The 56,386-nt window shown below is 64.3% G+C and carries 49 protein-coding genes (1 of these 49 cut by a window edge); 23 read left to right on the top strand and 26 right to left on the bottom strand.

The genetic code is table 11. The features are described 5' to 3' along the window. The 4 genes from fabF to gmk all read left to right on the top strand — a co-directional run. On the top strand, positions 1 to 1,080 hold the 3' portion of the coding sequence (fabF, locus tag ACFFWD_RS02415) for a beta-ketoacyl-ACP synthase II (protein WP_376961061.1). 186 nt of this gene lie to the left of the window's left edge; only the last 1,080 of its 1,266 coding nucleotides appear in the window; the start codon falls outside the window, past its left edge; its stop codon occupies positions 1,078 to 1,080. A 224-nt stretch (positions 1,081 to 1,304) separates the two neighbouring features. Then, positions 1,305 to 2,576, top strand: a complete 1,272-nt coding sequence (gene mltG / locus ACFFWD_RS02410; RefSeq protein WP_376961059.1) for an endolytic transglycosylase MltG — start codon at positions 1,305 to 1,307, stop codon at positions 2,574 to 2,576. A 125-nt stretch (positions 2,577 to 2,701) separates the two neighbouring features. Further along, complete coding sequence (locus ACFFWD_RS02405) at positions 2,702 to 3,589, top strand: YicC/YloC family endoribonuclease (protein ID WP_376961112.1); 888 nt, start codon at positions 2,702 to 2,704, stop codon at positions 3,587 to 3,589. A gap of 3 nt (positions 3,590 to 3,592) precedes the next feature. After that, positions 3,593 to 4,246: a guanylate kinase gene (gmk, locus tag ACFFWD_RS02400; protein WP_376961057.1), complete on the top strand. Its 654-nt coding sequence runs from the start codon at positions 3,593 to 3,595 to the stop codon at positions 4,244 to 4,246. Between the two features lie 6 nt (positions 4,247 to 4,252). Here gmk and ACFFWD_RS02395 read toward each other — a convergent pair whose 3' ends face one another. The 8 genes from ACFFWD_RS02395 to lptF form a co-directional block, all read right to left on the bottom strand. Continuing rightward, positions 4,253 to 5,263, bottom strand: coding sequence for a hypothetical protein (locus ACFFWD_RS02395; RefSeq protein ID WP_376961055.1), 1,011 nt, complete (start codon positions 5,261 to 5,263; stop codon positions 4,253 to 4,255). A gap of 271 nt (positions 5,264 to 5,534) precedes the next feature. Then, on the bottom strand, positions 5,535 to 6,593 hold the full coding sequence (locus ACFFWD_RS02390; RefSeq protein ID WP_376961053.1) for an alcohol dehydrogenase: 1,059 nt from the start codon (positions 6,591 to 6,593) through the stop codon (positions 5,535 to 5,537). 23 nt (positions 6,594 to 6,616) lie between these two features. Further along, positions 6,617 to 7,471, bottom strand: a complete 855-nt coding sequence (rsmA, locus tag ACFFWD_RS02385) for a 16S rRNA (adenine(1518)-N(6)/adenine(1519)-N(6))-dimethyltransferase RsmA (RefSeq protein WP_376961051.1) — start codon at positions 7,469 to 7,471, stop codon at positions 6,617 to 6,619. After that, on the bottom strand, positions 7,472 to 8,473 hold the full coding sequence (gene pdxA / locus ACFFWD_RS02380; protein ID WP_376961049.1) for a 4-hydroxythreonine-4-phosphate dehydrogenase PdxA: 1,002 nt from the start codon (positions 8,471 to 8,473) through the stop codon (positions 7,472 to 7,474). Further along, positions 8,473 to 9,426 carry a SurA N-terminal domain-containing protein gene (locus ACFFWD_RS02375; RefSeq protein WP_376961047.1) on the bottom strand — a complete coding sequence of 318 codons (954 nt, stop codon included), beginning with the start codon at positions 9,424 to 9,426 and terminating at the stop codon, positions 8,473 to 8,475. The genes pdxA and ACFFWD_RS02375 overlap by 1 nt, the downstream gene beginning before the upstream one ends. A gap of 56 nt (positions 9,427 to 9,482) precedes the next feature. Next, the gene (locus ACFFWD_RS02370) at positions 9,483 to 11,900 is read right to left on the bottom strand and encodes an LPS-assembly protein LptD (protein WP_376961110.1); all 2,418 of its coding nucleotides are present in this window, start codon (positions 11,898 to 11,900) and stop codon (positions 9,483 to 9,485) included. 77 nt (positions 11,901 to 11,977) lie between these two features. Next, on the bottom strand, positions 11,978 to 13,075 hold the full coding sequence (gene lptG, locus ACFFWD_RS02365) for an LPS export ABC transporter permease LptG (RefSeq protein ID WP_376961045.1): 1,098 nt from the start codon (positions 13,073 to 13,075) through the stop codon (positions 11,978 to 11,980). Next, entirely contained in the window at positions 13,072 to 14,241 is a 1,170-nt protein-coding gene (gene lptF, locus ACFFWD_RS02360) for an LPS export ABC transporter permease LptF (protein WP_376961043.1), read from the bottom strand. The genes lptG and lptF overlap by 4 nt, the downstream gene beginning before the upstream one ends. A 354-nt stretch (positions 14,242 to 14,595) precedes the next feature. Here lptF and ACFFWD_RS02355 point away from each other — a divergent pair, with 354 nt between their 5' ends. From ACFFWD_RS02355 to ACFFWD_RS02345, 3 genes are all read left to right on the top strand, one after another. Next, complete coding sequence (locus ACFFWD_RS02355; RefSeq protein WP_376961041.1) at positions 14,596 to 16,095, top strand: leucyl aminopeptidase; 1,500 nt, start codon at positions 14,596 to 14,598, stop codon at positions 16,093 to 16,095. Positions 16,096 to 16,110: 15 nt separating this feature from the next. Beyond that, complete coding sequence (locus ACFFWD_RS02350) at positions 16,111 to 16,563, top strand: DNA polymerase III subunit chi (RefSeq protein WP_376961039.1); 453 nt, start codon at positions 16,111 to 16,113, stop codon at positions 16,561 to 16,563. A 126-nt stretch (positions 16,564 to 16,689) separates the two neighbouring features. Then, a complete protein-coding gene (locus ACFFWD_RS02345) occupies positions 16,690 to 17,238 on the top strand; it encodes a hypothetical protein (RefSeq protein ID WP_376961037.1) in 549 nt (182 codons plus the stop codon). A gap of 55 nt (positions 17,239 to 17,293) precedes the next feature. Here ACFFWD_RS02345 and ACFFWD_RS02340 read toward each other — a convergent pair whose 3' ends face one another. The 3 genes from ACFFWD_RS02340 to ACFFWD_RS02330 all read right to left on the bottom strand — a co-directional run bounded on the left by ACFFWD_RS02340 (position 17,294) and on the right by ACFFWD_RS02330 (position 19,921). Further along, the gene (locus ACFFWD_RS02340; protein WP_376961035.1) at positions 17,294 to 19,156 is read right to left on the bottom strand and encodes an ABC-F family ATP-binding cassette domain-containing protein; all 1,863 of its coding nucleotides are present in this window, start codon (positions 19,154 to 19,156) and stop codon (positions 17,294 to 17,296) included. A 114-nt stretch (positions 19,157 to 19,270) separates the two neighbouring features. Next, entirely contained in the window at positions 19,271 to 19,444 is a 174-nt protein-coding gene (locus ACFFWD_RS02335; protein ID WP_376961033.1) for a hypothetical protein, read from the bottom strand. Positions 19,445 to 19,657: 213 nt separating this feature from the next. Further along, positions 19,658 to 19,921 carry a sulfur globule protein precursor gene (locus ACFFWD_RS02330; RefSeq protein ID WP_376961031.1) on the bottom strand — a complete coding sequence of 88 codons (264 nt, stop codon included), beginning with the start codon at positions 19,919 to 19,921 and terminating at the stop codon, positions 19,658 to 19,660. 344 nt (positions 19,922 to 20,265) lie between these two features. Here ACFFWD_RS02330 and ndk point away from each other — a divergent pair, with 344 nt between their 5' ends. From ndk to ACFFWD_RS02315, 3 genes are all read left to right on the top strand, one after another. Further along, positions 20,266 to 20,688: a nucleoside-diphosphate kinase gene (gene ndk / locus ACFFWD_RS02325; RefSeq protein ID WP_376961029.1), complete on the top strand. Its 423-nt coding sequence runs from the start codon at positions 20,266 to 20,268 to the stop codon at positions 20,686 to 20,688. 64 nt (positions 20,689 to 20,752) lie between these two features. After that, complete coding sequence (locus tag ACFFWD_RS02320) at positions 20,753 to 21,592, top strand: TerC family protein (protein ID WP_376961027.1); 840 nt, start codon at positions 20,753 to 20,755, stop codon at positions 21,590 to 21,592. 445 nt (positions 21,593 to 22,037) lie between these two features. After that, positions 22,038 to 24,020 carry a tetratricopeptide repeat protein gene (locus ACFFWD_RS02315; protein WP_376961025.1) on the top strand — a complete coding sequence of 661 codons (1,983 nt, stop codon included), beginning with the start codon at positions 22,038 to 22,040 and terminating at the stop codon, positions 24,018 to 24,020. A gap of 19 nt (positions 24,021 to 24,039) precedes the next feature. Here the strand turns inward: ACFFWD_RS02315 and ppx are convergent, their stop codons facing one another. From ppx to ACFFWD_RS02295, 4 genes are all read right to left on the bottom strand, one after another. After that, on the bottom strand, positions 24,040 to 25,542 hold the full coding sequence (gene ppx / locus ACFFWD_RS02310) for an exopolyphosphatase (protein WP_376961023.1): 1,503 nt from the start codon (positions 25,540 to 25,542) through the stop codon (positions 24,040 to 24,042). Positions 25,543 to 25,554: 12 nt separating this feature from the next. Then, the gene (locus tag ACFFWD_RS02305; protein WP_376961021.1) at positions 25,555 to 27,759 is read right to left on the bottom strand and encodes an RNA degradosome polyphosphate kinase; all 2,205 of its coding nucleotides are present in this window, start codon (positions 27,757 to 27,759) and stop codon (positions 25,555 to 25,557) included. Positions 27,760 to 27,889: 130 nt separating this feature from the next. Then, positions 27,890 to 28,567, bottom strand: a complete 678-nt coding sequence (locus ACFFWD_RS02300; RefSeq protein ID WP_376961019.1) for a P-loop NTPase family protein — start codon at positions 28,565 to 28,567, stop codon at positions 27,890 to 27,892. 18 nt (positions 28,568 to 28,585) lie between these two features. Further along, positions 28,586 to 29,140, bottom strand: a complete 555-nt coding sequence (locus ACFFWD_RS02295) for a CDP-alcohol phosphatidyltransferase family protein (RefSeq protein WP_376961017.1) — start codon at positions 29,138 to 29,140, stop codon at positions 28,586 to 28,588. Positions 29,141 to 29,299: 159 nt separating this feature from the next. Between ACFFWD_RS02295 and purM the strand changes: the two genes are divergently transcribed. After that, a complete protein-coding gene (gene purM, locus ACFFWD_RS02290) occupies positions 29,300 to 30,373 on the top strand; it encodes a phosphoribosylformylglycinamidine cyclo-ligase (protein ID WP_376961015.1) in 1,074 nt (357 codons plus the stop codon). After that, positions 30,370 to 31,023, top strand: coding sequence for a phosphoribosylglycinamide formyltransferase (gene purN, locus ACFFWD_RS02285; protein ID WP_376961013.1), 654 nt, complete (start codon positions 30,370 to 30,372; stop codon positions 31,021 to 31,023). The genes purM and purN overlap by 4 nt, the downstream gene beginning before the upstream one ends. Before the next feature lie 68 nt (positions 31,024 to 31,091). On the opposite strand, the gene ACFFWD_RS02280 is transcribed toward purN, so the two are convergent. After that, the gene (locus tag ACFFWD_RS02280; RefSeq protein ID WP_376961011.1) at positions 31,092 to 31,295 is read right to left on the bottom strand and encodes a cold-shock protein; all 204 of its coding nucleotides are present in this window, start codon (positions 31,293 to 31,295) and stop codon (positions 31,092 to 31,094) included. 383 nt (positions 31,296 to 31,678) lie between these two features. Between ACFFWD_RS02280 and ACFFWD_RS02275 the strand changes: the two genes are divergently transcribed. After that, positions 31,679 to 32,845 carry an autotransporter outer membrane beta-barrel domain-containing protein gene (locus ACFFWD_RS02275; protein WP_376961009.1) on the top strand — a complete coding sequence of 389 codons (1,167 nt, stop codon included), beginning with the start codon at positions 31,679 to 31,681 and terminating at the stop codon, positions 32,843 to 32,845. 37 nt (positions 32,846 to 32,882) lie between these two features. Here ACFFWD_RS02275 and rnd read toward each other — a convergent pair whose 3' ends face one another. From rnd to ACFFWD_RS02255, 4 genes are all read right to left on the bottom strand, one after another. Beyond that, positions 32,883 to 34,031, bottom strand: a complete 1,149-nt coding sequence (gene rnd, locus ACFFWD_RS02270; RefSeq protein ID WP_376961007.1) for a ribonuclease D — start codon at positions 34,029 to 34,031, stop codon at positions 32,883 to 32,885. Between the two features lie 847 nt (positions 34,032 to 34,878). Next, positions 34,879 to 36,486: an acetolactate synthase large subunit gene (locus tag ACFFWD_RS02265; protein WP_376961006.1), complete on the bottom strand. Its 1,608-nt coding sequence runs from the start codon at positions 36,484 to 36,486 to the stop codon at positions 34,879 to 34,881. 333 nt (positions 36,487 to 36,819) lie between these two features. Further along, positions 36,820 to 38,124 carry an SLC13 family permease gene (locus ACFFWD_RS02260; RefSeq protein WP_376961004.1) on the bottom strand — a complete coding sequence of 435 codons (1,305 nt, stop codon included), beginning with the start codon at positions 38,122 to 38,124 and terminating at the stop codon, positions 36,820 to 36,822. Positions 38,125 to 38,737: 613 nt separating this feature from the next. After that, on the bottom strand, positions 38,738 to 40,210 hold the full coding sequence (locus ACFFWD_RS02255) for a protein adenylyltransferase SelO (protein ID WP_376961002.1): 1,473 nt from the start codon (positions 40,208 to 40,210) through the stop codon (positions 38,738 to 38,740). Between the two features lie 194 nt (positions 40,211 to 40,404). Here ACFFWD_RS02255 and aspS point away from each other — a divergent pair, with 194 nt between their 5' ends. From aspS to ACFFWD_RS02240, 3 genes are all read left to right on the top strand, one after another. Further along, positions 40,405 to 42,177: an aspartate--tRNA ligase gene (aspS, locus tag ACFFWD_RS02250; RefSeq protein ID WP_376961000.1), complete on the top strand. Its 1,773-nt coding sequence runs from the start codon at positions 40,405 to 40,407 to the stop codon at positions 42,175 to 42,177. A gap of 145 nt (positions 42,178 to 42,322) precedes the next feature. Continuing rightward, complete coding sequence (locus ACFFWD_RS02245; protein WP_376960998.1) at positions 42,323 to 44,632, top strand: NADP-dependent malic enzyme; 2,310 nt, start codon at positions 42,323 to 42,325, stop codon at positions 44,630 to 44,632. A 103-nt stretch (positions 44,633 to 44,735) separates the two neighbouring features. Beyond that, on the top strand, positions 44,736 to 45,191 hold the full coding sequence (locus tag ACFFWD_RS02240) for a DoxX family protein (RefSeq protein ID WP_376960996.1): 456 nt from the start codon (positions 44,736 to 44,738) through the stop codon (positions 45,189 to 45,191). A gap of 6 nt (positions 45,192 to 45,197) precedes the next feature. On the opposite strand, the gene ACFFWD_RS02235 is transcribed toward ACFFWD_RS02240, so the two are convergent. After that, positions 45,198 to 46,478, bottom strand: coding sequence for an MFS transporter (locus tag ACFFWD_RS02235; protein WP_376960994.1), 1,281 nt, complete (start codon positions 46,476 to 46,478; stop codon positions 45,198 to 45,200). 220 nt (positions 46,479 to 46,698) lie between these two features. Here ACFFWD_RS02235 and ACFFWD_RS02230 point away from each other — a divergent pair, with 220 nt between their 5' ends. Genes ACFFWD_RS02230 through ACFFWD_RS02220 form a run of 3 tightly spaced genes read left to right on the top strand, consistent with a single transcriptional unit; the run spans position 46,699 to position 49,081 of the window. Further along, positions 46,699 to 47,733: a LacI family DNA-binding transcriptional regulator gene (locus tag ACFFWD_RS02230; RefSeq protein WP_376960992.1), complete on the top strand. Its 1,035-nt coding sequence runs from the start codon at positions 46,699 to 46,701 to the stop codon at positions 47,731 to 47,733. An 11-nt stretch (positions 47,734 to 47,744) separates the two neighbouring features. Further along, positions 47,745 to 48,704, top strand: a complete 960-nt coding sequence (locus ACFFWD_RS02225; RefSeq protein ID WP_376960990.1) for an alpha/beta hydrolase — start codon at positions 47,745 to 47,747, stop codon at positions 48,702 to 48,704. Further along, entirely contained in the window at positions 48,704 to 49,081 is a 378-nt protein-coding gene (locus ACFFWD_RS02220; RefSeq protein WP_376960988.1) for a nuclear transport factor 2 family protein, read from the top strand. The genes ACFFWD_RS02225 and ACFFWD_RS02220 overlap by 1 nt, the downstream gene beginning before the upstream one ends. Before the next feature lie 149 nt (positions 49,082 to 49,230). On the opposite strand, the gene ACFFWD_RS02215 is transcribed toward ACFFWD_RS02220, so the two are convergent. The 4 genes from ACFFWD_RS02215 to ACFFWD_RS02200 all read right to left on the bottom strand — a co-directional run bounded on the left by ACFFWD_RS02215 (position 49,231) and on the right by ACFFWD_RS02200 (position 53,406). Beyond that, entirely contained in the window at positions 49,231 to 49,803 is a 573-nt protein-coding gene (locus ACFFWD_RS02215) for a dihydrofolate reductase family protein (protein WP_376960986.1), read from the bottom strand. Positions 49,804 to 49,812: 9 nt separating this feature from the next. Continuing rightward, on the bottom strand, positions 49,813 to 50,835 hold the full coding sequence (locus ACFFWD_RS02210) for a polysaccharide deacetylase family protein (RefSeq protein ID WP_376960984.1): 1,023 nt from the start codon (positions 50,833 to 50,835) through the stop codon (positions 49,813 to 49,815). 178 nt (positions 50,836 to 51,013) lie between these two features. Then, entirely contained in the window at positions 51,014 to 51,589 is a 576-nt protein-coding gene (locus ACFFWD_RS02205; RefSeq protein ID WP_376960982.1) for a glutathione peroxidase, read from the bottom strand. Positions 51,590 to 51,672: 83 nt separating this feature from the next. Continuing rightward, positions 51,673 to 53,406, bottom strand: a complete 1,734-nt coding sequence (locus ACFFWD_RS02200; protein ID WP_376960980.1) for a L,D-transpeptidase family protein — start codon at positions 53,404 to 53,406, stop codon at positions 51,673 to 51,675. Positions 53,407 to 53,707: 301 nt separating this feature from the next. Here ACFFWD_RS02200 and ACFFWD_RS02195 point away from each other — a divergent pair, with 301 nt between their 5' ends. Beyond that, a complete protein-coding gene (locus tag ACFFWD_RS02195; RefSeq protein ID WP_376961108.1) occupies positions 53,708 to 54,190 on the top strand; it encodes a CreA family protein in 483 nt (160 codons plus the stop codon). Positions 54,191 to 54,233: 43 nt separating this feature from the next. Here ACFFWD_RS02195 and ACFFWD_RS02190 read toward each other — a convergent pair whose 3' ends face one another. Then, on the bottom strand, positions 54,234 to 54,467 hold the full coding sequence (locus ACFFWD_RS02190; RefSeq protein WP_376961106.1) for a hypothetical protein: 234 nt from the start codon (positions 54,465 to 54,467) through the stop codon (positions 54,234 to 54,236). 386 nt (positions 54,468 to 54,853) lie between these two features. On the opposite strand from ACFFWD_RS02190, the gene ACFFWD_RS02185 reads away from it, so the two are divergent. From ACFFWD_RS02185 to ACFFWD_RS02175, 3 genes are all read left to right on the top strand, one after another. Next, entirely contained in the window at positions 54,854 to 55,009 is a 156-nt protein-coding gene (locus ACFFWD_RS02185; RefSeq protein WP_376960978.1) for a hypothetical protein, read from the top strand. Positions 55,010 to 55,051: 42 nt separating this feature from the next. Then, positions 55,052 to 55,453: a hypothetical protein gene (locus ACFFWD_RS02180; protein ID WP_376960976.1), complete on the top strand. Its 402-nt coding sequence runs from the start codon at positions 55,052 to 55,054 to the stop codon at positions 55,451 to 55,453. A 436-nt stretch (positions 55,454 to 55,889) separates the two neighbouring features. Next, a complete protein-coding gene (locus ACFFWD_RS02175) occupies positions 55,890 to 56,375 on the top strand; it encodes a hypothetical protein (RefSeq protein ID WP_376960974.1) in 486 nt (161 codons plus the stop codon). Positions 56,376 to 56,386: the final 11 nt, after the last annotated feature.

The raw sequence follows: 56,386 nt of genomic DNA, 5'->3' as shown, positions 1-56,386 counted from the left end.
AATCCCGATCAGTGGATGGAGCCGAAGGACCAGCGCAAGGTCGACGACTTCATCATTTTCGCAATGTGCGCGGCGAAGCAGGCGCTCGACGATGCCAACTGGCATCCCGAGACCGAGGAAGACAAATGCGCAACCGGCACTCTGATCGGCTCCGGCATCGGCGGCCTCTCGGGCATTGCCGATACTGCGATCGTCCTGAAGGAGCGCGGGCCGCGCAAGGTGTCGCCGTTCTTCATTCCGGGTCGTCTGATCAATCTGGCGTCCGGCTACGTCTCGATCGAGCACGGCCTTAAGGGCCCCAATCATTCGGTCGTCACCGCGTGCTCGACCGGCGCGCATGCGATCGGCGATGGCGCGCGGCTGATCGCGCTCGGCGATGCAGACGTGATGGTGGCGGGCGGTACCGAATCGCCGATCTGCCGGATCGGCATGGCCGGCTTCTGCGCGGCGCGCGCGCTCTCCACCGGCTTCAACGAGACGCCGCAGAAGGCCTCGCGTCCCTACGACAAGGACCGCGACGGCTTCGTCATGGGCGAGGGCGCGGGCATCGTGGTGCTCGAAGAGTACGAGCACGCGAAGAAGCGCGGCGCGAAGATCTACGCCGAGGTGACCGGCTATGGCCTGTCGGGCGATGCCTATCACATCACCTCGCCGTCGCCGGACGGCGATGGCGGCTTCCGCAGCATGAGCATGGCATTGAAACGAGCCGGCCTCACACCGTCCGATATCGACTACATCAACGCCCACGGCACCTCGACGCTGGTCGGCGATGAGATCGAGCTCGGCGCGGTCGAGCGGCTGCTCGGCAACGCCGCGTCGAAGGTGTCGATGTCCTCGACCAAGTCGGCAACCGGGCATCTGCTTGGTGCCGCCGGCGCGATCGAGGCGATTTTCGCGATCCTCGCGATTCGCGATAATGTCGCGCCGCCGACCATCAATCTCGATAACCCGTCGGTCCAAACGGCGATCGATCTGGTGCCGCACAATTCGCGCTCGCGCGAGATCAATGTGGCGCTGTCAAATTCCTTCGGTTTCGGCGGCACCAACGCCTCCGTGATCCTTCAGCGCGTAGCGAACTGAAGCGCGATCAAGCTTGGATGAATCAACATCGCGCTTTAGCTTGTTGTTTGAACATGATCTTCTCGGAAAACCGCCACATCCTTCTGCGGATCATGCTTTAAGTGTTTAGAACGTCTCCACCGTTTTGCCGTATTCCGCGGTGACTCCTAAGAGCGGGCGTATGCTATTGGCAGGGCAGGGGTTTGTCAGGCCACGATTGAACCGGCAGGATTTGGTTTGCATCGATGAGTGAGAGGCCGCCCATTTCACCGAGGAGTCCGCGAGCCGCGCTGGAGCCGGAACAGGTTCCGCCGCCGCCGAAGCGCTCGGAGCGTGCCCGCAATCCGTTCGTGGTGGTCGGCAACGCCATCATCACCATCCTGATCATCCTGATGATCGGCGCCGGCACGGCGTACTATTACGGCCGGCAAACGCTGGAATCACCGGGACCGTTGCAGGAGGACAAGGTCGTCAACATACCGGCCCGTGCCGGGAAACGCGACATCGCCGACGTGCTGCAGCGTGAGGGCGTCATCAACGTCAATCCCTGGATCTTCATCGGCGGTGTGTTTGCGCTGAAGGCGAGCTCCGACCTGAAGCCCGGTGAATATCAATTCCTGAAGAATGCCAGCCTGCGCGATGTCATCGCCACCATCGTCGAGGGCAAGGTGGTGCAGCACGCGGTGACGATTCCGGAGGGGCTGACCTCCGAGCAGATCGTGGCACGGCTCACCGACAACGACATCTTCACGGGCTCGGTGCGCGAGATTCCGCGCGAAGGGACGCTGCTGCCGGAGACCTACAAATTCCCGCGCGGCACCACGCGCGACCAGGTGATCCAGCGCATGCAGCAGACCCAGAAGCGCGTGCTCGCCGAGATCTGGGATCGCCGTAATCCGGACTCGCCGTTGAAATCGCCGGAGCAACTGATCACGCTGGCCTCCATCGTCGAGAAGGAAACCGGACGCGCCGACGAGCGCAGCCGTGTAGCTGCGGTGTTCGTTAATCGCCTGCGGCAGAAGATGAAGCTGCAGTCCGATCCCACCATTATCTACGGGCTGGTCGGCGGCAAGGGGACGCTTGGCCGCCCGATCAAGCGCAGCGAGATCACCCAGCCATCGCCCTACAACACCTATGTGATCGACGGCCTGCCGCCCGGGCCGATCGCCAATCCCGGCCGCGCCTCGCTCGAGGCGACCGCCAACCCGGCGCGCACCCGCGACCTGTTCTTCGTTGCCGACGGCACCGGCGGCCACGCCTTCACCGAAACCTACGACCAGCACGCCAAGAACGTCGCCAAGCTGCGGACGATGGAAAAGCAGATCCAGAACGACACCGTCGAGCCCGCCGATGATGCGCCGCCGCCGGCCGCTGCGGCGCCCGGGCCTGCCGACACCAACCCGACGGCAGCGACCCCGAAGCCCGGCAATCAGAAGAAGCCCCCCCGCTCCGCGGCGCCGGCGGCTCGCCAGGGCGCGGCACAGCAGACCACGACGCCGCCGGTGGTGCAGCGTTAACCTGCGGCTTTCCCGTGGGTGGAACGTAATTCCACTTTCACGGAAACCGTTTTATCCTTGAACCGACCCAAGCGAGTCCCAAAGGCTCCAGCCGGTCCCATACCTTTTGTCGGAGAGTTTACGTGATGGCGCTGTCGAGCATGACTGGCTTTGCCCGAAGCCATGGCGCAAGCGGTCCCTACACATTCGAGTGGGAATTGAAGTCGGTCAACGCCAAGGGCTTTGACCTGCGGCTGCGGTTGCCGCAAGGCTGGGACGAACTCGACGCCTTTGCCAAGAAGCGGGCCAGCGAGGTGCTGTCGCGCGGCACGGTCTACGCCAATCTGACCGTCAAGCGCACCGATGCGGCGCAGACGGTGCGGATCAACGAGGACGTGCTCTCCGCGGTCGTGAAGGTCGCGGGCGCGCTGGCGCAGCGGATCGACGCGGTGGCGCCCAGCATCGACGGCCTGCTCGGTATCAAGGGCGTCATCGAGGTGGTCGAGCCCGAGAGCAATGAGGAGGAGGACAAGGCGGCGCGCGATGCGGCGGCGAAGGCCTTCGAAGAGGCGCTCGGTAACCTCGTCGAGATGCGGCGCCGCGAGGGCACAGCGCTCGGCCAGGTCCTGATTCAGCGCATGGATGAGATCGAGCGGCTTGCCAAGCGTGCCGAGGCCGCTCCCGGCCGCAAGCCCGAAGCGATCAAGGCGCGGCTTGCCGAGCAGATCGCGGCGCTGCTCGACACCTCCGACCGCTTCGACGCCGACCGGCTCAATCAGGAGGCGATCCTGATTGCCACCAAGGCCGATATCCGCGAGGAGCTCGACCGCATTGCCTCCCATGTCGCGCAGGCGCGCGAGATGATCGGCAAGGGCGGACCGGTCGGACGGCGCCTCGACTTCCTCGCCCAGGAATTCAATCGCGAGGTCAACACCTGCTGCTCGAAATCGAACGATGTCGAGCTGACCAACACCGGCCTCGAGATGAAGAACGTGGTCGAGCAGTTCCGCGAGCAGGTCCAGAATCTGGAGTGAGCGATGACGGCGAAAGGCTTTGACGGCGTTGAGCGGCGCGGACTGATGTTCGTCTTGTCGTCGCCCTCGGGCGCCGGCAAGACGACGCTGTCGCGCATGCTGATCGACCAGATGACGGGACTGAAAATGTCGGTGTCGGCGACGACGCGGCCGATGCGGCCGGGCGAGGTCGAGGGCCGCGACTACTTCTTCGTCGACAAGGCGAAGTTCGAGGCGATGGCCAAGCAGGGCGAGCTGCTGGAATGGGCCACCGTGTTCGACAACCGCTACGGCACGCCGCGACTGCCGGTCGAGGCCGCGTTGTCGGCCGGCCAGGACGTGCTGTTCGACATCGACTGGCAGGGCACGCAGCAATTGCGCGAGAAGGCGCGCGCCGATGTGGTCAGCGTCTTCATCCTGCCGCCGTCGGCTGCCGACCTCGAGAAGCGCCTGCACACCCGCGCGCAGGATTCCGCGGAGGTGATCCGCGGGCGGATGAATCGTGCCACCCACGAGCTCAGCCACTGGGCGGAGTACGACTACATCGTCGTCAACCAGAACGTCGATGACGCCTTCGCCGAGGTGCAGTCGATACTGAAGGCGGAGCGGCTCAAGCGCGAGCGCCGCACCGGGCTCACCGAGTTTGTCCGCGGCCTGCAGCGTCAGCTCGAGACCTAATCCGCGTCAGGTTGCCGCGCTTCGCGCCAGCCGCTGCAGCATCGCCGTGATCTGCCGGGTTGCTTCGTCAGCCTCGTCCGTGTCGCGCACGCCCTCGCGGCGCGGCATTGGCGGCTCGGCGCGGCGCGGCGGCATCGCGGACAGCTGCGGACGTTCCTCGGACAGGCGAAGGGGACGCATCCGGTCCGGTGGCGTCGGGTTCGCGCCTCCGGTGTGAATCGAGTCCCACGGCGCCCGCCACTCGTCGCGGATCTCGTAGGGTGGCGTGCGGGTGCGGGTCAGCCTGAAGACGAGGGTACTGACCAGGCCCGCCAGCGCCAGCGCGCCGACCATCACGATCAGCAGCATCTGGGTCGACGCGGGCGATTTCTCCGCCGGTTGTTCCACCGCGGCAGGTGCGGCGGCGCCAGCCGACGCCGGCGTCATGTCGGTCTGAACCGCAGCCGGCGGCTCGGCCGCGGCGAGCCGTGTTCCGTTGGTGCCGGCCATGCTCGACGCATCAAGCCAGCGCGCCGTGACCGCCGGTGATTGCGGGTTGGCATCCGCCGTTGCGGTGGGGGAACTGTTGCCGGACGCTATGCCGCTCGTCGGGTTGGCGTCGGCGGTCGCGGCCGGCGCGACACTGGTTTGCAGCTCGGCACGCGCGTCGGCGACCGATTTGCGCATCGGCGGCTGCTGCTGCACCGGTTCCGCCTGCTGCAAGGGCTGCGGCGGCTGGGCCTGCGGCTGCACCGGTGTGGCGTCGGCTTCGGTTGCCTCGGGAGCCGGCGACGCCTGCTGCTGCACCGTTGCGCTCTTTGCCGCCTTGTTCTTGGCCTCACCAATGTACCAGCACTTCGTCTTGGTCGCGCGATCGACGTGATAGTACCAGTGGCTTCCCGCGGGCGCGGCCCCTTTCGGGCTAGACTGGCAGCTCTCGGCTGGCTTGCTGGTGTTCTGGGCAACGGCAGTAAAGTTGGCCCCGGCCAAAATGCTGGCGACAAGCGCCGAAGCAAATTTTGCTGAACGATTTGACATACGCATCCCCGGTATTTCTTTTTTTACGCAAACGCTGGCGATCCCAATCTCGGTAAAGAGTTGGGTCGCAATGCGCCGCAAATCCGGAGCGGGTAGGGCTTAATTGGGGCTCGCCGGCCGCTGCAATTGCGGCGCGTCGCTGTGAAAAAAATCCGATAATGCTACTGTTTGGTGGAACGCCAGGTTCCGCCGCGGCCGTCGGAACGTTCCCGACTGCCGCTGGTCGCGACGGCCGCGCCGGTGCTGGTGCCGCCGCAGCCGTCGGCCTTTGCTAGTTCTTCAGGACAATGCGTCCCACGACCTTTCCGGCTCGCAATTCGTCAATCCATTTCTGGACGTCGGCCATCGGCTCTTCCTTCATCGGCGTCGGCTTGATCTTGCCGGCGCGCGCCAGCGCCATCAACTCCTGGCCTTCGGCGAGCGTGCCCACCATGAAGCCTTCGATGGTCAAGCGCTTGTAGACCCATTGCACCATTGGCAGGTTGAAATTGCCGCCCATCAGGCCGGACACGACGATCTTGCCGCCGCGCGCCACGGTCGACACCGCGAACGCCATCGACTTCTCGTTGCCGGCGAAATCGACCACGCCGTCGAAGCCGCCGTCGCTCTCCTTCAACATGCGCTTGACCACATCGGGCTCGGCCGGATCGTAGGCGGCGGCAGCGCCGTTCTTCAGCGCGGTTTCGCGCGCGGCGGGGCTTAGATCGGCGACCGTGATCTTCTGCTTGAACATGGCCTGTGCGAACGACAATCCCATCATGCCGACGCCGCCGAGGCCGATCAGCAGCAGGTTGCGCTGGCGCGGACGGTCGACCAGCCGTTTGAGCGCGCCATAGGCGGTGACGCCCGAGCACATCAAGGTCGCGGCCTGGTTGACCGGCAGCGGATCGTAGTCGAGCAGGTACTTCGCGTCGGGCACCAGCACGTGGGTGGCAAAGCCGCCGTCGATGGAGACGCCGAGGAAGCGCTGCTTGACGCAAAGGTTCTCGTCGCCATTGAGACAGTCGCGGCATTGGCCGCAGCCGATCCACGGGAAGACGGCCTTCTTCTTTCCGATCAGGTCCTGCGGAACGTCAGGACCGACTTCGTCGACCACGCCGGCGATCTCATGGCCGAGCGTGAAGGGCAGGGTCATGCCGCGCGTGGTGTCGAGCTTCTTGCCGCCGCCGAGATCGGCGTAGCCGTCCTGGATGTGGAGATCGGAATGGCACAGGCCGCAACGTTCGATGCGGACCAGGACTTCGCGTCCTTGCGGCTTCGGGGTGTCGACGATGGTTTCGCACAACGGCGCATCGAACTTGACGAGGGATTGGCGAACCATGCGCGTCATTCGGTTTCTCCTTGAGAGATGTTCTATTTTGTGGACCGTATATCGGCCAATTCCCGCGCCATGGCAACAAAGCCCGAAACCGGAATGGTCTCGGCGCGTCGTGTGGCGTCGATCTGGGCAGAAGCGGCGAGCCGCGCGGGATCGACCGACAGCGATTTCAGGCTCTGGCGCAGCATCTTGCGGCGCTGGCCGAATGCTGCGGCGGCGACCTGTTCGAGCATCCGCCGGTCGCAGGGCTCGGGTGCGGCGCGCGGTATCAATCGTACCACCGACGATGTCACCTTGGGCTGCGGCACGAACGCGGCCGGCGAGATGTCGAACAGGATCTTGGTTTCGGCGCGCCAATTGGCGAGCACGGCCAGCCGGCCATAGGCCTCCTCGTCCTCATGCGCGACGATGCGCTCGGCGACTTCGCGCTGGAACATCAGAACCATCATGTCGTACCAGGGCGGCCACGGCTCGATCGACAGCCAGTCGACCAGGAGCTGGGTCGCGATGTTGTAGGGCAGGTTGGCAACGATCTTGGCCCTGCCACCGTCGAGCAGCGGGCGCGGGTCGAAGCGCTGCGCGTCGCCATGCACGATCTCGACGCGGCCGGGATAGCGCTTGACGATGTAGTCGAGTGCGGCCAGCGCCCGTTCATCGCGCTCGATCGCGATCACGCGCCTGGCGCCGAGCGCGAGCAGGGCGCGGGTCAATCCGCCGGGGCCGGGCCCGACCTCAATCACGGTCTGATCCTCCAGGGGGCCGGCGGCACGCGCGATCCGTGCGGTGAGGTTGAGGTCGAGCAGGAAATTCTGCCCGAGCGACTTGCGCGCCGACAGCGAGTGTTCGCGAATGATGTCGCGCAGCGGCGGCAGATCGTCGATCGCGCTCACTTAAGGCGCGGCCGCGGCCATGCGCGCGGCGAGCCGGATAGCGGCGATCAGGCTCGAGGGATTGGCCTTGCCGGACCCGGCGATGTCGAACGCGGTGCCATGATCAGGCGATGTCCGGATGAACGGCAATCCGAGCGTGACGTTGACGGCGTCCTCGAATGCGACGGTCTTGATCGGGATCAGTGCCTGGTCGTGGTACATGCAGATCGCGCAATCATAGGTCTTGCGCGCGGCGTCGTGAAACATGGTGTCGGCGGGCAGCGGTCCGCGGGCGGCGATGCCCTCGCTGCGCAAGATCTCGACCGCCGGGGCGACGATCTCGACGTCCTCCATTCCGAGCGTGCCGTCTTCGCCGGCATGCGGATTGAGGCCTGATATCGCAAGGCGCGGATTGGCGAGGCCGAAGCGCGCCCTCATGTCTGAAACCACGATGCGCGCGGTCGATACGATCAGGTCGGTCGAGAGTTGCGCCAAGGCTTCGCGGACCGAGAGGTGAATCGTCACCGGTACGACGGCAAGCGTCGGCGACCACAGCATCATCACCGGCTGTGGCGCGCGGCCGCCATTGGCGGCAAGCTCGGCGAGGTATTCGGTGTGGCCGGGATGACGGAAGCCCGCGCGATAGAGCACGTTCTTGGCGATCGGATTGGTCACTACGGCGCTTGCCCTGCCGGAGCGGACGTCTGCGACCGCCTGGCGGATCGAGGCAAGCGCAGCGTCGGCGCTCGTCTCGTCGGGCTCGCCCGGCCGCGCCGTCGCCACCTTGCCTGTCGCCACGATGGGCAGAGCGCGCGCGAACGCCGCGGTCGCCTCTTCGGGGCTGACTTCGGCGAGCTCGACGGCAAGCCCGAGCGCCTTTGTGCGTTCGGCTATGAAGGCGCGATCGCCGAGCAGATAGAACGGCGGGAGATTGAGGTCGTTGCGCCGCTGCCAGGCGGCGAGGGTGATGTCGGGTCCGATGCCTGCGGGTTCGCCGGAGGTGAGCGCGAGGGGGCCGGCCATCAGCGATATTCGATCATCGCGGCTTTGCGGACTTCCTGCAGGTAGGCTTTGGACTTCGCCTCGTACTTCTGCACATACATCTTGTCGCGGATCTCGCGCTTCTTCGGCGTGTCCACGGTGGTGGCCTTCCTGCCGCACAGCGCCACCATTTCGATGCCCTGCTTGGTGACCTCGGGGGCGGTGAGATGGCCGATCGGGGTCTTGTCCAGGATGTCGCGAAGCTGCTGCGGCAGGTCGGCCGAGGTCTTCACGACGATTTCGCGGATCGCCGTGTTGCGCATCGATTTGAAGTAGGAGTTGGCTTCCTCGCAGCTCGTCACCCGCTCGCGCAGGCTCTCCGCTTCCTTGCGTCGGCCTTCGAATTCGGCCTGCGGCGCGCCGCGCGGAATGATCAGCACGATCGGCTGCATCCGGTATTCGAAGGCCTCGGCTTCGGTGGCCTCTCCGCTTTCCTTGGCTGCGGCGGCGACGTCCTTCTCGCCGATCTGCAGGCTTTCCTTGAAGCGACCGCGCACCAGGTTGGTCCAGACCATGTCGGCCTTGATGCGTTGCTTCAGCGTGTCCGGCCGGATGCCCTTGCTCTCCAGCACCTTGGTGAGCTGGTCGCCATTGAGCCGCATCCGCTGCGCCATGCCGCCATAGGACTGGTCGACGTCACTGGCGGAGGGATCGACGCCGAACTTCTTGGCTTCCTTGATCTTCACCTTCTCGTCGATCAACTCGTTGAGAATGGCCTGCCGGTTGGACTCCTTGTTGCCGGTGAGCGCATTCAGCTTGGCGCGCTGCTCGATGTCGAGATTGGTGATGGGCTCGCCATTCACCATCACGGCGATGGTCTGCGCGTGCGTCGGCGTGCCGCCTCCCGCCAAGAGGGTGAGGGCCAGAATGCAACCCAGCAGCAGCGAAGAGCGGCGAATTGGCAGGTTAGCTGTCGTCATGGTCGTATGAGCCATTTCAACCCGTTCATGCTGGAGCCGCCAAGCGCGGGCAATCCAGCTTCTGTTCCACGCTACTGAAGGCCGGCAGAGCTGCTCGACGTGGTTGAAGTTGCGATGGTCCGCAGGCCGATCTGGAACATGAAAGCGTGGCTGAGGACAGGCGGCGTGCTGCCGGCAGTGTACTGATATGACGTGATATAGTTGGCTGCCAGCACGAAGCAGTCGTCCACATAGCCCGCGCCGACGATGTACTGGTTGATCTTGTTGGCTTCAAGATCCCAACGCGCGCCGCCCTGGAGCACCCAGTTGGACGCCACCTTGACCGATCCGTTGGTGAGAATGCCCTCGCGGCGCGTCAGGTATCCGAGTTCCGGCTGCGCTGCGTAGTTGCCGTACATCACGCTGACCGACCAGCGGTCGAAATTGGCGCGGGCTTCGGCCTCGAACCGGTTGACGTTCCACGTCGCTTCATCCATGCGCCCGCGCACGCTGAACGTATAGGTCCGGTTGGGCGAATAGCCGACGCGCGCGACATAGTCGGAGCGCGAATGCTGCAGCCCGGAATCGACCCCGGTGTTGGTCAGATCGGCAACCGAGTACGAGTTCAGCCCGAACAACTGATAGGACTGGCCGAACAGCGCATTGATGGTGCCGCCGCGGTCGAACTGGGTGGTGGCCTGGACGCCGACATTGGCCCGGCCGCCGCCTTCGACGCGGTCGTAGCCGGAGAACTTGTCGACCGCAAACAGGTTGCTGGTGTCGAACACCATGCTCTGCGCGTCTTCGTTCGGAAGCTTGCCGGCGTGGGTTTCGTTCGGGCGAGCGATGACCTGCGCAATCGGCTCGACGGTGGTCGTGCCCCACGGCTGCACGTTGATGAACGGATAGCGGTATTCGAGGCCGACGGTCGGCATCATGCGGACCGCCTGGGTGTCGCCGACCGGAAGGAAGTTGGATACGCCGGGCTGGTTCGAGATGTCGGCGTTGATCGCGTCGGCGCGGACGCTGGCGAACGGCGTCCAGATCTGACCGAGCGGATCGGTGTACGATTTGCGCCACTGCGCTTCGACGGTGAGGCGGGTGTAGGTACCCGGCATGCCGCGCAGCAGGCACTGCGACGGAAGCCGCGCCATCGGATCGGCCGACGCGGTCGTGCACAGGCTGTTGGTGTTGGCAAGCGTCGTGACTGGATCAAACACCGCAGTCTCGCGGCTCAGGCTGGTGAAGTTCATCTTGTAGCTGAACTCGCCGCCGAAGATCGGGCTGTTGATCACGTTGTTGTAGTCGATCACCGGATGGATGATCGGAACCGAGCTCTGGTTGCCCGAGAAGCTCAGGTAATAGATCGTGCGCGCGTCGAAGAAGCTGCGGTTGCCGACGCCGGTCAGATAGAGCTGCGAGATCGCCTCGGTCGGCAGCGACAAGAACGAGCCGAACGGATCCTTGTACTGGGCGAGCCGGTAGTCGGACATGAAGTAGTAGTCGGACAGCAGCACGCCGTCCCAGCCCCAGGTCCACTTGTCGTTCAGCGCGAACTGACCCTTGGTCTCGATGCCGCCGCGGAACTGGCGGTCGCCGGGTAGGCCCTTGAACGCGTCGCGATCGAGCTGGTCGATACCGTAGGCGCGGATCGCGTAGCTGCCGTTCATCAGGCGCTGGCGGAATTCGCCCTGCAGCAGCACGCCCTGCCGCGTGGTGATGCGCGGGTTGAAGGTCGCGTCGTAGTCCGGCGCGAGCGCGAAGTAATAGGGGATTTCGACGCCGACGCCGAAGGCCGTGTAAGTGGTGAAGCTCGGCATCAGGAAGCCGCTCTTGCGCTTCACGGTCGGATCGGGCGTCGAGAAATAGGGCAGATACGCCATCGGAACGCCGAAGAACTCGAGCTGGGCGTTCTCGAAATAGAGCATCTTCTCCTGCTGGTTATGGATGATGCGCGCGCCCTTGACCTGCCAGAGCGGCGGCTTCTTCGGGTCGTCCTTGCAAGGCGCGCAGGCGGTGTACACGCCGTTCTCGAACACGGTGTAATTGCCGCTCGAGCGATCGGCGCGGGTCGCCGCCATCCGTGTCTGGTCTTCGGTGTCCACGCGCAGCGAATCGACGAAACCATCGCGGTAGTCGTCGCTGAGGTCCATGATGTTGGCGTAGGTGATCTTGCCTTCCGCATCGGTCATGCGGATGTTGCCCTCGGCATGAAGGCGCTTGGTCTTCTGGTCGTAGATGACCTTGTCGGCCTCGACGCTCGTGCCGTTGTAGAACATCTGCACGTTGCCGACCGCCGACACGCGCTGATTGTTGTAGTCGTAATCGACCTCGGTCGCCTGAACGAGCATCTGCCCGTCATTCTTGGCCGGCGGCCGGGGCGGCTTGGGCGGGCGCGGATTATAGGTGAAGCCCTGCGCTGCGGCAGGTGTCGGCGAGGCAACGCCGAGCGCGCCGGCCACGGCAAACGCGACAAGGAGGGCGGAGAGCGAGGCGCCGAAAGCGGCCATGCGGCTACGATGACGGCGCACTTCACTGCGCCGCCTGAATGCAGGCGACTTCAACTGCCGGGCGGCGACAACGGCCACTACCCGTCCTCCTGGTACAGCAAGGCCAAGAAACCGGTGAGGCCACCCACGCAGACGGGCAACCACGCCGCAGCGATGGGATGCATCAACTCAGCCTTGCTCAAATCTTCAGTTACTTTCGACAGCACGTAGAGCAGAAAGCCCGCGCCCACGCCACTCAAAACCATCTTCTGTACGCCGCCCATCCGGAAGAAGCGGAGGCTCACAGAAGCCGCCAACATCACCATCGCAGCCAGCAAAAACGGCTGTGCGATGAGCTTGTGATACTGCAAGCGGTAGCCGGCGGTCGCGAACCCTGAACTCTCCGACGAACGGATGTAGTTCGGTAGTTGCCAAAAGGACACAGTTTCGGGGGTGGAGAAGCTGTTGCGAACCTGGGCCGGGGTGAGGGTGGTGGTCAGGTAGAAGGTGTCTTGGTCCACCGGAGGCTGGTCGAGGGTGTATCTGCGTACCCCTTTGAACGCCCAACGACCCTCTTCGAGGCTCGCCTCGCGGGCCTCGATTCGTTCCTTGAACTGCAGCGTGGTATCGAATCGGAACACGGTCAGGCCGGTCAGCCGCACGCCCTGCTGCTCGCTGCGGGCGGCGTTGATGATCGTCTGGCCCTCGCTGTTGATCTGGTTCAACCAGAAGCCGGACGCGTCCTGGATGCCGCCGCCCGGCGCGGAGCCGAACAGTTCGGCCTCCATCCGCTTGGAGAGCTCGCGCAAGTTCGCCGAGACTGGATTGTAGGCGGTGGTTGCGATGATGCCGAGCAGGATCGCGCTTGCCAGCGCCGGCGAGATGAATTGCCAGGCCGACACCCCGGCGGCGCGCGCCACCACGAGCTCCAGCCGGCGCGAGAGGGCGAGATAGCAGGTCATCGCGCCGATCAGCACGCAGAACGGCATTAGCTTCTCGAGCAGCTGCGGCACGCGGAACAGCGAGGTCTCCGCAACTGTTATCGCGGAGGCCGACACCAGACCGGACGTCTTGCGCACCATCTCGATATAATCGACGAGGACGAGCAGCACGAAGATGCTCGCGAACACACCCACGGCCGAGACCACGAAACGGCCGGCGAAATAACGCCCGAGCGTATTTGTGACCATGCTCATGCGGTGGCGGGCCTGCGGAAGAGGCGCGCGATGCGCTCGTTGTTCCTGTTGATGGTCTCCATCAGCGCCGCCGGTGGCTCGACCACGACGCCGCCCAGAATCATCCAGATGCCAACGCCAATGCCGCCGAATAGCATCAGATACTGGGCGATCGCGGCCGCAGGCGTCTTCACGGTCATGACCGAACAGGCGAATCCCGCCATGCGCAGCCCGAACACCGCGAACACCGAGCCGCCGATCGAGAAGTTGCGGCTTTGCCGCGTGGTCCGCGGTGCGCCGAGGAACGCGAAGGTGAGCGCCGCGAATGCGAACGGATAGATCGGCGCCATGAAGCGATCATGCAGCTCGGCACGAAATTGGCCGGACAGCTGCTTGTAGGTCGGGTCGTCTTCGTTCGGCCACATCAGCTCCCAGAGATAGCGTTCGCGGATGCCGAGCGTGACGTCGCGTCCCTGGTTGGAGAATCGCGACATGTCGAAGGCATAGCGGCCGAATGCGACCAGGGCTGGGTCGCGCTTGCCGATCTCGAACCGCTCGAGATTGCCGTCCTCCAGCACGAGATACGAACCGTTCTCGTTCTTCAGCACGGTGCCGTGGTCGGCAATAATGGTGACGCGCTCCTTCGGATCGCGTCGATCGTCGACGAAGATGCCGCCGAGCTCGCCGCCGGGCCGGCGCTCGCGAATCCGAATCGTGAGGTTCTGGTCAAGCTGGGCGAATCGGCCGGGCTGCAGGATGTTGGTCAGCACGTCGGCGGTGATCTCGGCGTCCCATTGCTTGATTCGCCGCATGCCGTCAGGCGCGAGATAGGCGCCGATAAAGGCGACCAGCGCCGCCACCACGCAGGTGGCATAGAAGAATGGCCGGAACAGCCGGAACGGCGAGAAGCCCGCCGCGTTCATCGCGATGATTTCGGAGTCGGTCGCGAGCTTGTTGAGGGTGTGGGAGATCGCGATCATCAGCGCGATCGGCGCGATGATCAGGACCAGTGCCGGAATCACGAGGCCGGTGATGCCGAGGAAGGTGAGGATGGTCTGACCCTGGCTCGTCATCAGGTCGATGCCGCGCAACGCCTGCGTAATCCAGATCACGCCGGTGAGGCTGACCAGCACAAGCGCAAACGACGCGAGCGTCGTTTTGAAGATGTACTTGTCGATCGACCCCATTTGCTACCGCACGACCCCGCCTGGCGCCCCCAAACGCACGGTTTCGACCAACCCCGCGAAAAGCAGGTTCCCCGATGGTCGAGCCGCAGATCAGTCCGGCCTCACACTCTCACTACCATCCCTTTGATCCGTCAACAAAATGGCCGGGCCAAGGCACCCTCGAAATATGGTTAATTATTCCAACCTTGTGGCCTTCCGGCCACGGCGGCGCTTGGCAGCGGCGCTGCGGACGGGTCATAGTGCCCTCGAACCCGGTCCGGATCGATCCGGACCGCCAACCCATCGCTCGTCCCGAGTACCGCAGGGGAGCCGCCTCAGGCCCTCGCAACGCCCTGAATTCTGGAGGATTTGCCCATGTCCGACGCCGTTAAGGTCGGCTTTGTCCCACTGTCTGCGCCCGCCCGCGGCATCGTGATCGCCTTTTGCGACGAGCAGTTGAAGCTCGGCGCGGCGACCCGCAAGGCGCTGGGGACGGCGGCGGAGACCGTCAAGCGGGCCGCGGCGGCCCATCAGTTCAAGGGCAAGAGCGGCGCTGCGCTGGATATCCCGGCGCCGGAGGGGCTCAAGGCCGATCGGCTGATCGTGATCGGTACGGGCAAGCCGGCCGAACTCAAGGAGAAGGACTTCCTCAAGTTCGGCGGCGTGATGACCGGCAAGCTCGCCGGCAGCAATTCGGTCACCGTGATTGCCGAGTTGCCGGACGGCGCGATGACGCCGGATCAGGCCGCCGCGGTCGCCACCGGCATGCGGCTGCGCGCCTATCGGTTCGACCGCTACAAGACCAAGAAGAAGGACGGCGACAACGGCGCGGTGCGGGCCGACGTCTCGATCGCCGTGGGCGACGTCGCCGCGGCAAAGAAGATGTTCGCGCCGGATGCGCACATCGTCGACGGCGTGATCATCGCGCGCGATCTCGTCAACGAGCCACCGAACGTGCTGTATCCCGAAGAGTTCGCGCGCCGCGCCAGCCAGCTCCGCAAGATCGGCGTCGACGTCACCGTGCTCGACGTCAAGGCGATGACCAAGCTCGGCATGGGGGCGCTGCTCGGCGTTTCGCAAGGGTCGGCGCGGCCGGGCCGTACCGTGATCATGCGCTGGAACGGCGGCAAGAAGGGCGAGGCACCGCTCGCTTTCGTGGGCAAGGGCGTCTGCTTCGATACCGGCGGCATCTCGATCAAGCCGGCGGGCAGCATGGAGGACATGAAGGGCGACATGGGCGGCGCGGCCTGCGTGGTCGGGTTGATGCACGCGCTCGCGGCGCGCAAGGCAAAGGTCAACGCGATCGGCGCGATCGGTCTCGTCGAGAACATGCCCGACGGCAACGCGCAGCGCCCCGGCGACATCGTCACCTCAATGTCCGGCCAGACCATCGAGATCATCAACACCGACGCCGAGGGCCGGCTCGTGCTCGCCGACGTGCTCTGGTACGTCGCCAAGAAGTTCAAGCCGAAATTCATGGTCGATCTCGCAACCCTGACCGGCGCGATCATGGTTGCGCTCGGCACCGAACATGCCGGGATGTTCTCCAACAATGACGAGCTTGCCGAGCGCCTGGCCAAGGTCGGTCTCGAAACCGGCGAGAAGGTCTGGCGCATGCCGCTCGGCCCCGAATACGACAAGCAGATCGATTCGCAGTTCGCCGACATGAAGAATTCCAGCGGACGCAATGGCGGCTCGATCACCGCGGCGCAGTTCCTGCAGCGTTTCGTCGACGGCACGCCGTGGGCGCATCTCGACATCGCGGGCACTGCGATGGGCGCGCCGAAGTCCGAGATCAACCAGAGCTGGGGATCGGGCTATGGCGTGCGGCTGCTCGATCGCCTCGTCTCGGAGTACTACGAAGCGAAGAAGTGAGGCGCGCGAGGCCGCATGACCGAGGTCCTGTTCTACCATCTGCAGAACATGACGCTGGAGAGCGTGTTGCCGCCGCTGCTCGAGAAGTCGCTCGAGCGCGGCTGGCGCGTGGTCGTGCAGTCGACCTCGCCGGAGCGCACCGAGACGCTCGATGCGCACCTGTGGACCTACACCGACGATTCGTTCCTCCCGCATGCGACCTGGCGGGGCGGCGATGCGGCGGACCAGCCGATCATTCTGTCGGTCGAGGAGGGCAATCCGAACGGCGCCAATGTCCGCTTCCTGATCGACAGCGCGGCGCTGCCGGCCGATTGCGACAGCTATGAGCGGCTCGTGCTGGTGTTCAACGGCGACGATCCCGACGCGGTTGCCGCGGCGCGGGAGAACTGGACCGCTTGTAAAGCGCGAGGCTTCGAAGTCACTTACTGGCAGGCCGACGAGCGGGGGCGCTGGCAGCGGCGCCAATAGTGATATCAAGCAATTTTAATGATAATTCGAGGTTTCTTGCGGCGGGCCACGGTCATGCCGCAAAGTGATGTTCGGACAACCCCTTACGCGTAGGGGCGGGGAGCCTTGTCGGTCGTGCGAGACGTAATGTTCAGTCGAAAGTCGCTGCTGGCGCTGCTCGTGCTTGCGCCTGGCCTTGCCGGCTGCTCGAGCGCATCCGATCTGATGTCGCGGGATGCGGACTGGTTCTCGCGGTCCGGTCGGCTTTTCATCCGTCGAATTTCGATCGAGACGCCGCCTCTGACCCCGGACAAGCCGGTCACCAATGACGATCTGGTCAGTGCCGACGGCGGTTGCCCCGGAATGGCGCCTCCGCCCGGCGCGACCGACGCCAACGCACGTGCCGACGGTGCCGCTGGCGCGGCGCCGCCTCAGTCGACCGGAGGCACCGTTGCGCTCGGCCATACCGAGTGCGACGTCGTGCGCGGCATCGGCGCGCCCGATAGCGTCAATTTGTCCACAGGCCCGGGTGGTGGACGCGTCGCGGTCGTCACCTATTCGCGCGGACCGCGTGCCGGCATCTACACCTTCACGGCAGGAAGATTGTCGTCGATCGAGCGCGGCCCGGATCCGGTGCCGGAACCGAAGGCGGCAAAGCCGAAGAAGAAAAAGTCCGCGCCGACCTCGCACGGCTAGCGCGCTCAATCGGACCGAATCGGGGTACTGCGACCGCGGGGCGCGTAGTCGCGTCCTAACTCGCGGCCTCATCAAACTCGGCGCTGGCCTCCAGCCATTCCTCCTCGGCGCGCTGCAGCGCGCTTTCGGCGCCGGCGCGCGCCTTGGTGAGTTGGGCTGCCTGCTTTGGATCGCGCGTGAAGATGTCGGGCAGCGCGAGCGCGGTGTCGATCTTGGCGATGATGCCGTTGATGCGCTCGATCTCGGCCTCGGCCTGCGCGATCCGCTGCTTCGGCGAAATGCGCCTTTCGCCTTTGCTGCGCTCGGGTCGGGCCATCTCCTTGACGCGCTCGCGGGCTGCGGGCCGGCTGTCGTTCGCCGACAGGATCATCCTTCTGTAGTCGTCGAGGTCGCCGTCATAGGCCGTCACGGCCTGGTTGGCGACGACCCACAGCCGGTCGGCGCAGGCTTCGATCAGATAGCGATCGTGCGAGACCATAATGACAGCGCCGGGAAAATCATTGATCGCTTCCGCCAATGCCGCGCGGCTGTCGATATCGAGATGGTTGGTCGGTTCGTCCAGGATGATCATGTTCGGGCCGAAGAAGGTGGCGAGCCCGAGCAGGAGCCGCGCCTTCTCGCCGCCCGACAGGCTCTTCACCAGCGTGTCGCCGGCTTTGCCGGAAAAGCCGATCGCACCGACGCGGCCGCGCACCTTGCTCTCGGGCGCATCCGGCATCAGCTTGCGCACGTGGTCGTAGGGCGAGGCGTCGAGATTGAGCTCGTCGACCTGATGCTGGGCGAAGTAGCCGACCGACAGCTTGTCGGCGCGGGTGATCCGTCCCGAGAACGGCGGCAGTTTCCCTGCGAGCAGCTTGACCAGCGTCGATTTTCCGTTGCCGTTGGCGCCAAGCAACGCGATGCGGTCGTCGGTGTCGACGCGCAACGTGACCCGATTGAGCACCGGCTTGCTTGCGTCGTAGCCGACCGACACGTCGTCGACCGCGATGATCGGCGGCGACAGCAGTTTCTCCGGCGTCGGGAACGCGATGTCGTGGACGTCCTGGGTCACCAGCGCGGTGACCGGCTTCATCCGCTCGAGCATCTTGACGCGCGACTGCGCCTGCCGCGCCTTCGAGGCCTTGGCCTTGAAGCGGTCGACAAAAGCCTGCAGGCGCTTGCGCTCATCGGCCTGGCGCTTGGCGTGCTTGGCATCGAGCATCTCGCGCGCGGCACGCTGCTCCTCGAATGAGGAGTAGGTGCCCTTGTAGAGCGTCAGCTTGCCGCGATCGAGATGCAGGATCTGATCGACCGAAGTGTCGAGCAGGTCGCGATCGTGGCTGATCACGATCACCGTGCGCGGATAATTGGCAAGGTGATCCTCGAGCCACAGCGTGCCTTCGAGATCGAGATAGTTGGTCGGCTCGTCCAGGAGCAGCAGGTCCGGCGCTGAGAACAGCGTTGCCGCGAGCGCAACGCGCATGCGCCAGCCGCCCGAGAATTCCGTGCAGGGCCGGGCCTGGTCGGCGGCCGAGAATCCGAGGCCGCTCAGGATCGCCGCGGCGCGGGCGGGTGCCGAGTGCGCATCGATGTCGACCAGCCGGGTCTGGATCTCGGCAATGCGATGCGGGTCATGCGCCGTCTCGGCCTCGCGCAGGAGGGCGTCGCGCTCGAGATCGGCCTTCAGCACCACGTTGATCAGGCTATCCGGGCCGTCGGGCGCCTCCTGCGCGAGACTGCCGATCCGCCAGCGCGGCGGGATCGCGATGCTGCCGCTCTCGGTCGGGACGTCACCGCGGATGGCATGGAACAGCGTCGACTTGCCGACACCGTTGCGGCCGACAAATCCGACACGTGCCCCTGGCACGATCTGCACAGTACCTTGGTCAATCAGCAGCCGTCCGGCGATCCGGACCGAGATGTCGGTGATGGAGAGCATGCCGCGTTGTCACCGGACCCGCTGCCAAACGCAACCCTTCTGGACGTAAAATCTGGCGCGGCCGCGGTTCGGGGAAACGGCCGGTTGGCGGCATATCGGCCCGGTATTCTAGAGCTAATGTCGATCGTCCTCACGCCGGCGCAGCTCATTCACGAGCTGTTGCAGACGGGCGGTGAGCGACGGCTCCGGGTGTAAGCTCTGCTGCAGCCGTTCGCCCACCGCATCGCAGATGGAGCGGCAGGTCTTGTGATCGATCTGATCGACGTCGTTGTTCGCAGGGGTCGTCATGGCACGTCTCGTGGCGAGTTCCACTCGCCGCTCCGAATGAGTTGTCGCCATAACAAGTCGCAACTGCGAATTTGGTTTCCGCTCAGATCGTTGTGCGATCACCTTGAGGTCGCGAATCAAACGTCGGTTCCCGCCCGCGCACAAAAAAGCCCCGGCGCGATGGCCGGGGCTGTGCAAGTCAGGGGAGGTCAAATCAAGGGAGCTCAGATCTGGTCAGTAGCAGCGGTTGATCAGGCGCCAGCGGGGACCCCAGGGCGTCGGGACCAGGCGCCGCGCATAGCAGCCGCCATAGCCGTATCCGTAGCCTCCGTAATAGGCAGGCCCGCCGACGACGACGCGAGGCCCCCACCAACCGCCATGCCATCCACCGTGCCAGCCGCCATGCCACCCACCCCAGGCAGAGGCGGAGGTCGGGGCCAGCGCAGCCGCGCCCAGCGAAACCGCGGCGACTGCAGCGAGTGCGAGTTTGCGTAACATGATCGTCTCCTCAAGATTTCGGCGCCAAGACGCGCCAGCGGTGACATCGTTTCCCGAGACGTCCTGGGGCTTGCGGATGGGCCAGCAAGGCGTTCGATCGATCAGAAGACTAGGCCCGCGGAGCTGAACGGCAGCGGGACGGCGCTGACAGAATAGGTTCACATTCGTGAAATCGTCGTAATCGGACCGGCCTCGGGGCGGGCTGATGGCCGTTGTGACCCCGGTTTTCGTCGCCAAACCGCGTCAAAACTTAAGGCTACCGCGTCACAGGGTCGCTTGCCGTCCCACCATCGCGCCGATATAAGCCCCGGCAACTCCCAACCAGCCTTTGCAAGGACGAAATCATGGCGATTGAACGCACTTTCTCGATCATCAAGCCCGACGCGACCGAGCGTAACCTGACCGGCGCGGTCAACGCGGTGATCGAAAAGGCGGGCCTGCGGATCGTGGCGCAGAAGCGCACTCGGATGACCCGTGGCCAGGCCGAGACCTTCTATGCCGTCCACAAGGAGCGCCCGTTCTTCGGCGAGCTGGTCGAGTTCATGACCTCGGGCCCGGTCGTGGTCCAGGTGCTGGAAGCCGAGGGCGCCATCCTCAAATATCGCGACGTGATGGGTGCGACGGATCCATCGAAGGCCGCCGAAGGCACCATCCGCAAGCTCTATGCGAAGTCGATCGGCGAGAACTCGGTGCACGGTTCGGACGCGCCGGAGACCGCCGTGATCGAGATTGCACAGTTCTTCTCCGGCAACGAGATTGTCGGCTAACTGATCAAGGGGAGCGGCGGGCGACCGCCGCAAGGGGTGGCCGAAGGGCCGAAGAGGGCGCGCTGTGGACTGGCTGTGGCAGATCTTTGATCCCGCGAACATCGGCGCGTTCTTTATCCAATTCAAGAACGAGATGACGACGCCGACCTTTTGGGTCGCCGTCGGCAAGATCATCTGGATCAATGTCCTGCTCTCGGGCGACAACGCGCTGGTGATCGCGCTCGCCTGCCGCGGGCTTGCGCCGCGGCAGCGCCTCTGGGGCATGATCTTCGGCGCCGCAGCCGCCGTGCTGCTGCGCATCATCTTCACCGGCATCGTCGCCACCCTTATGGGGCTGCCTTACCTGAAGCTTGTTGGCGGGCTTGCGCTGATCGTGATCGCGGCCAAGCTGCTCGTGCCCGAAGAGGAGGACGAGGACAGCGTCGATGCCGCCGCGCATCTGTGGGCGGCGGTGCAGATTGTCGTCGTCGCCGACATCGTGATGAGCCTCGACAACGTGATCGCGGTTGCGGCGGCCGCCAATGGCAGCGTGCCGCTCCTGGTGCTGGGTCTTGCGATCAGCGTTCCCCTGATCGTTGCGGGTGCCGCCCTGATCATGGCGCTGCTCAACAAGCTGCCGATCCTGGTCTGGGCCGGCGCAGCGCTGCTCGGCTGGATTGCCGGCGACGTCATCGCGACCGACCCGGCGGTGCAACCGAGGCTCGACGCGCTGTTCGCCGGGCCGCTCGGCGCCAGGCTCGATTCTTTGCTGGCGGCGTTCGGCGCAGCGCCGCACTTCGCCAATGGCGGCAATGGCGGCGAGATTCTGCTCGCCGTGCTCGGCATCATCATCGTCCTGATCGCCGGATCGATCTGGCGCCGGCGCTCGCTGCAGAAGGCGAAGCACGCCACTGAAGCGGCGTGATCCGCGGCTTGATCCCGATTCGGAAGACCTTCGAGAGCGGGTCTCGCGGCCTGCTGTTGCTGGATGGGCGGCGCGCTCAATCCCCAAGGCGCATCAGGTCAGCTCGTCCCGCATTTCCAAACAGAAGAAGCGGCGGCGGTAGAGCGGGAACCTGAAGCACGAGGGCAAAGCAGCACGCAACGCCATCAGAGCCAGAAGCGCCAGCCTCTTTGTCCTGCTCCCCTGCAGCCCCGACCTCAATCCGTTCGAACAGATGTTTGATGGTTTGACAGGTCTCGGGAAGGCAGCTTGTCAAGTTGTAGGCGAAGCCATGCTATATTATAGATTGAATATGTCGTAGGCTTTGGCGGTGCATTGAGCATTGCCCACCGCTCGGACCTAAGCTGGCGCCCTAACAGCCGGTAGCGAGGTCGGTTGCGGAAATGCCGCGAGAGTGTGGGCTTGAATGTCTGGTGTTGCTAACAGTTTTAGCGGTGCACTTGCTGCTCTCAACAGCAGGGACCTGAAGTGGGCAGAGCAATTGTTCAGGCGCGTCGTCAAGAGTGACAAGGCCAATGTTCCGGCGCTCAACCTGTTGGCCGTGGTCTTGATGAGCATGGAGCGCTTTGCCGAGGCCGAGCCATTTATCGCAAGAGCGACCTCGATCAATCAGAAATCCGATGCGTCATTCTATAATTATGGGTTGATTTCCAAACGGCTGAATAAGCCGCAACAAGCATTGGAGAATTTCAACAAGGCAATCGCGTTGAATCCGAACGTGGCCGAAACTTGGAACAATAGGGGGACCGTGTTCAATGACCTCGAAAAGTATGACTGCGCAATTGCAGACTTCGATCAGGCTATCTCATTGAATGGAGGCCTTGGCGAAGCATATGCCAACAAAGGAAAGGCCCTGTCGCTACTCAGGCGCCACGCTGAAGCGCTCTCTGCTTATGACAAGGTACTCTCGATCAACCCCCATCTAGCTGAAGCCTGGTTTGGTCGAGGGAATGTCCTATGCGATCTCAGGTGTTATGATGAAGCCTTCGCCGCGTATGACAAGACGCTGTCTATCAAGCCTGAGTTGGAGAGCGTTGAGGGGGCGCGACTTCACACCAAGATGCGGCTGTGCAAATGGGACCGGCTCGAGGAAGAGCTCGCTCGCCTCACAACGTCCGTCAGATCGGGGCGGGCGAGTTGCGGTCCTTTTGCCTTGCTCTCGCTTTTGGATTCACCCGATGATCACCTTCGTTGTGCGCAAGCGTGGGTAGCGGCGAAGAGTCCAAGACCATCAAGATCGGTATGGCAGGGCAGGATCTATCATCATGACAAGATACGTATTGGATATGTCTCCAGTGATTTTAATAGACATGCGACAGCATATCTGATCGCAGAGTTATTTGAGCTGCATGATAGAACGCGGTTTGAACTCTTTGCTTATTCGATAGGGCCGAACGACGAGTCGGACATCCGGAAACGTTTGACAGGCGCATTCGACAAGTTTGTCACTTGCGAAGATCGACCAGACGTCGAAGTCGCACGCGCCATTGAGGGTGCAGAGATCGACATTCTGATTGATTTGAATGGCTTCACAAAAGGGGCGCGCACGAACATCTTCGCGCATCGGCCTGCTCCGATACAGGTCAATTATCTGGGTTATCCCGGAACGATGGCGGCACCGTATGTCGATTACATCATTGGCGACAGGACAATTCTAACCAGCTCCGATACGCCCGCCTACTCTGAGAAATTGGTCCAGCTCCCCTACAGCTATCAGCCCAACGATCGGAAGCGGCCTAGCACCGGTAAGTCATTCACGCGCGACGACCTTGGGCTTCCCGCTGAGAAGTTTGTCTTTTGTTGCTTCAACAACAGCTACAAAATACTGCCCGACGTATTCGAGTGCTGGATGCGAATTCTGAAGGCCGCAGAAGGGGGCGTGCTCTGGCTGTTGGCTGAGGACCAGACGGCCGTAGCAAACCTTAGGAGGGAAGCTGAGATCAGAGGCGTTGATCCCGCTCGCCTCGTTTTTGCGGGTCGATTGGAGGTTGCCGAACACCTTGCGCGCCATCGCCTAGCGGACCTTTTCTTGGACACGCTACCGTATAACGCTCATACGACGGCGAGCGATGCACTTTGGATGGGGCTGCCGGTGCTGACCCAGATTGGTGGGACATTTGCGGGCAGAGTTGCTGCAAGTCTGTTGAAGGCCATTAGACTACCCGAGTTGATCGCGCGGACGTCGGATGAGTACGAGAGCATAGCCATCGAGCTGGCACGAAATCCCGCCAAATTGGCTGCAATCAAACGCAAGCTTGAAGAGAACCGTCTAACCGCACCGCTGTTTGATACCAAACTGCTCGCGGGGCATATCGAGACGGCGTATCAGATGATGTACGATCGATACCAGGCCGGACTGGCGCCGGATCATATTGTTGTACCTGCCTGACGCGATCCTGCCATAGCAGCTACCGCCGCACGATCGAGCCGGAACGCCCGACGAGCCGCGCCAACTGCTTGAAGCGGCTGCCGACACGGTCGGCGACGAGATCCACCATCCGGTGCTCGAACACCAGCATCAGCTTGCGGCCCTGGGTCCGGAAATGGGTCGCGGGCAGCACGCCGGTGCGCGCTGCCGTGATCAGATGGGCGACGCGGAAGGCAGCGCCGAGCACCCGGGCACGCTCGTCCATCGCCGGCGTCACCAGCTCGCGGATCTGCGGCGGCGGCTCGTTCTCTTCGCTGAGGCCCGCGTAGCGATAGAACACCGACAGCGCGACGAAGGCGCGGCCCTGATGCGTGATCGAGCCGAAATTGCCGTTCATGATCAGGCTCAGGGTTTCCTCGCCGCGATGGTCGGGATGCACGCGCCAGCCGATGTCGGACAACAGGCAGGCGACGTGGCGCAGCCTGCGGTCCTCCTCAGTCTCGCGCAGCTTGACGACGCGGAACAGCCGATCGGTCCACGAGGTCAGCTCCTGGGCGTGGCGGGCCGAGCGCGACAGCAACTCGTTGAGATCCTGCGCGGCGCAGACCAGGCCATCCTTGGCACGCTCCGCCGGCGGCAGCATTTCGTACAATAGGCCCTCGCGCACGCCGAAGGTCGAGAACACGATGGTCTTCGGCTGCGCGGCGCGGATGATGTATTCGAGCACCAAGGCCGCATAGGTCAGCAGCGGGCGCCGCGCGTCGGCGACGGACTCGATGTTGGCCAGCATGTTGGCGGCCGCCAGTCGCCGCAGCCGCTGCGCGAAGTCGAGCGCGTCCGCTGCCGGGATCGAATAGCCGTGCATCACCTTGAGCGGATAGCCGCTCTGGATGATGTGGATGCGCGCCAGCGCACGCCATGTGCCGCCGACCGCATAGAAGGTGCGGCCGCGGCCGGCCTTGAGCAGCGCGACCCCGAGCAGTTCGTTCTTGACGATGCGCTCGGCGCGCTTGAGCGATTTGTGCGAGAGGTCCTGCAGCGCGAGGCTGCCGAGCGGCAGCGTCACGCCGCTGCGCACGCGATTGCCCTTCACGTCGATCAGTTCGAGCGAGCCGCCGCCGAGATCGCCGACGATGCCGTTCGGGTTGTGAATGCCGGAGACGACGCCAAGCGCGGACAGCTTGGCCTCGCGCGGACCGGAGAGAATCTCGATCTTGGCGCCGCAGATCCGTTCTGCTTTGGCGATGAAGTCAGGACCGTTCTTGGCATCACGGCATGCTGCGGTCGCGATCGCGTAGACGCGGCCGACCTGCTGGATCTTGCACAGCGCGCGAAACCGGCGCAGCGCCGTGAGTGCCTTGTTGACCGCATCGGTCGCGAGTAGGCCGGTGCTCTGCACCTCGCGGCCAAGCCCGCACAGCGCCTTCTCGTTGAAGATCGTGACAAGGCTGCGCGACATCGCCTCGTAGACGACGAGACGAACCGAGTTCGATCCGATGTCGATGACAGCGACGCTGGGAGCGCGCTTCCGCGGTCGCTTCACCGTGAAGTTCCCTTATGACGACGGCTGCTGACGTTCGTTGCGGCGCGTGAGACGGCGCGGCGAGGATTCCTTGAGCGACTTGCCACGGCCGGACAGACTCGGATTTGTCATGAAGTAGTTGTGCAGGTTGAAGGGCTCTTCGCCTTTCGCGGCCTTCATACGCGTTGAAGACCCATCCGGCAACAATTGCCAGCTCTGCTCATTGTCCTTCAGGTTCGCGACCATGATCTGTTCGAGAACCTGCTGATGCACCGTGGGATTTTGCAGCGGACAGAGCACCTCGACGCGGCGGTCGAGGTTGCGTGGCATCATATCGGCGGACGAGATATACACAGCAGCTTTGGTGCTCGGCAGGCCTTGCCCCATGCCGAAGCAGTAGATTCGGCCATGTTCGAGGAAGCGGCCGATCACCGATTTGACGCGGATATTCTCGGACAATCCCGGCAGACCGGGACGCAGGCAGCAGATGCCGCGTACCACGAGATCGATCGCGACGCCGGCCTGCGAGGCTTCATACAGCGCGTCGATTATGTCGGGGTCGACCAGCGCGTTCATCTTCATCCAGATCGCGCCGGGCCTGCCGTGACGGACATGGGTGGCCTCGGCCTGAATATGTTCGATGATCCGGTTGCGCAGTGTCAGCGGCGACACCGCCATCTTCTCGATGTCGCTCGGCTCGGCATAGCCGGTGATGTAGTTGAACACGCGCGCGACGTCGCGCCCGATGATCGGGTCCGACGTGAAGTAGGAGAGGTCGGTGTAGATGCGCGCGGTCACCGGATGGTAGTTGCCGGTGCCGGTGTGGACATAGGTCGTGAGGTTGCCGCCCTCGCGGCGCACCACCATCGACAGCTTGGCATGCGTCTTCAGTTCGATGAAGCCGTACACAACCTGGACGCCGGCGCGTTCGAGGTCGCGGGCCCAGCGGATGTTGGCTTCCTCGTCGAACCGCGCCTTGAGTTCGATCAGCGCAGTGACCGACTTGCCGGCTTCGGCGGCCTCCGCCAGCGCGCGCACGATCGGCGAGTTGTTCGAGGTGCGATAGAGCGTCTGCTTGATCGCGACGACGTCGGGGTCGCGCGCCGCCTGTTGCAGGAATTGCACGACGACGTCGAAGGATTCATAGGGATGATGGACCACGAGGTCCTTCTGGCGGATCGCCGCGAAGATGTCGCCGCCGTGATCGCGAACGCGCTCGGGATGGCGCGGCACATAGGGCGGGAATTCAAGATCGGGGCGGTCGAGCCGGGTGAGCTGCGACAGCTCGTTCATCGCGAGCACGCCATCGACAAGGAACACCTCGTCGTCGGACGCGGCCAGCGCGTGCTGCACGAAGGTGCGCAGCTCCTCAGGCATCTTGGCTTCCAGTTCCAGCCGGATCACCGATCCGCGCCGGCGGCGCTTCAACGCGGTCTCGAACAGCCGGACCAGATCCTCGGCCTCTTCCTCGATTTCGAGCTCGGAGTCGCGGATGATCCGGAACGCGCCCTGGCCCTTGACGGTGTAGCCGGGGAACAGGCGGCCGATGAACAGGCCGGTGGCCTGTTCCAGCGTGATCAGGCGGACCGGTGCGTTGTCCTTCGAGGCGGGGATGCGGATAAAGCGGTCGATCTTGCCGGGCATGCGGATCAGCGCGTTCATCGGCTTGCCATCGGAGACCCGCGCCAATTGCAGCGCGACGGTGAAGCCGAGGTTTGGGATGAACGGGAAGGGGTGCGCCGGATCGATCGCAAGCGGTGTCAACAGCGGGAAGATGTTGTGGAGGAAGTGGTCCTCGATCCAGGCCCGCTCCGTCTTGGTCACGTCGCGACCGTCGACCAACACGATGCCGACATCGGCAAGCACGCTGCGCAGGTCGCTCCAGATCGCCTGCTGGTCGCTGGCGAGTTGCGACACCGACTTGTTGATCATGACGAGTTGCTCGGCCGGCAGCAGCCCGTCCGGACTGCGCTCCGGAATGCCCTCGCGGACCTGCGCCTTGATACCGGCGACGCGGACCATGAAGAACTCATCAAGGTTATTGGCTGAAATCGACAGGAAGCGGACGCGCTCCAGTGCGGGATGGCCGGGATTGACCGACTCCTCGAGCACCCGGCGGTTGAAATGGAGCCAGGAGAGCTCCCGGTTGATGAATCGCTCGGGGCTGGTCGTGATCGCAGGGACGGGCGGGGCTTCCGCCTCTTTCTCTTTGATTTCAATGGCTTGCGAGGAATCCATCAAGTGTCAATCCAATCGGGGCATGGGCCGCGGCGATTTAGCCAAAGGCCGCGCAGACCATGTGATATTGCAATGACGTTTCAATGACATTGACGTTCCCCACGCTTCCGCCGTCAAGACGGTCGCGCTGTCAGGCATGGCGCAACAGCTCCGCCGCCAAGGCCCGGGTGACCGGTCGGCCGAGCCGCAGCGCCTCGTTGTCGAGGAGCTCCACGGCCTTGCGGACTGCGGCGTAGGAACGCTCGATCCGGGTGGTCAGGTAGCTCACCACCGACTCGTCTACGGTCATCTGGCGATCGGCGCAAAATTTCAGGATCAGGCCGCGGACCACCATGTCGTCGGGCGGCAGCAGTGTCACCGTCGGCACCGCGCGCAGCCGCGAACGCAGGTCGCGCAGCTCGAACTCGAAAGCCGACGGCGGGATGCGCGCGGTGATCAGCACGAAGGCGTCGTCCTGGCGGGCGAGATTCATCAGGTGGAACATCGCGCGCTCGTCGAATTCCGCTGGCCGCAGATCCTCGACGACGAGAGCGCCGGTCGCGAGCGCACCCGGCACCGCCTCCGCCGTGAGCGCGTGGGCGGAAGTCGCGCGCGCACCGGCCTGTTCGGCCCAGATCGCGGCGAGGTGGCTCTTGCCGGAGCCTTCCGGCCCGACCAGCAGCATGACGTGGTTCGGCCAGTCCGGCCAGCGATCGATCAGTGCGAGCGCGGCTTCGTTGGCGGGCCCCTCGAGGAAATCGTCGCGGGTCAGTTTCTCCTCATGCGGCAAGGCCAACGCCAGCTGACGGGGTTGAACGCTACCAGCCACGCAAATCTCCGAAACAGGCTATCGAGCTTCGATCGTGCTCATGTGCCGCACCCACTCCACGAGATAGAGGGACACCGAACCCAAAGTAAAGATCGTGACGAAACCCATCAGGATCAGGTCGTAGGGGTGCGGCTGAAAGCCGAAGCCGAGCGAGGCCAAGACCAGCGCGGCAAACGCGACCTGCGCCACCGTGTTGAGCTTCGACACCATCAGCGGCTTCATCTCGACCGGCTTGTCGAACAACCATGACACAATCACGGCTGACACGATCATGATGTCGCGCGACACCACCAGGATGACGAGCCAGCGCGGCACTGCGCCCCAGATCCCGAGCGAGACATAGATCGACACCAGCAGCGCCTTGTCGGCCAAGGGATCGAGCAGGGCGCCGAGCTCGCTCGTCATGTTGAAACGCTTGGCGAGGAACCCGTCGATGGCGTCGGAAACGCCGGCGATCACGAAGATCGCGAAGGCAACCTCCATCTGGCTCGAGACGATCGCCCAGACGATCACCGGCACCAGGATGATGCGGCCGAGGGTGATGATGTTTGGAATGCTGGTCGGAATACTCAACTCGGTCGCTTCCCGGCTACCGGCCTGATTTTACTCGATATCCGGCTCGTTTCAGCACGCGGCCGGATGTTATCTACATATATAGCGGCCAGCCGGCCGCGAGCCATTGCGCGGGGGCGGAATTCCTCGTAACCAGCCCCTGATCATCTGGAATTGGGCATGACCGAGCGCAAAAACGGGCTCACTTACGCGGATTCGGGCGTCGATATCGATGCCGGCAATCGTCTGGTCGATCTGATCAAGCCGATGGTACGGGCCACCGCGCGGCCCGGCGCCGACGCCGAGATCGGCGGTTTTGGCGGGCTGTTCGACCTCAAGGCGGCCGGCTTCAAGGATCCCGTGCTGGTGGCGGCGACCGACGGCGTAGGTACCAAGCTCAAGATCGCGATCGAGACCGGAATTCACGGCGGCATCGGCATCGACCTGGTGGCAATGTCGGTCAACGACCTCGTCGTGCAGGGCGCGGAACCGCTGTTCTTCCTCGACTATTTCGCCTGCGGCAGGCTCGATCCGGAGGCCGCGGCAGCGATCGTCGCCGGCATCGCCGAAGGCTGCCGGGACTCCGGCTGCGCCCTGATCGGCGGCGAGACCGCCGAGATGCCCGGGCTCTACAAGGACGGCGACTACGACCTCGGCGGCTTTGCGGTCGGCGCCGCCGAGCGCGGCACGCTGCTGCCGAGCGCCGATATCGCCGCGGGCGACGCCGTGATCGGCCTGGCGTCGTCGGGCGTGCACTCCAACGGCTATTCGCTGGTGCGCAAGATCGTCGAGATGTCCGGAATTCCCTACGATGCGCCGGCGCCGTTCGCGCCGGTCATGACGCTCGGCGCGGCGCTGCTGACGCCGACGCGGCTCTATGTGAAATCCTGCCTGCGTGCGATCCGCGAGACCGGCGCGGTCAAGGGGCTCGCCCATATCACCGGCGGCGGCTTCACCGACAACATCCCGCGCGTGCTGCCAGAGCATCTCGGCGTCGGCATCGATCTCGCCCGGCTGCCGGTGCTGCCGGTGTTCAAATGGCTGGCCGAGCAGGGCGGTATCGCCGAGCTCGAGCTGTTGCGCACCTTCAACTGCGGCATCGGCATGATCGCGATCGTGAGGCCCGATGCGGTCGATCAGGTTACCGCGGCGTTCACCGCCGGCGGCGAGACGGTGGCGTTGCTCGGCGAGGTGATCGAGGCCAAGGGCGAGCATCGCGTGGTTTATAGCGGCCATCTCGACCTCTCGCGATGAAGCGCCGCGTCGCCATCCTGATCTCCGGCCGCGGCTCCAACATGGCCGCGCTGATCGATGCCGCCAAGGCGCCGGACTTCCCCGCCGAGATCGTCGCCGTGATCTCCAACCGCGCCGATGCCGGCGGGCTCGAGAAGGCGGCCGCGAGCGGCATTCCGACCGTGGTCATCGAGAGCAAGCCGTTCGGCAAGGATCGCGCCGCATTCGAGGCGGTGCTGCAGCGGGTGCTCGACGAGAAGGGAGCCGAGCTGATTTGCCTCGGCGGCTTCATGCGGCTGTTCACCGCCGAGTTCGTGCAGCGCTGGTACGGCAGGATGCTCAACATCCACCCCTCGCTGCTGCCGTCGTTCCCCGGCCTCGATCCGCACGGCCAGGCCTTGCGCGCCGGCGTGAAGCTGTCCGGCGCCACCGTGCATTTCGTGATCCCGGAAACCGACGCCGGCCCGATCGTGATGCAGGGCGCGGTCACCGTGGCCGACGACGATACGCCCGACACGCTCGCCGCGCGCGTCATCACGATCGAGCATCGCATCTATCCGGAGGCGCTGCGGCTCCTGGCGAGCGGGCGGCTGAAGCTGGAAGGCGATCTCTGCAAGGCGCTGGGACGTGCGGTGTCCGGCGGCACGCTGGTCGCGCCGACGCTGAAATAGCGCGCGCATGGAAAAATCCCCCGGGGTGATGCGGCCGGGGGAGACGTCACGGTCGCCTGCGCTGACGCTCAGCCAACCTTGAGATTTTCCGCAGACGCCTTGCCGCGGTTCTCCACCAGTTCGTACTCGACAGTCTGATTTTCGTTGAGCGTGCTGAGCCCAGCGCGCTCCACCGCCGAGATGTGAACGAACACGTCCTTGTCTCCGACGGCCGGCTTGATGAACCCGTAGCCTTTGGTCGGGTTGAACCACTTGACGGTACCCTTCGGCATCGCCTCTCTCCCAGTCTAGATACAAAAAAGACGCGGCCGCGGTTTCCGCGTGCCACGCCACAAACCGGCTTCCCGGTGTCTGTTCAATTTCCGAGTCTTCAAGTCCGAAGTCTTGTCGTTCGAACGGCCGCGATCCGATTGTGAAGGGATTGCAACACGAAAATTGTGGGTTAGCAAGCCTCCGGCATGGCTTGGCGAATCGTCGCGATGCGACCGCAACCTGTGGCAGGGGGACAACAAGCCGCCTCGTTCGGCCATCGGCCGGGGGCGCGGGACATTGACGGTTTGCGCGAAGTGGGGGCAAATCGGCTTCAGTTGAACCGGATTTGCGCATTCCTCGCGCCCCGCGCTTCGCCTTGGGATTCGCATTGGGAATTGAACGCATGTGCGGCTCACCGCGCCTTTCGGGAGCAGGACTGGTCGATGCCATCAGCACGCTGGTGCGGGTGATTGCGCTCGCCGTTCCGTTCGCCCTGGCGGTGGTCGCGCCGGCCGATGCGCAAACCCCGACGCCGACACCCACTCCGACGGCGACGCCGACGCCCACGCCCACCCCGACACCCTCGCCAACACCGAGCCCGACCCCGACCAAGATCAACGCCGACATCTCGGCCGGCTCCACCGTCACCAATCTCGGCAGCAACTTCCTGGAGCGGCTCAACAACCAGGCGACCAACGGCTTCAACCGGATGTCGCGCAACAATCCGGGCGGCGGCGGCGCCTCCGAGAGTGTCGAGGCGCCGCGCTTCCGCACCTGGTTTGAGGGCTATGGCATCGCAACCAAGAACGGCGCGGTCGGCGATTACGTCGGCGACAGCAGGAGGACCTTGGGTGGGGTGGCCGGGATCGGCGCGCGCATCGCGCCCGGCGTCAATATCGGCTTCTCGGTCGACCAGAGCCACACCGACATCGACGTGCCGCTCGCGCTGCAATCGGCGGGTCTCGACCTCACCCAGTTCGGTTTCAACGCCTCGCTCGACAAGGGGCCGTGGACCTGGGCGGTGGCGCTGGTGCATGGCTTCGGCCGCATCAACTCGAGCCGCGACACCGGCCTCGGCTTCGCCACGGCGCGCTACAATGCGCGGCTCGACGGTGCGATCAGCGAGCTCAGCTACTATCTCGACAAGGACCAGAGCCGCATCGTGCCCAAGGGCGCGCTCGAATATGTCCACGCCCGGACCGGCGCGTTCCAGGAGATCGGCGGCCTCGATCCGCTGGCGGTCACCGCATCGTCCGTCGACCGGATGCGCCTGTTGATCGGCGCGGAGGTCGGTCACTACTGGATCTTCGGCCAGAAGATCCTCGACCTGTCGGCCTATGGAAAGTTCGTCGACAATCTCGTGCAGAACTTCAGCAATACCACCGTCACGCTCGGCACACAGAGCATCACGCTGCAGGGCATCGGCGAGAGCCAGTACGGCGCCGACGCCGGCGTGGCGGCATCGCTCAGCCTGACATCCACCGCGCGCCTCTATTTGAATTACGACGCCAAGTTCCGCGCCGCGATGCAGTCGCATCAGGGGACGGTTGGATTCGAGGTGAAGTGGTAGCGGGGCGAGGTGAAGCGCCGCGCCGATCCGATACACGCTAGCCCCGATCGACCCGCACGACGCGGCCCTTGTCGATCGCGAGCGCGAGCTGGCCGTGCTTCAGCTTCAGCGCGGCTTCGCCGAACAATTCGCGCCGCCAGCCGTGGAGCGCCCCGACATCGGCCTGATCGTCGGCGGCGATCTGCTCGAGGTCGTCGACGGTCGCGATCACCTTGCTCGCCACCGCATGCCGCTCCGAGGTCATCCGCAGCAGCACCTTCAACAACTCGACAGTGGCCGCACCATTGGAATTGTTGCGCGGCTTCTCGAGCTTCGGCAGCGTCGCGTGATCGCGCGCCAGCCCGCGCTGCACGGCGGCGATGATGTCACTGCCCCATTTGGAGCGGTCAAAGCCCTTCGGCAGCGAGCGCAGATTGGCGAGCTTCTCGAGCGAAGTCGGTGCATGAGTCGCGATATCGCCGACCGCGTCGTCCTTCAGCACGCGCGAGCGCGGCACATCGCGGCTCTGCGCTTCCTGCTCGCGCCAGGCCGCGACCTCGATCAGGACCGCCAGCTCGCGCGGCTTGCGCACGCGGGTCTTGAGCCGCTCCCAGGCACGCTCGGGATGGAAGTCGTAGGTCTTCGGCGAGGTCAGGATCTCCATCTCCTCGCTGACCCAGTCGCTGCGGCCGCGCTTCTTCAAATCGGCGTCGAGGGCTGAGAAGACGTCGCGTAGATGGGTGACGTCGGACACGGCGTAGTGAAGCTGCTCCTGGCTCAGCGGCCGGCGCGACCAGTCGGTGAAGCGGTGGGTCTTGTCGGGGCGGTGGCCGGTGACGCGGTCGACGAGCTGGTCGTAGGCGATGCTGTCGCCATAGCCGAGCACCATGGCGGCGACCTGGGTGTCGAAGATCGGGTGCGGAATGGTGTTGGAGAGATGCCAGACGATCTCGATGTCCTGGCGCGCGGCGTGAAACACTTTCAGGACCGCTTCGTTCGACATCAGCTCGAAGAACGGCTTGAGATCGATGCCCGGCGCCAGCGCATCGATCACGACGGCTTCGTCGGCGCTTGCCATCTGCACGACGCAGAGCAGCGGATAGTAGGTCGTCTCCCGCAAGAACTCGGTATCGACAGTGATGACCTTGTGCGTGGCGAGGCGGGAGCAGGCGGCCGCAAGTTCGGAGGTGGTGGTAATCAGATCCATGAACAGTCCTAGACGCTTGACCACACGCGTTCTGCCGAAAGGGCAGCTATGTCAAGGGTCTTGCTGGGATTTTGGCGTTGGACGGGGTGGGGAGAGGGGATTTTGGGTCGGATCGAGAGCGATTCAACGGACTTTCGGCCCTGCGCAGCTGGAGAGTCGCGCCTCTGGCCATAATCAAGGTGTCGTCCCGGCCTAGTGCGCAATTGCACACGGGGGCCGGGACCCATACTCCGCTGCGGGCGTTGTGAACGGGATTCGTCGTACCAGCGCTGCAAAACAATCTGCAGTCGTGGCTATGGGTCCCGGCCTTCGCCGGGACGACACTGCGTTTGTGGCATCGCTTGTGGGCATGTATTCTCGTTCTCGCAGCGCAGTGCGCCCGAGGTTTGTATCTCGTTTTACGCTCTCTGAAGAACAGAGGGCGCAGGGAAAGCCGGGTGCCGATTGCACCCATGGGCCCTGTGCAATAAAAAGCACAGGGGTAGGACCACAGGTGAAACCGGAGACTCCGGCTTTCCCCGCGCGATGGTTTTACGGCTTGCTTCGTGCTCTCCCCGGCGAGACCGGGCTTGTTTGTCACCGTCTTCGCAAGGACGCTTCGCGTCTTGCGAGGAGACACCTGCCACTGGGGCGTCAGGACCACACGACTTCGCCGTCCGCATTGCGTGTGCTCGTCAGTCACACGCTCAGCGTCCACCGCATCTCGACCCAACACTCGTGACGATCGCGAAGCGCCCCTCAAGTGGATCAGACGGCGGATCGATAGGCGTGATTTGGGGCGCATGTCAAGAGGTTTTCTGAAAATCAGAATCTAGACAGCTTGCCCGCTCTCACCCTGTTCGTCCACTCATCGGGTCTTGTTGATGAATTCAGCGAACACGGCCAACGCTTTTGGAATCGCGACCTGACATTCGATTAACGTCGGTCCCTTCACTTCGAGCGCGGAGGCAAAATTCCGGTAGAATTCTTCGGCCGTTTGCGCGTGCGACGCCGAAACTCCGAGGCCCGACGCAATGTTCACCCAATCGAGCGCCGGGTTCGCGAGATCGAACATCGATTCCATCTTGGGGTTCAGGTCACCCTCGCGGACGCGGGCCATCTCTAGGCCAAGCACCGCGTAGGCGTCGTTCCTCAACACGATCGCGACAATGTCGGCTTTCTCTCGCGCCATCGACCACAAGGCTTGTACGGTGTACATGCCGCTACCGTCGGCCTGAACAAGAACGATCTTGCGATCGGGGCAGGCAATCGCTGCTCCGAGCGCCATCGGGAATCCACCGCCGATGGCGCCGCCGCTGACCGGGCTAAGATAGTCATGGGCGCGCGCACCTTTGGTCGCAGCGAATATTTGCGGACCGTTGGTGGCGGCTTCGTCGACCAGGATCGAGTTGTCCGGCATCAGCGCACAAAGCGTTTGACCGATTGCCTCTGCCGTTAATTCTCCGGTCGGAGGAGTTGTGGCCGCCTGACGGGCTTGACGCATGGTCTCGGTCGTGGCCGAGCCCGTCGCCTTCGCGAGAGATTCCAAGGCGGCTAGCAAGTCCTGATCAGCCGATGCCATCGTGAAGAGAGCGCATCGCGGCTCACTCTTCAGGGTCGGTTTGTTCCTGTAGGCGAATGTCACAACCGGGGGGAGGGCGCCAACGAAGATCAATTGCTCGAAGTCCTTCAGAAACTCCAATCCGGTTTCGAGGAAATAGGGGATTATCTCGACGATTGGACGCCCCTCGCCACGCGCAAGCGAGAAAGAGGGAAAGGTTTCTGAAAGGAGCTTCGCATTCGTCTTTGCGGCAATGCGGCCGGCGATTTCCAGCAGGTCTCCACGAAGGGCGAGATTACCCAGAACCAGTCCCGTCTTCTTGCCGTTCGCGAGCATATTTTCCGCATGGGTGATCGCGTCCGGCGATGCCATCGGCCGATGCAAAGCGGTAGGCGGGATGGGGGGCGGTGCTGCTTCCTCCCAATGGAAATTGGTGGGTGCCACGATCGTGCAGATTTTCCCCGCCTTGGCGAGCACCGTCGCTTCTACGCCCAATTCTCCAAGCTCGGAGGCGCTTCGTGCTTCACGAGCCCAGTGGGATACGACATGCGCGAGATCGATCACGCGGCCATTGATCAGTTCGTGTTCCGGGTAATTGGGCTGGTGATAGGACGCGTTGGCGCCGACGATGTTGATGACGGGTGTATTGGCTCGGCCGGCGTTGTGCAGCATGGCAATCCCGTTGGCGAACCCGCTGCCGACATGGAGAAGCGTGACGGCGGGCGACCCCTTCATGCGCGCGTATCCATCTGCCGCTCCGGTCACGACATCCTCTTGCAAACACAGGATCGGGCGAACATTGGCCGCAAGGCCGATCTCGTAGACCAACTGCATCTCGGAAGTACCCGGATTTGCGAAGCAGGTCGTGACACCGGCATCCGTAAGAGCCTTGAAGAGAGCCTGTGCACCGTTCATGGTAGAACCTCCCGGAGTTGGCTTGATTGGCTTTAGGGCACTATCGATCACTGACGGCTGCGTCCTCGCTTTCGCTTTGCCTGCGCTCCCTAATTTCGCCGGTCCCGTTACTCTGATCGTGGTGCATTGCCTATTCTGCCGACCTGCTGTTTGGGCAATATGCTCCAGTGCGAAGTCTTGCCCTTGAGTTGGATTTTGTGAAGGTCCGAAACGGTCACCCAGCGGGGCCGTTTGGCTAAGCGCGACCTGTAGCGGCGTCAGCCTGCGCCGTGCGCATGCCGGCGAAACTGATAGAATGAGACCGGCCGCCGCGCTGTCACATCGACCGCGTGGTCAGCCGATCCAGCCGAGCGCCCTGAACCAGAGGAAGTAGAGCGGGCCGAGCACGACGAAGGAGACCACGCCGACGACAAGGCAAACCTTGACCGCGGCGCTGGTCGGGACCTTGGCCATGCCGGCGGCGACGACGATCGGCGCGGCTTGATAGGGCAACAGCGGCGTTGCATAGGCGAAGACCTGCGACATCAGCACGGACGGCAGGCTCAATTCGGTATGCTCGGCGAGCGAGGCGGCGAGCGGGGTGAAGACCGCCGGCACGCCGTTGGCGGTGACGACGAAATTCAGCAGGCTGGCGAGCCCGATCAGGGAGGCGAAGTCCGCCGCGGGGCGCGCCGGATCGAGCGGCAGCGCCGGAATGAGTTTGTCGCCGATGGCGCTGCCGAGCCCGGACCAGGCGACGACAGCGGCCAGCCCGAGGATGCCTGCGAGGTAGATGCAGGTGCGGACATTGACGCCGGCGGCGAATTCCTCGCCGGCGAGAAACCCGATCCGCGGTAGCAGGCAGAGACAGGCCGACACCAGTCCGACCCACGCCGGACGGATGCCGTGCCAGGAATCCGTCATCCACAGCGCGAGCGTCACCAGCAGGATGATCGACAGCCGCCATTCCGCGGCGGTCAGGCGCGGCGACCCGTTCTGGCGCTCGATCGGCAGCGGCGACGCCGGAAACATCCACGCCAGGCAGCCGACGAGGAGGGCACCCTTGAGGATGCCGAGCACCGGCGCATGCAGCAGCAGGTAGGACATGTAGTCGAAATGGGCGCCATAGGCGCGCTCGGCCGCGCCGGTCATTACGAGGTTCGGGACATTCGCCGGCAGGATCGAGGCTGATAGTTCATAGGTGCCGAAGCCGACCGCGAGCGCCAGCGCGCTGCGGCCCGGCGATCCCTCGGTGAGGCCGGCGCGATCGGCGAGCGCCAGGATGATCGGCATCAACAGCGCGATGCGTCCCATGTTCGACGGCATCACGAAAGCGAGCGCGTAGGTCAGCACGACGACCCCGGCGACCATCGTGAACCAGGATCCCGAAAGCCTGCCGGCGAGCAGGCCTGCGATCCGGTCGGCGAGCCCGACCTTGCGGATCGCGGTCCCGATCACGAAGCCGCCGAGCACCAGCCAGAAGGCGTCGGACTGGAAGCCGGAGAACAGCACCTCCGGCGGCGCCGCGCGGAAGACCGCGACCGCGGCAAAGAACAACAGCGCGGTAAGATATTCGGGCAGCAGGCTCGTCGCCCACAGCAGGATGGCAATCGCGGCAAACCAGCCGGGATGGATCAGCGACGCGGCAGTCTCGGTCATATCAGGGGATCAACAGGGACACAGGTGAGGGGGATCGACAACGGCGCAGCACGCCGACTCGGCATCCCCTTGAGGGACGTCGCGAACCTATCACCTGTCGGTCAGCGCGTGCGCCTCCGGCGCGACAGGGCAGGCGTGCTCGACTGGCGGGGATGAGCCAGCGCGCGACACGCGTCGGCGGCAGGTCATCGATCGCGAAAGCGCCGGTGCGTAGGGCGGATTCGCCGAAGGCGTAATCCGCCGTCCATCGTGTGTGGTCCACTTGGTGTGGTGGATTACGCTCGCGCTAATCCGCCCCACGAAGCCGAGATGATCGGCTCACTCGTAGCGCACGCCCTTCGACGGTCGGCGGCAGCCGGGCAGCGCCAGCACGACGAGGCACAGTGCAATCATCATCAGTCCCATGAATTCAAAAGCAAACGCGTCCACGGGTCATACTCCCCCAAAGAAACCGTTAGACTTGTTTGGGAGGGATTGACGGGTTGTTAAGCCCTATGGTTACCGCGCCGGCGCTCCAGGCATGGTGGAGGGTGAGTTAACGCTCACGGAGCGGGACAGGCTTCCCCCTCCGCAATGCTCCGGCTTTTCCCCCGTCATTGCGATGCGGATAAAGCTACGTCCCGCAGAACGTCTGCGTCACGCGCTGCTCGGGCAGCGGCGGATCGGCGTAGGCCGCGAACTGCGGTTGGTCTTCGTACGGCTTTGCCAGCACCGTCAGCAACTCCTCGAACGGCGCGTAGTCGTCGTTGTTGGTGGCGGCCGCGATGACAGCCTCGACGCGGTGGTTGCGCGGGATGAAGGCGGGGTTGACGGCGTGCATCGCGGCTTTCCGCTCCGCTGGGGTCTGCGGCTCCAGCGCGAGGCGCGCGCGCCAGCGGCCGGCCCATTCGTCGAAGGCGGCGGGGTCGGTGAACTGGGCGCGGACGTCGGCGGCCTCGTCGGCAGCGGCGTCGCCCAGCGCCCGGAAGGTCAGGGTGAAATCGGCCTCGTTCTTCGCCATCGCTTCGAGCAGGTCCTGGATCAGTGCCTCGTCGCCATCTTGCGCGGTGAAGAGGCCGATCTTGCTGCGCAGCCCGGCCTGATAGGCCGCGGTGAACTTTTCAGGGAATTCGCCGAGGATCGCCTGGGCCTGTTCGATCGCCTTCTCCTGGTCGTCGGAGAACAGTTTCAACAGGCACTCGGCGAGCCGCGTCAGATTCCACAGCGCGATGCGCGGCTGGTTGGCATAGGCGTAGCGGCCCATCTCGTCGATCGAGGAGAACACCTGCGCCGGGTTGTAGGCGTCGAGGAAAGCGCAGGGGCCGTAATCGATGGTCTCGCCCGAGATCGAGGTGTTGTCGGTGTTCATCACGCCGTGGATGAAGCCGACCAGGAGCCAGCGCGCCACCAGCGCCGCCTGCCGCGCCACGACGCCTTCGAGCAGGGCGTGATAGGGGCGCTCGGCGTCCTTCACATCGGGATAGTGCCTGGCGATGACATGGTCGGCGAGTGCGCGCACGCCGTCGGTGTCGCCGCGCGCGGCGAAGAACTGGAAAGTGCCGACGCGGACATGGCTGGCGGCGACGCGGGTCAGCACCGCGCCGGGGAGCGCAATCTCGCGCATCACGGGCTCGCCAGTCACGACGGCGGCGAGCGAGCGCGTGGTCGGGATCCCCAGGGCGAACATCGCCTCGCTGACGATGTACTCGCGCAGGACCGGCCCGAGCGCAGCGCGGCCGTCGCCGCGGCGGGAGAATGGGGTCGGGCCACTGCCCTTGAGCTGGATGTCGCGGCGGACGCCGTCCCGGTCGATGACCTCGCCAAGCAGGATGGCGCGGCCGTCACCAAGCTGGGGGACAAAATGTCCGAACTGGTGCCCGGCATAGGCCATCGCGATCGGGTCGGCCCCCTCGGGGACGCGCTTGCCGGCGAGGATTTCGGCCCCTTCCGGCGTCGACAGCAGATCCGGATCGAGGCCGAGCTGGACCGCGAGCGGCCGGTTCAGCTTGATCAGCCGGGGGCTGGCGACCGGGGTCGGGGCGACGCGAGCGAAAAAGTTCGCCGGAAGCGCCGAATATGTGTTCTGGAAGGGGAAATGGACGGTCATGTCCAAAAGATAGGCCGGTGGGGCGAATAGGCAAACGGTTCGCGGCGGGTGGCCTGAAAATCTGCGGTTTCGGGCCAAAACCGGGCGTTCCCTTGGTTGCCGCACCGGGCCTCGTCGGGTAAACCCTCCGCGACTTCGGATAGGCCATTTGGGCCTATCGCGATTCTCCTCCGACATCAGTTTTGGGACGACCAATGCATCGCTACCGGTCACATACATGCGGCGCGCTCCGAGAGAGCGATATCGACCAGACGGTCCGGCTCTCAGGCTGGGTGCACCGGGTCCGCGACCATGGCGGCGTGCTGTTCATTGACCTGCGCGACCATTACGGCATCACCCAGGTTGTCGCTGACCCGGATTCACCGGCCTTCAAGGAAGTCGAGAAGTTCCGCTCGGAGTGGGTGGTGCGGATCGATGGCAAGGTGCGCCGCCGGCCCGATGGCACCGTCAATCCGGAACTGCCGACCGGACAGGTCGAGGTCTATGTTCGGGAGATCGAGGTGCTGGGACCTGCGGCCGAGCTGCCGCTGCCGGTGTTCGGCGAGCAGGAATATCCTGAAGACATAAGGCTTAAGTACCGTTTCCTCGACCTGCGTCGCGAGAAACTGCACCAGAACATCATGACCCGCGGCGCGATCGTCGACTCCATGCGCAAGCGCATGAAGGAGCAAGGGTTTTTCGAATTCCAGACCCCGATCCTGACGGCGTCCTCGCCGGAAGGCGCGCGCGACTTCCTGGTGCCGTCGCGCATCCACCCCGGCAAGTTCTACGCGCTGCCGCAGGCGCCGCAGCAGTACAAGCAGCTCCTGATGATGTCGGGCTTCGACCGCTACTTCCAGATCGCGCCCTGTTTCCGCGACGAGGACCCGCGCGCCGACCGCCTGCCGGGCGAGTTCTACCAGCTCGACGTCGAGATGAGTTTTGTGACCCAGGACGACGTGTTTGCGGCAATGGAGCCGGTGATAACCGGCGTGTTCGAGGATTTTGCCAAGGGCAAGCCGGTGACCAAGAACTGGCCGCGCATCCCGTTCGCCGAAGCGGTGCGCAAATACGGCTCCGACAAGCCCGACCTGCGCAACAAGATCGTGATGCAGGACGTCTCCGAGCACTTCCGCGGCTCCGGCTTCAAGGTGTTCGCGCGGATGCTGGAAGACCCGAAGAACCAGGTCTGGGCGATCCCGGGCACGGGCGGCGGTAGCCGCGCGTTCTGCGACCGCATGAACTCGTGGGCGCAGGGCGAGGGCCAGCCCGGCCTCGGCTACATCATGTGGCGCGAGGGCGGCGAGGGCGCTGGCCCCTTGGCCAACAACATCGGTCCCGAACGCACCGCGGCAATCCGCGATCAGCTCGGCCTCAAGGAAGGCGATGCGGCGTTCTTCGTTGCCGGCGATCCCGATAAATTCTGGAAGTTCGCAGGGCTCGCGCGCACCAAGCTTGGCGAGGAGTTGAACCAGATCGACAAGGACCGGTTCGAGCTCGCCTGGATCGTCGACTTCCCGATGTACGAGTATGACGAGGAGAACAAGAAGGTCGACTTCTCGCACAACCCGTTCTCGATGCCGCAAGGCGGCCTCGAGGCGCTCAAGACGCAGGATCCGCTGACGATCAGGGCGTTCCAGTACGACATCACCTGCAACGGCTACGAGATCGCCTCCGGCGGCATCCGCAACCATAAGCCGGAAGCGATGGTGAAGGCGTTTGAGATCGCAGGCTACGGCGAGCAGGAAGTCATCGACCGCTTCGGCGGCATGTACCGTGCGTTCCAGTACGGTGCACCGCCGCATGGCGGCATGGCGGCCGGGCTCGACCGTATCGTGATGCTGTTGTGCGGCACCACGAACCTGCGTGAGATCTCGCTGTTCCCGATGAACCAGCAGGCCATGGACCTCCTGATGGGCGCGCCCTCGGAAGCCACGCCGAAGCAGTTGCGCGAGCTTCACATCCGGACCAATCTGCCGCAGAAATAACGGGCGCATATTCGGACGGCTCACGCCGTCGGGAGCATGGCTCGACAATAATCACGGGATGACGCTTTCCAGGAAACGTCATCCCGCTTTTGCCTCAAGTCTAAGTCCGGCCACCGAACATTGATGCGGGGCCGAGGGGGAGTGCATGTCGTCATCGTCTGAAGAACTCCACAACGCGGCGCTCGCCTATCACCGCCTGCCGCGGCCCGGCAAACTCGAGATCCAGGCGATCAAGCCGCTCGCCAACCAGCGCGACCTCGCGCTCGCCTATTCGCCGGGCGTGGCCGCCGCCTGCACCGAGATCGCCAACAACCCGGCCGAGGCCGCCTCGCTGACCGCGCGCGCCAATCTGGTGGCGGTGGTCTCGAACGGCACCGCGGTGCTCGGCCTCGGCAATATCGGCCCGCTGGCCTCCAAGCCCGTCATGGAAGGCAAGGCGGTGCTGTTCAAGAAATTCGCCGGCATCGACGTGTTCGACATCGAGATCAAGGCCGACACGATCGAGCGCGTGGTCGAGACGGTGGCGGCGCTGGAGCCGACCTTCGGCGGCATCAACCTCGAGGACATCCGCGGGCCGGAGTGCTTCGAGATCGAGGCGCAGCTCAAGGAGCGCATGAAGATCCCGGTGTTCCACGACGACCAGCATGGCACCGCCATCATCGTCGCGGCGGCGATCGTCAACGGGCTGCTCTTGAACGGCAAGAAGCTGGCCGAGGTCAAGATCGTCTGTTCGGGCGCGGGTGCGGCCGCGATCGCAACCCTCAATTTGCTGGTCTCGATGGGCGCGCAGCGCAAGAATATCTGGGTCTGCGACATCGACGGCGTCGTCTATGAGGGCCGCAACACCACGATGGATCGCTGGAAGGCGGTCTATGTCCAGAACACCGACGCGCGCGTGCTGGCGGATGTCATTCCCGGCGCGGACATCTTTATTGGCCTGTCGGCGCCGGGCGTGCTGAAGACCGAGATGGTCAAGCAGATGGGCGACAAGCCGCTGGTGATGGCGCTGGCCAACCCGGTGCCCGAGATCATGCCCGACGAGGCGCGCCAGGCGCGGCCCGACGCCATGATCTGCACCGGGCGGTCGGACTTCCCGAACCAGGTCAACAATGTGCTCTGCTTCCCGTTCATCTTCCGCGGCGCGCTCGATGTTGGCGCCACTGCGATCAACGAGACGATGAAGCACGCCGCGGTGGATGCGATCGCGCAGCTCGCGCGCGATCCGCCGTCGGATGCGGTGGCCCATGGTTTCGACACCGGCGAGACGCAAGGCTTCGGCCCGGGCTCGCTGATCCCGAGCCCGTTCGATCCGCGCCTGATCCTGCGCATCGCGCCGGCGGTGGCGAAGGCTGCGATGGAGTCGGGCGTTGCGACCCGGCCGATGAAGAACTTCGACGAGTACTGCACCGAGCTGCAGCGCTACGCGTTCCGCTCCGGGCTGACCATGAAGCCGGTGTTCGCCAAGGCGAAGACCCAGCCGGTGCGGGTGATCTACGCCGAGGGCGAGGACGAGCGGGTGCTGCGCGCCACGCAAGTGGTGCTGGAGGAGAAGCTGGCGCGGCCGATCCTGGTCGGCCGTCCGTCTGTCGTCGAGACCCGCATCAAGCGTTTCGGCCTGTCGATCAAGGCGGGCCGCGATTTCGACCTCGTCAATCCCGAGGACGATCCGCGTTACCGCTCCTATGTGCAGTCCTATATCGACGTCGCCGGCCGGCGCGGCGTGACGCCCGATGCGGCGCGCACGGTGGTGCGCACCAACAACACCGTCATCGCCGCGCTCGCGGTGTTGCGCGGCGAGGCCGATGCCATGCTGTGCGGCGTCGAGGGCCGTTACATGAGCCATCTGCGCCATGTCCGCGAGATCATCGGCTTCCTGCCGGGAATCAGCGATTATGCCGCGCTGTCGCTGATGATCACCACCAAGGGCGCTTACTTCATCGCCGACACCCAGGTGCGGGCGAACCCCAGCGCCGAGGAGCTCGCCGAGGTGGCGTCGCTGGCGGCGATCCATGCCCAGCGTTTCGCCTTCAAGCCCAAGGTCGCGTTCGTGTCACATTCCGACTTCGGCAGCTACGACACCGACTCCTCGCGCAAGATGCGTCGTGCCACCCAGCTCCTGAAGGAGCGGCATCCGGAGATCGAGGCCGACGGCGAAATGCAGGCCGACACCGCGCTCTCCGGCGTCGCGCGCAAGCTGGTGCTGCCGCAATCGCGGCTGGAGGGCGATGCTAACATCCTGATCATGCCGACGCTGGACGCGGCCAACATCGCCTATCAGACCATCAAGGTGCTGGCCGACGCGTTGCCGGTCGGTCCAATCCTGATCGGACCGGCGCGCCCGGCGCACATCCTCACCCCCGGCGTGACCGCGCGCGGCGTGCTCAACATGACGGCGGTCGCGGCCGTCGAGGCCCAGGAGCGCGCGGGGCGCGCGCAGCCGACGCTGTTCGGCTGAGCGGTTCCCGCGGAAGGCGGATTAGATTTGATCGAGGCAGGCGGAATGACCATAATCGTTCCGCCTGCTTCGCCCGATCTCCGCAATTCCATGAGGCCGACCCATGCCAGCGTTCATTACTTTCGGGCGAGTTCTGTTCGCCGTGCTGTTCATCTATTCGGGCGCGACCAAGCTGTTCGGCATCCAGGCGACCGCCGATCTCATCGCGGCGAAGGTGACGATTCCCGCGCTGGTTGCGCCCTATACGCAGCAGGTCGAGACCTTCGTCGGCATGCCGTTCATGCAGATTCTCGTGATCGCCGCCGGCGCGTTCGAAATCCTCGCAGGGCTGATGATCGCGGTGAATCTGCTGGCGCGGTTCTTCGCGATCCTCCTGATCATCTTCGTCTGCATCTCCACCTTCTACTTCCAAGACTTCTGGAACCAGCCGGCGCCCGACAATGCCAAGACGCTGATCGATGCGCTGAAGAACCTCTCGATCATCGGCGCGCTGTTCATCATCGCCGGCTACGGCCGCGGCCCCCGCGCTGGCATCGATCCCGCCTACGGGGACGTGTAGGCCACATCACGACGATGAGGCGGCCGCAGCGCCGCGCAGCGCCTGTGCCTCGTCCGGACTGGTGCGGTAGCGGCCGATCGAGACGAAGAGCAGGGCAGGGATGACCTGCAGTCCCGCCAGCAGCATCAGCGGCACGTCGGCGCTGCCGAAGGTCGCGCTGAGCTGGGCAAAGGCGATCGGACCGATCGCGGCGCCGAGGAAGAACGCAAACAGGAACCAGCCGAAAATCCGCGAGACGGCGGCGGTGCCGAAGTAGCGGCTGGCGAGATACGGCATCAGGTCGGTGTCGCCGCCGATCGCAAGGCCGTTGAGGGTCGACGCGACGATGATCAGCGTCGGCACCGCCGTGGTGGCATAGGTCATCGCGCAGACGCTGGTCAGTGCGAGCGCGATGATGCCGACAAAGGGCGCGTGGACGCGGTCGAGCAGGTAGCCGAACCCGATCCGCCCGAACAGCACGGCAATGCCGGAGACCGCCTGGATCGTCGCGACATCGGCAAGACCCATCCCGGCCTTCTTGGTCAGGATGTAAACGATGTTGGGCGCGATGGCGTAGAACGACAGGCCCATGATCGCAAACGAGATCGCGAGCTTCCAGAACACGCCGGTGCGGATGATCTCGCCGACCGTCATGCCGTGGTCGACCGGCGCGCTCGCTACGCGTTCGGCCTGGCTTGCGCCATCGGGAAGCAGGCCGAGCTGCGTCGGGCTGTCCTTGACCAAGAGCGCGACCAACGGCAGGCAGACCACGAGCTCGAAGGCGGCCATCGCGACCAGCGTCCATGACCAGCCGTGCGCGGCGATCATCCTGTGGGCGACGATCGGGATGATGAACGAACCGAGCGCCTGGCCGCTCGCGGCGATGCCGAGCGCGAGTCCGCGCTTGCGGTTGAACCAGAGCGCAATGGCGCGGGCATAGGACACGACGTTGGTGCCGGCGCTGACGATGCCGATCAGCGCGAACGCCAGATAGAATTGCCAGAGCGTGCCGTCGATCCGGCTGAGCAGCAGCACGGCGGCCGCAAACATCGCGATGCTGATGAGGGCGAATGTGCGCGAGCCCCAGCGATCGAGCGGCCAGCCGCAGAGCGGATAGGCGATGGTCTGCAGCAACAGATAGATCGATGCGGCCTTGGCGACCTCGGGCTGGCTCCAGCCGAAGTCCTTGGCCATGGCGCCGGCGAGCAGGGCGAAGCCCGCGGCAAAGAACGGCACTGAACCGAACGCGACGCCGACGCCGGAGCCAGCGACGACGTTCCATCCCGGAAAGTAGAGTGACCTGCGCATTGTCCGTCCCCCGTTATGAGATTATTGAAATCAATTTCATAAATGAGACATCTGGCGCGGATTACGTCAAGTAGCGAAGCAGCCCGAGATTCGAGCGATCTGCACGAATTTTCTATATTCTGAAGTTATTTCAGGGCTTTATTATCTCATAAGCATGGTTCCTTGACTTCGTGCAGCTTCCTGACTATCCAAGGCGGAATGAAATAGATATCATAGATCGATGGTCGCGACCCGGAGCAAATCCCCGAGCGTTTCAAGGCTGGCGGAAGTCGCCCGGCTCGCCGAGGTGTCGCCGGCGACCGTATCGCGGGCCTTCAACACGCCGGATCTGCTCAACGAGGCGACGCTGAAGCGGGTCAACGCCGCGGCCGCAGAACTCAACTACATCCCGGACGGTCTGGCCCGCTCGCTGCGGCGCAACCGCAGCATGGTGATCGGCGCCGTGGTGCCGGCGCTGCGTCACGCCTATTTCGCGAGCACCGTGGACGGCCTGCAGTCGGAGATCGCCAGGCGCGGCTACACGCTGTTGCTCGCGACCTCGGACTTCGACGAGAAGACCGAGCTCGCCGCGGTCCGCTCGATGATCCGCCAGGGCGTCGACGGTATCGTGCTGGTGGGCAAGCAGCACGATCCCGCACTGCTGCCGCTGCTCGACGATCTCGGCAAGCCGTTCATCGTCACTTGGTCCTACGACACCGAGATCGCGTCGGTCGGGTTCGACCATCGCAAGGCGATCCAGCCGGTGGTCAATCATCTGCTCGACCTCGGCCATCGCGACATCGTGGCGATCATGGCGTTCCTCAATGTCAGCGATCGCGAACGCGATCGTCTGGCCGGCATCGAGGACGCATTTGCCGGTCGCGGCGCCGAATTTCCGCGCGACCGCGTGATCTATGCCGGCGGCAGCGGCCTGCAGGACGGCCGCAACGCATTTCGCGCCGCGCAGGCGTGCTTTCCCAAGGCGACCGCGGTGATTTGCGCCAACGATCTCCTGGCTGCCGGCGCGATGATGGAATGCGCCGCGCGCGGCCTGTCGGTGCCGCGCGACGTGTCGGTCGTCGGCTATGGCGATCTCGACATTGCCGCCGCGATGAACCCCGCCATCACGACGGTCAGGACGCCTGCCGAGGAGATGGGGCGCATGGCCGCCACCAGCCTGCTGGCGAAGCTCGCCGGCGGCGACGGTGTGGAACATATCGAACTTGCGACTGAACTGATCGTGCGTGGCAGCACCGGTCCGGTCGCGGCCACCTGAAGGAGGATTTCGTGACCGCTGTCCCGTCGAAAGCACCGGCCGCCGTGGCCTATCTCGACAAGATCTACGATGTCGCGTTCACGCCCGACGTCACCTACGGTGTCGGCGGCATCGGCTATGTCGCGGGACAGGGAGCTTCGCGTTATCGCGAGCTCAAGCTCGACGTCTATCAGCCGGTCAGCGACAGCAAGACACCGCGGCCTGCGCTCGTCCTCGCCTTTGGCGGCGCATTTCACCGCGGCTCGAAGGGTGCCGAGTTGTTCGAGGGCGAGAACCCGAGCACCGCGATGGCGGAATATTGCCGCGAGTTCGCGCGCCGCGGCTATGTCTGCTTCTCGATCGACTACCGCCTGATGCAAGAAGCGCCGGACCCCGGCGTCACGCCGTTCCTGCTGCCCGGCCAGCCGCAGAACACCGACCGCATCGACTTCGTGCGCGGCATCCTCGGCCTGCCGCCATGCACGCAGCAAATGATGTCCGACACGCTGGAGGCTGCAACCGACGACATGACCAGGGCGGTCAACTTCGTGCGCAGCCAGTCGCGCGTCTACGGCGTCGACGTGACGCGGATCGTTTGCGGCGGGTTCTCGGCCGGCGCCGTGATCGCGCTCAATTCGGCGTTCGCGGAGCGGGCGCCGGTGGCTGCCGTGGTCGCTTTGTCCGGCCGGATCGCGGGGTTCACGCTGGATATCAGCCTGACCGACGCCGCGATCGCGCCGGCCGCGCTGATGTTTTTCGGCGAGCGCGATCTTCCGGTCATTCTCGGCGGCATCGACGAGATGCGCGGTCACTTCAACCGGGTCGGCGTGGCCAACCAGATGGTCCATGTCGCCGGTGCCGATCATTTCTACCTGCGGACGGCGAGGGTGGAGCGCGCGGACGGCAGCGCGAGCGATGTCGAAACTGTCATCGCCGAATTCCTCTACGACAAGCTTGGTCTCGCGAGCGCCACGCAAGCTGCGGCGGCGTGATGGTGGACGGCAAGGTCACTATCGCGACGCTCGAGGCGTTTGCCGACGCCTGGAATCGTCACGACATCGACGGTCTCATGTCGTTCATGACCGATGATTGCGTGTTCGAGGCCAATGCCGGCCCGGATGTGTCAGGCACGGTGTTCCGCGGTCGCGACGATGTGCGCCGCGGTTTCATGCGTGCGTGGCAAATGTTTCCGGATGCGCGCTGGAGCAACGCGCGCCACTTCATCTCAGGCGATCGCGGCTGCTCGGAGTGGATCTTCTCGGGCACCGGCGCCGACGGCAAGCGGGTCGAAATCGCCGGCTGCGACATCTTCACGTTTGCCGGCGACAGGATCGCGGTGAAGAACTCGTTCCGCAAGCAGCGGAGCTGATGTGATTCGTAGGGCGAATTAGATTAGCCCACCGGGTCCGCGCAAGGTGCGGCCCGATGACAGGCTCCGGCGTAATCCGCCTGTCGCAAAAGACGCGAGGGTGGCGGGTTACGCTGACGCTAACCCGCCCCACGATCCGTACGTTATGATCACGACACCCGCCGCCATGGCGTGACGCTGACATCGTGCGCAGCGTCGATCAGTTGCGCTTCGCCGGCCCGCAGGCCGTGGCCGGCGAGCACCTGTTGCGGCGAGCGGTCAGGAACGCCGGGAAAGCACGGCTCGCCGTCGGGGATGCGCACACGCGGCGCGACCGACAGCCAGAACGTGTCGTAGCGGTCCATGAACATGCCGAACACGCCGGGCCCGCCGATGATCGCAGCACTGCCTGAGGTGACGCCGATCTCGCCACAGGCCGTCTCGAACGGGCAGCCGGCGGGATTCCACAACAGCGCCTTCGGATTGGCCGGATCGGGCGCGGTCGCCTCGACCTTGCGCGTCAGGATGATGCGCCGGCGCTTTGGTGCGTTCGCCTGCTCTTCCTCGGAGTGGCGGCCGTGCACGATCAGGTCGGCGCGCTCGAGGGCGGCGGTGAAGAAGCGCTTGTCGCCCTCGATTTTGAGATCGTCGGGCATGACATTGCGCGCGTTCGCCAGCCGGCCGTCGGCGGAGACGATCACAAAACCTTCGATACGCAGCACCGGCACGGAGATTGTCGCCAATAGGCGCCGTTACTCGTTGACCGTCTTGACGACGCTGTTCACCGGCCGCGAGCTCACGGTCGGCAGCTTGACGTCCTTGGCGAGCTCTTCCTCATATTGCGGCAGCACCGTCACCGGGAATTTGGAGCGCATCGCCACCACCTTGTAGCCGCCGGCCTTGAGCTGCTTCAACAGCTCAGGCAGCGCCTCGGCGGTGTGCTTCTGGAAGTCGTGCATCAGGATGATGCCCTTGCCGAGCTTGTTGACCTTCTTCATCACGGTGTCGATCACCTTCTGCGGCGTGCTCGCCTTGAAGTCGAAGGAGTCGAGATCGCAGGAGAAGATCGCGACGTTGCGGGTGCCGAGATAGGTGACCATCTCCGGCGGGTGCTGCAGCGCCGGGAAGCGGAAGAACGGCGAGGGTGCGACGCCGAGCGCCCATTTGACCGCGGCGTAACCGCGCTCGATCTCGTCCTTCCTCTGGTCCTCGGTCAGCTTCTTGTTGTTGAGATTGGCATGCGACCAGGTGTGCGCGCCGACCGTATGGCCGGCCGCGTAGACCTGTTTGAGGATCTCGGGGTGATAGGTCGCGTGCTTGCCGATCGGGAAGAAGATGCCGGTCGTGCATTCATCCGCCAGCGCCTTCAGGACGGCGGGCGTGTTGTTCGGCCACGGACCATCATCAAAGGTCAGCACCACCTCGTGGTCGCGCAGGAAGTCGAGCTGCTTGAAATGCTCGAACCCGAAGCCCGGGCCGCCGGTGGTGTCGATCTCGACCGTGCGGCCGACGCCGAGTGCGTTCGGGTTGTTGCAGGCGGCGCGCGCCGGCTGTGGCGGCTGTTGCGGCGGCACGGGCGGTGCAGCGGCGGCAGGCGCAGCTGCGGCTTGGGGTGCTGCGGCCACCCCCTTGGCGGCGGCCGGCGCGGGGGCTCCCGCGGGCGTCGCCGCTGGAGCAGCGGCGGTGCCCTTGGCGGGCGGTGTCTGCGACCACGCCGCAGTTGAGGCGAGCAGCGCCACCGTGCTCGCGAAAATCAGACCTGCCGCAATACGCATGGTGATGTTTCCTGCTGATCCCGTTCCCGGCGCAGGGTTTTTTCCGCTGCCGGGCGCTTTTCCCGTCCTCTCGAATAATACCCCAGTTGGATCGGCAGCGCCAAGCCAGCGGAGGTGGCAGCCTTGTGTCCAAATCCCCGTTTGATGAGATAATTCCGGGGATTACTCGGTTGATGCGTCAGGCGGCCCCCAGGGCGCGCGCGATCGCGGTCTTGACCCTTGTGTCCTCGGGCTCGACCGACTCAGGGAACACGTCGGCGATATAGCCGTCGCGGCCGATCAGGTATTTGTGGAAGTTCCAGCGCGGCACGTCCTTCGGCCGCGCCGCTGCCGCCCATCTGTAGAAGGGATGCGCGTTCGCGCCCCTCACGGCGGCCTTGGCCGCGATCGGAAAGGTGACGCTGTAGTGGTGTTGCGCCATTTCCGCGATCTCGGTTGCGCCGCCGGGCTCCAGGCCGCCGAAATCATTTGAGGGCACGCCGATGATGACGAGGCCGCGGTCGTGGAATTCGGTCCACAATTCCTGCAGCCCGGCATATTGCGGCGTGAAGCCGCAAAGCGAGGCCGTGTTCACGATCAGCATGGGACGGCCGGTATAATCGGCGAGACGGATCTCGCCGCCGTCGAGCGCTGGGAACGAGAACGCATAGGCCGTGATCCGGCTCATCGCGCCTTGTGCGTTGAGGGGACGCGAATTGAGCGATCCCGCCGCTGCGGCGAGGCCAGCCGCAATCAGGGTCCTGCGGTTGATCATGATCGTGTCCCCGGACCGATTTCGGCGGGGATCATAGTCCAGCACGCGCGCGACGGCCTTCAACAAGCCGTTATGAACGGCCGTTAGCGCAGCGGGACGATGAAGTCGGTGCCTTCGCCGGTTTCGCCCTGGTTGACGCCGAGGTCGGAGACGATGATCGAGCCGCCGCTGCCGAGCGCCTCGGCGATCCGCGCCATTGCGTCAGCGGGAATCGTGATGCGGTCGAGCGCCTCCGCCGGGCTGTTCGGGACCGGCAGCGGCGCAGCCTCAACCGCTGCGGCGCCAGCCACCTTGCGGCGGCGCGCGGCGCGGTCCTCGTCGTCGATCCGCGTTGCGTTGCGGGCGGTGACGGGAAGCGAGACCACCGTCCAGCGCAGCACGTTCACATCGTTCTTGTCGGTCTCTGCGGTGAACACATGGGTGCCGAGCGGCCGGTCGCTCGAGGCGACCGTCACCGGCACGTCGAACAGCGGGGCAAAGTTCTGGCGAACGTAGAGCTTGGAGTCCTTGCGGCTGATGAAGACGGCAATCTGGCCGATGCGCTTCGGCTCGGGCCTGGCAAGCGTCGGCAGCCGCGCCGGATCCTTCTTCGCGTCAGGCGTCGCCGCGGGCGCATCGACGGCCTTGACCGGCTCGGCGGGCTTGTCGGCCTCCGTGGCTGCGCTGGCTTTGGGGGCATCGACTTTCGGCGCCTCGGTGGCCGCGACGTCGGGCTTGGCCGCTTCCGTCTTCGGTTCATCGGCCCTGGTTTCGGCCTTGGCCTCCGCCTTGACATGATCGGCGGCGGAGACCTCGCTCTTTGCGGTCTCGGTGCTGCCCGTGATCGACGGGTCGGCCGCCGTCTTGTCCGATGCCGCCGCGTTGTTGTCGCGGCCGGCATCGGCGGCGGACTGGGTTTCGTTGGCGTCGCTCGCAGCCGCTTGCTGTTCATCTTCAGACTTTGCGGCGACAGGCTCGTGCGACGCAGGCGAGGCATCCGACATCGTTGCCCATGCGCTCGCGGCCGGCATCGAACCGGAGGCGTCGGCGGTGTGAGTGTTGTCGCGGAGCGCGGCGTGACCGACGGTCGAGCGCAGCTCGAGGCTGGTCTGCGGCTTGTCGACGCCCTTGTCGCCCTTCACGCCCAGCGGCGCGTCGACCTTGAGATCGTCGGCGACGGGCTGCGGCACAACCTTCTGCGTGACAAGAAGCGGATGCGAGAAGCTCGTCGGCGTCATCTCACCGGGCGTGACGATGACGCGCGCGCCCATCTTGGTCCAATTCCACATCTTCATCGCGAACGCCATCGGCATGCGGATGCAGCCATGCGACGCCGGATAACCGGGCAGCACGCCGGCATGCATCGCCACCCCCGACCAGGTGATGCGCTGCATGTACGGCATCGGCGCGCCGCTATAGATGTTGGAGTGGTGGAATTTGTGCTTCTGGATGATGCTGAACACACCCATCGGGGTCGAGTGCCCCTTCATGCCCGTCGACACCGGGCTCTCGGCGAACAGGCCGTTGGCGTCGTAAACCCGTACCCGCTGCGTCTCGATCGAAACCGCGATGACGAGCGGGCCCTGCGGCTTGGCGCCGGCCTCCTTCTCGACCGTTGCATCCTTCTTCGCCGGATTGCGCCGCACCTTCTGCCGGCGCGGCTGCTGCATCGGCTCGGGCTGGCTGTAATAGCCGGAATCGTACCCGCCCCAGTAGTAGAGGGCCGCATCGGCCTGTGAGGAGAGGCCGACGGTGCCCGCCGCCGTCAAAATCGCAAACTGCCAAAACCGCTCATTCGCAAAATCAAAAAATGAAATCCGACGTCCGCTCGCGCGCATATTCCCGATTCCCAGTCCAAACTATGTATTGGTTGTCGCAGACGCGAAACATGTTCACCAGCGCAGGCGATCCAACCCTTGCGTGACCACGTGTTTTTCGCCGAAAGCGTAACAAAAAGGCCTCACATAAGGTTAAAGGCGCGGCCGGCATCGGCTGCCCGCCGCGGCCTTCCTGTCCGGCGTTTCAGCACTACATACGCGAACGAGTTCAGAACCGGAGACCCTTATGACATCGAGAAGTGTGAGCCTGTGTGACGTGGAGCGGCTGTCTCGGTGGGGGTGCGCGTTACTGCTTCTGGTTATGGCGCTCGGACAGGCGGGGCCTGCGCGCGCCGCCGAAGAGCCGGACCTGATCTTCCGCCGCTCGACCGTGTTCAAATGGCTCAGCCCGAACGACAAGCTCGCGACCTACGGCGTCGACGATCCCGAGGTCGACGGTGTGGCGTGCCACTTCACGGTGCCGGAGAAGGGCGGCTTCAAGGGTTGGCTTGGCCTTGCCGAAGAAGTCTCTGATATCTCTCTGGCTTGCCGGCAGATCGGGCCGATCCGCTTCAAGGACAAGATGAGCCAGGGCGACGACATGTTCCGCAAGCGCCGCTCACTCTTCTTCAAGAAGATGCAGATCGTGCGCGGCTGCGACGCCAAGCGAAACGTGCTGGTCTACATGGTCTATTCAGACAAGCTGATCGAAGGCTCGCCAAAGAACTCCACCTCGTCCGTCCCGATCATGCCATGGGGCACCGGCGACGCCACGGTGGAGAAGTGTGGCGAGTATATTCAGTAGCTGGTGCAGAGGCTTGGCTCGCGAAGCTCAATCCGTTCGCGAGCTAGCGCTCGGTTTGGCCGAACTGCTTTGCACGGAAGTTGAAGCCGGCCGTTTCCGGCTTGACCTTGGAGTCACGGCACCCCACCAGCCGAACCAGCTTTTGCTGGGCGCATTCATTGTCGCCCATCACATAGGAGCCCTGTTGCGGCATCGCGCCCGTCATCTGTTGCTGGCCGGGTTTGCGGGTCGCTGCGTCATTACCAACACCGATGTTGCCATTGCCCACGACTGACATCCTTCGTTGGATCGAGATCACGACAACGTGCGACCAGCGAGATGGTTGCGCGCGCCGCTCACGTTGAGTCGGCGGGAACCTGAGGGCGGTTCATCGCCGGCTCGCCTGTGCTTTCCGACTTCTCACCAGAGGAACGTTAAGAAAGGCTGCTGGGGCGATCGGGTCCACGCGACCGCGGCCGCAACGCGGCCCCAGCGCTCAAGCGGCGCTGCTGAAATCATTCGTCTTTTTCGATCCATGTTTCGTCGCGCCCCCGGCGGCGAAACAATTCTCCATGGCGACGAAACCATTTTCCGCTTTTGGCGCAGGTGTCCGGAAACAGCGTTTGGTTATCAAACCGCCAACCAAACGGCGGGGACGCCGGCAGCAACACCGGAGACAGTCAGATGCGGACCATTAGCTTCATCCTCGCCTTCGCCTTCCTGATGGCTGGTCCGTCGATGGCGGGGTCTGCGGATAACGGTTTGCCCGGCATCGGCACCTTCTCCTACAGTGGCGCGCCGGTCGTGAGCCCGGCGCAGATGGTGGTGGCGGCCAACTGACCGCACGACGACAAGCCTAGAAAATTGCCGGTAAGGCTCTCCATGTTGCTCCGCATCTGTTTCGCCGCGATTGTTGCGTCGTTCGTCCTGGCAAATCCCGCGCAGGCGCAGTCGCAGCTTCCGCTCCAATCCATGCAATTCCGCTCGCTGTTCAAGATGCCTGATCCGCGCGGCGAATTCGTGCGGCTGTGCGCGCCCCACATGGTCGGCCGCTGGGCGCATCCCGAGGCGGTGTGCGGCTGCCTGCACGACTACGCTGCGGCCACCGTCGAGGACGCCGACCTGCGCGAGGCGCTGTTGCGCGGCATCAGCGAGACCGGCGTGCCGACGATCGAGACCGACTGGGTGCCGCCGTCCAAGCAGTCCGAGATCGGCCCGACCTTCACCAGGATCGCCAAGCCGACGCTGCAATGCATGTTCGAGCCGCTGCCCGCGACGAACTGAGCAGCGCGCTTGCAAAAGATGACAATGAATGAGGCGCCGGTTCTAACCAGGGCGTCTACTCACGAAGGCACTGATCTCGGCCTTGGATGGCACACAAGCAAAGCCCCAACCGGTTGTCGGGCCTTGGCTGGGGTCGCTGGTCAGTGAGAGAGGTTAGCCTCGAAGGCAGCCGCCGATCAACACAGCCTCAAACGCGCGCCACCGAAGTCATCAATGAGTTCGCCAAAGGACGATTGGTTGTTCCTGTCGTGGCACAATTGAACATCTAAAAAAATAATTTTCCTCGAACGCTCAGCCGGCGCCAGTCTACAAACTGACATCTGGATTGTTGGAATAGAGGTGATCAAACGCGTTGCAGACTGCTTGCATGCCAAATGGCTTCGCAACCGTGGAGTAACCGACCGCAAAGGAAAAACTCACACGACGGAGAACTCAGATGCCAGGAGGAGCAGCAATAATTGTTTTGTCCTTTGATTTTTACGAAAAAATCGCAGATATGGCGGCAACGACCGCGCCAATCTTCCGAACAATCAGTTACTCGGTCTGGGGCGCGAACGTCGCGGCAACCGGCACCTCGACAGCTGCGACTGTTTCCGCTGTAGGTGCGGCGGCGGCAGGCGCGGTTCCTGTCATCGCCATGGCGGGCGTGTTTGTTGCATTGGGACTTCCTTATCACCAAGCGAGGCAGGAGGCTCGGCGGGAAAGGGCACTTTGGGGGTTCGCCGAGGGGTTCGTTATGGGGATCTCAAATTGGACTTGGCATCAGGCCTGGATGCGTTTCGGAAGGAAAGAGGTCGGAACCAACGCTTGGGGTCAGGGCATCTCCGTCGCTGCTTATGAGGGCTACAACCGTGGGCTCAAGACGGGATTTGCACTAGTAGCTTGTCACTGTGATTTTGACTCTTTGGGCGTGCCTGGATAGGCGCGCCCAAG

This window comes from Bradyrhizobium erythrophlei (genome assembly GCF_042430365.1).
GTDB classification, from domain to species: Bacteria; Pseudomonadota; Alphaproteobacteria; order Rhizobiales; family Xanthobacteraceae; genus Bradyrhizobium; species Bradyrhizobium erythrophlei.
Note: the sequence above shows the minus strand (reverse complement) of the source record. Positions and strands in the feature narration are given on the sequence as shown.

What these genes read in the sequence shown, in the direction of transcription:
- ACFFWD_RS02275 (WP_376961009.1), top strand. Translation starts at nt 31,679, where the DNA reads ATGTGCGGCTCACCGCGCCTTTCGGGAGCAGGACTGGTCGATGCCATC.
- ACFFWD_RS02350 (WP_376961039.1), top strand. Translation starts at nt 16,111, where the DNA reads ATGACCGAGGTCCTGTTCTACCATCTGCAGAACATGACGCTGGAGAGC.
- ACFFWD_RS02305 (WP_376961021.1), bottom strand. Translation starts at nt 27,759, where the DNA reads ATGGATTCCTCGCAAGCCATTGAAATCAAAGAGAAAGAGGCGGAAGCC.
- ACFFWD_RS02190 (WP_376961106.1), bottom strand. Translation starts at nt 54,467, where the DNA reads ATGTCAGTCGTGGGCAATGGCAACATCGGTGTTGGTAATGACGCAGCG.
- ACFFWD_RS02355 (WP_376961041.1), top strand. Translation starts at nt 14,596, where the DNA reads ATGTCCGACGCCGTTAAGGTCGGCTTTGTCCCACTGTCTGCGCCCGCC.
- ACFFWD_RS02260 (WP_376961004.1), bottom strand. Translation starts at nt 38,124, where the DNA reads ATGACCGAGACTGCCGCGTCGCTGATCCATCCCGGCTGGTTTGCCGCG.
- ACFFWD_RS02340 (WP_376961035.1), bottom strand. Translation starts at nt 19,156, where the DNA reads ATGCTCTCCATCACCGACATCTCGGTCCGGATCGCCGGACGGCTGCTG.
- ACFFWD_RS02335 (WP_376961033.1), bottom strand. Translation starts at nt 19,444, where the DNA reads ATGACGACCCCTGCGAACAACGACGTCGATCAGATCGATCACAAGACC.
- purN (WP_376961013.1), top strand. Translation starts at nt 30,370, where the DNA reads ATGAAGCGCCGCGTCGCCATCCTGATCTCCGGCCGCGGCTCCAACATG.
- pdxA (WP_376961049.1), bottom strand. Translation starts at nt 8,473, where the DNA reads ATGGCCGGCCCCCTCGCGCTCACCTCCGGCGAACCCGCAGGCATCGGA.
- purM (WP_376961015.1), top strand. Translation starts at nt 29,300, where the DNA reads ATGACCGAGCGCAAAAACGGGCTCACTTACGCGGATTCGGGCGTCGAT.
- ACFFWD_RS02195 (WP_376961108.1), top strand. Translation starts at nt 53,708, where the DNA reads ATGGCGCTCGGACAGGCGGGGCCTGCGCGCGCCGCCGAAGAGCCGGAC.
- ndk (WP_376961029.1), top strand. Translation starts at nt 20,266, where the DNA reads ATGGCGATTGAACGCACTTTCTCGATCATCAAGCCCGACGCGACCGAG.
- aspS (WP_376961000.1), top strand. Translation starts at nt 40,405, where the DNA reads ATGCATCGCTACCGGTCACATACATGCGGCGCGCTCCGAGAGAGCGAT.
- ACFFWD_RS02200 (WP_376960980.1), bottom strand. Translation starts at nt 53,406, where the DNA reads ATGCGCGCGAGCGGACGTCGGATTTCATTTTTTGATTTTGCGAATGAG.
- ACFFWD_RS02205 (WP_376960982.1), bottom strand. Translation starts at nt 51,589, where the DNA reads ATGATCAACCGCAGGACCCTGATTGCGGCTGGCCTCGCCGCAGCGGCG.
- ACFFWD_RS02185 (WP_376960978.1), top strand. Translation starts at nt 54,854, where the DNA reads ATGCGGACCATTAGCTTCATCCTCGCCTTCGCCTTCCTGATGGCTGGT.
- ACFFWD_RS02280 (WP_376961011.1), bottom strand. Translation starts at nt 31,295, where the DNA reads ATGCCGAAGGGTACCGTCAAGTGGTTCAACCCGACCAAAGGCTACGGG.
- rnd (WP_376961007.1), bottom strand. Translation starts at nt 34,031, where the DNA reads ATGGATCTGATTACCACCACCTCCGAACTTGCGGCCGCCTGCTCCCGC.
- ACFFWD_RS02175 (WP_376960974.1), top strand. Translation starts at nt 55,890, where the DNA reads ATGCCAGGAGGAGCAGCAATAATTGTTTTGTCCTTTGATTTTTACGAA.
- ACFFWD_RS02315 (WP_376961025.1), top strand. Translation starts at nt 22,038, where the DNA reads ATGTCTGGTGTTGCTAACAGTTTTAGCGGTGCACTTGCTGCTCTCAAC.
- ACFFWD_RS02210 (WP_376960984.1), bottom strand. Translation starts at nt 50,835, where the DNA reads ATGCGTATTGCGGCAGGTCTGATTTTCGCGAGCACGGTGGCGCTGCTC.
- ACFFWD_RS02370 (WP_376961110.1), bottom strand. Translation starts at nt 11,900, where the DNA reads ATGGCCGCTTTCGGCGCCTCGCTCTCCGCCCTCCTTGTCGCGTTTGCC.
- ACFFWD_RS02245 (WP_376960998.1), top strand. Translation starts at nt 42,323, where the DNA reads ATGTCGTCATCGTCTGAAGAACTCCACAACGCGGCGCTCGCCTATCAC.
- mltG (WP_376961059.1), top strand. Translation starts at nt 1,305, where the DNA reads ATGAGTGAGAGGCCGCCCATTTCACCGAGGAGTCCGCGAGCCGCGCTG.
- ACFFWD_RS02235 (WP_376960994.1), bottom strand. Translation starts at nt 46,478, where the DNA reads ATGCGCAGGTCACTCTACTTTCCGGGATGGAACGTCGTCGCTGGCTCC.
- ACFFWD_RS02405 (WP_376961112.1), top strand. Translation starts at nt 2,702, where the DNA reads ATGGCGCTGTCGAGCATGACTGGCTTTGCCCGAAGCCATGGCGCAAGC.
- ACFFWD_RS02230 (WP_376960992.1), top strand. Translation starts at nt 46,699, where the DNA reads ATGGTCGCGACCCGGAGCAAATCCCCGAGCGTTTCAAGGCTGGCGGAA.
- ACFFWD_RS02330 (WP_376961031.1), bottom strand. Translation starts at nt 19,921, where the DNA reads ATGTTACGCAAACTCGCACTCGCTGCAGTCGCCGCGGTTTCGCTGGGC.
- gmk (WP_376961057.1), top strand. Translation starts at nt 3,593, where the DNA reads ATGACGGCGAAAGGCTTTGACGGCGTTGAGCGGCGCGGACTGATGTTC.
- lptF (WP_376961043.1), bottom strand. Translation starts at nt 14,241, where the DNA reads ATGGGGTCGATCGACAAGTACATCTTCAAAACGACGCTCGCGTCGTTT.
- lptG (WP_376961045.1), bottom strand. Translation starts at nt 13,075, where the DNA reads ATGAGCATGGTCACAAATACGCTCGGGCGTTATTTCGCCGGCCGTTTC.
- ACFFWD_RS02240 (WP_376960996.1), top strand. Translation starts at nt 44,736, where the DNA reads ATGCCAGCGTTCATTACTTTCGGGCGAGTTCTGTTCGCCGTGCTGTTC.
- ACFFWD_RS02345 (WP_376961037.1), top strand. Translation starts at nt 16,690, where the DNA reads ATGTTCAGTCGAAAGTCGCTGCTGGCGCTGCTCGTGCTTGCGCCTGGC.
- ACFFWD_RS02255 (WP_376961002.1), bottom strand. Translation starts at nt 40,210, where the DNA reads ATGACCGTCCATTTCCCCTTCCAGAACACATATTCGGCGCTTCCGGCG.
- ACFFWD_RS02265 (WP_376961006.1), bottom strand. Translation starts at nt 36,486, where the DNA reads ATGAACGGTGCACAGGCTCTCTTCAAGGCTCTTACGGATGCCGGTGTC.
- ACFFWD_RS02220 (WP_376960988.1), top strand. Translation starts at nt 48,704, where the DNA reads ATGGTGGACGGCAAGGTCACTATCGCGACGCTCGAGGCGTTTGCCGAC.
- ACFFWD_RS02390 (WP_376961053.1), bottom strand. Translation starts at nt 6,593, where the DNA reads ATGACGCGCATGGTTCGCCAATCCCTCGTCAAGTTCGATGCGCCGTTG.
- ACFFWD_RS02180 (WP_376960976.1), top strand. Translation starts at nt 55,052, where the DNA reads ATGTTGCTCCGCATCTGTTTCGCCGCGATTGTTGCGTCGTTCGTCCTG.
- ACFFWD_RS02375 (WP_376961047.1), bottom strand. Translation starts at nt 9,426, where the DNA reads ATGGCTCATACGACCATGACGACAGCTAACCTGCCAATTCGCCGCTCT.
- ACFFWD_RS02395 (WP_376961055.1), bottom strand. Translation starts at nt 5,263, where the DNA reads ATGTCAAATCGTTCAGCAAAATTTGCTTCGGCGCTTGTCGCCAGCATT.